We start from the raw sequence: 42,838 nt of genomic DNA, 5'->3' as shown, positions 1-42,838 counted from the left end.
CGGAGGTGGGACGACGAAATCGAATTCTAACGAATTACCGATTTCTGTCCCACTCTCATTTTTGTGCGGAGAAGGACAAGAAAAAACCACTTCCAAGTGGAAGTGGTTTTGATTGGTTTCTTATTTGAGACCGTATTTTTTGTTGAAACGATCCACACGTCCATCTGCTTGAGTGAACTTTTGACGTCCAGTGTAGAATGGGTGTGAGTCTGATGAAATTTCAACACGGATCAATGGGTAAGTTTCACCTTCGAATTCAACAGTCTCGTTAGAGTACTTAGTTGAACCACTAAGGAACTTATAACCAGTAGTAGTGTCCATGAAGACAACAGGGCGATATTCTGGATGGATATCTTTTTTCATTTTGCAATAATTCCTTTCTGCCATGGTCTCTTTCCGAGCCATAGATTGTTACTAAGTTAGTTTATCAAAAACAAAAGAGTTTGGCAAGGATTTTTACCAAATTTTTCGCATTTTATAAAGAAAAAAAGTGGGAGAAGCTCATCCTGTTAGGTAAGCTTTTCCCACTCTGTCTAACAGTCCTAGAAAGGAAATGTTAGACATGCAAGATCAATAGAAATCTTTTTATTCTTGACCAGGTTCAGTAGTTGGCTGTTCTGGTTGTTGAGGTTGCTGTTGCTCTTGTGGTTGCCAAGCTTGTTGAGGTGCTTGTTGGAAGCCTTGTTGAGGCTGTTGAGGCACTTGTTGGAAACCTTGTTGCGGTTGTTGAGGTGCTTGTTGGAACCCTTGTTGAGGCTGTTGAGGCGCTTGTTGGAACCCTTGTTGAGGCTGTTGAGGTGCTTGTTGGAACCCTTGTTGAGGCTGTTGAGGTGCTTGTTGGAAACCTTGTTGCGGTTGTTGAGGTGCTTGTTGGAACCCTTGTTGCGGTTGTTGAGGTGCTTGTTGGAACCCTTGTTGAGGCTGTTGAGGTGCTTGTTGGAATCCTTGTTGCGGCTGTTGAGGCGCTTGTTGGAATCCTTGTCCTGGAGCAGGTTGACTAAACCCTTGTTGTGGTTGTTGCCATTGTTATTGTCCAGGATGACCAGGTTGTTGAGGTGATTGGACAGATGAAGCAATAGACTGGGCAAATCCTTTAGTTGTTGATGCAAGTTCTTGGAATGTTCCTTTAGTGATTTTACCGCCAGACATAGCTAAGAGCCCAGTAGCTACAGTAGCAATGCCTGCTAGTAAACAAAGAATCAAACCAAAACCAAGTGAAATTCCAAAGCCACCAAAATTAACAGCATATTTATTTATATTGATTACATCAATAATTGAAATGATTGTTTGAATAGCTCCAATGACGATTACACCAATTGCAAAAGGTTTTTCCATAGGTTTTTTATAATTTTTTAAACAAGAAAGAACAATGGATACAATTGCAAGGAAAATAATTAACCAACCATCTCCTTGAGTACCACTGACAGTCATGCTACCCAATGCTCCAGCTGAAGCTGAGGCCCAAGGTAAAAAACTTCCTAAAATTGCAACTGCAGATGCAGCAATGATAAAAATACGATGCTTATGCATAAAAGGTCTCCTTTTTTTGTGATTATTATAACATAAATAAGCTCAAACTGGAATGGAGTTTGAAGAAATTGTTCACATTTTTCTAAATTTTATTAAGATTCATTCGTTTTTTGTTCAAAATGAAAAAAGTCAGTCGTCTCCACTAGAAACAACTGACCTACTTGATTGATTTTCATTATCTATTTGGACTTGGCAACTTCTTGTAGTTCCCGATAGATTTGCTCGTTCTCTTCTAAGGAATAAGAATTGGCTCCACTGGCGAGGGGGTGGCCTCCACCATCGTGGCGTTTGGCAATCTCGTTGATTACCAGAGCCTTACTTCTCATACGGACGCGGTAGTGGCCATCTGCTTGCTCGACAAAGATAGCCCAGACGCTGACGTCTTCGATCCGACCAGGTGCTGAGACGATCGCAGCAGTCTCAGCATCTGTGATTTGGTAGTGTTTGAGGAGCTCTTGGGTCAGGGTCACGCGACTAGCTCCATTTTCATCGATTTCAAGATGATCATAGACATAGCCTTGAAGCTTGGCGGTCTTAGAGCTCATGCTGTCCATCTGACGAGAAAGACCTGCAAAGTCAAAGTCAAAGCTACGAAGGTGGGCAACCATCTCGAAAGTCCGGCTGGTCGTCGATGGATAGAGGAAGCGTCCAGTGTCTCCGACAATACCAGCATAGAGGAGACGGGCTGCTTCTGGACTGATCTCAAGCTGTTGTTCAAGAGCAAAGAGGGTGATAAGCTCACTCGTAGAGCTTGAATCTGTGTCTACCCAGAGGAGATCTCCGTAGGCATCATCGTTTGGATGGTGGTCGATTTTGATAAGATAATCGCCACTCGTGTATCGTTTATCATCGATGCGAGGGGTGTTAGCAGTATCGCAGACAATGACCAAGGCACCCGCATAGTCCTCATCTGTTACAGTATCCATGCTAGCCATCCAAGCAAGTGTCGGCTCGTTATAGCCGGTAGCTAGGACTCTTTTATCTGGGAAGTTGGTCTGGATGATTTCTTTCAGACCGACCTGGCTTCCAATTGCGTCAGGATCCGGATTCATATGGCGGTGAAGGATAATGGTATCGTAGTGGTTGATTTTCTCTAAAATGTCCTGTGTAATCTGCATATAGTACCTCATTTAATTCTCTTTCAATTTTAGCATAAGGAGGTCATTTGGAAAAGAAAAAGGTTGTCTAGCCTCAGGTGGACAATTTCCGAACAATGCCAGGCTCCCAGTACTTCCCTATGCAAAATGCGCGCGAAAGTGGTATAATGTCATAAGATTATTATTTGGAGGGAATTATGACATTAGCAAAGATTGTTTTTGCAAGTATGACAGGAAATACAGAAGAGATTGCTGATATCGTTGCAGATAAGTTTCGTGATCTTGGTGTCGAAGTAGAAGTCGACGAATGTACAACAGTAGACGCAGAGGACTTTCTTGAAGCTGATATTGCAGTCGTAGCGACCTATACCTACGGTGATGGTGAGCTTCCTGACGAAATCGTAGACTTTTATGAAGACTTAGCTGGTCTTGACTTGAATGGTAAGATCTACGGTGTTGTTGGATCCGGTGATACCTTCTACGACGAGTTCTGTAAGGCAGTCGATGACTTTGATCGTGTCTTTGCAGCGACTGGTGCGGTTAAAGGTTCTGAGTGCGTCAAGGTAGACTTGTCAGCTGAAGATGAAGATATTGAAAAATTAGAAGCTTTTGCAGAAGAAGTCGTAGCAAAAGTAGGCTAATCCATAGCTAAGAAAGGTGTTTGCATGTGGCAAGCACTTTTTTTATGGATGAAAACCTTCAATAGCTGGATAGGGCTAGTAAGATTGCGCGATTTTTGATAAAATGGGTAGCAAAAAGTAAGGAGGCCAGTGTATGGAACTAGAGAAGATTCGCCAAGAGATTGACAGCATTGATAAAGAATTGGTCCGTCTGTTAGAACGCCGGATGCACTGTGTGGAAGATGTCATTCGCTACAAAGAAACCCATCAAAATCCTGTCTTGGACCGGGCTAGAGAAGAAGAGGTCTTAGCCAATGTAGCCAGCTTGGTCCAGGAAAAACGCTATGAAGAGACCATCCTTGCCACTTATCGGGATTTGATGAAGCGCTCCAGAGGCTACCAGGCCGATCAGTTAGATGCGGATTAGGGTGCTGATATGACGATCTTTAAAAGAACCTTAGTGTATACCCTAGATGCCCTCATAATCGGGGTGATCGTTGGGGTGATTGATACCCTCTTTGGCCGTGTTTTGATCGGGATTGGTGAAGTTCGTACAGACTATCTCCTTTATCTCTTGCCCTTTCTAGCTCTAGCAGGTATCTTGATTACCTATCTCAATCGCACCTATGGGGGCAAGAGTCAAAAAGGGATGGAGCTGCTCTTTGAAGTGGGAGAGGGAAAGGAGAAAGACATTCCCAAGCGGTTAATCCCTTTGACTATTCTTTCAACCTGGATGACGCATCTCTTTGGTGGATCCGCTGGTCGCGAAGGAGTGGCGGTCCAGCTCGGTGGGACAGTGGCCCATGCTCTACGAAGAGAGGGACTTGGCTCAGACGCTTCACGGGTCTATTTGGTCACTGGGATGGCAGCTGGCTTCGGTGGCCTCTTTCAGACGCCTCTAGCTGCCATCTTCTTTGCTATGGAGGTCCTAGTAGTTGGGAGACTGGAGTGGCGGGCTCTCTATCCTGCCACCATTGCAGCCTTTGTCGCTAGTTGGACCTCTCACACCTTGGGGCTAGAGAAGTTCACCCAGGTCATTTCAGACAAGCTCTCCCTATCGCCTCACGTACTCTTGCAGTTGCTGGTCTTAGGAGTGATCTTTGGTCTGACAGGTAAGCTCTTTGCCTATCTTTTGGGGCAGTTAAAAACTAGCTTTGCCAAGGCCTTTGTCAATCCTTATGTGCGGATCGGAGTGGTCGGTCTCGGACTGAGTATTCTCTTGTATCTGATTGGGACAGGTCGCTATACAGGACTGGGGACCAATTTGATCTCCCAAAGTTTTGCGGGAGCTGAAGGCAAGAGCTTGATCACTGGGGCAGACTGGATCCTCAAGCTCCTCTTTACGGTGACGACCATTGCTGCAGGCTATAAGGGAGGAGAAGTGACCCCGCTCTTTTCTATCGGGGCAAGTCTAGGTGTCTGGCTAGCTCCTTTCTTTGGACTGCCGGTTTATCTGGTAGCAGCCTTGGGCTATGCTGCAGTCTTCGCCGGAGCAACCTCGACGACTATTGGCCCCATCTTGATTGGATGTGAGGTCTTTGGTTTCCAGCATTGGCCAGCCTTTCTCTTGGTTTGTCTGGTCGCTACGCGTCTCTTTCCAGCCCTGTCTATCTATGGTGGACAAAAAGTTGCGAAAAAGTTGTAATAATCCTTTACAAACGGATATTCTTTTGGTATTATAAACTTTGTGCGTAATGGAAGCACAAAAATACAGTTTATCCGCTGGGGGAGTAGCCCTCAAGATTGACGAAGATAGGAGAATAAAATGAATCCATTAATTCAAAGCTTGACTGAAGGTCAACTTCGTACTGATATCCCTGCATTCCGTCCTGGTGACACTGTTCGTGTACACGCGAAAGTTGTCGAAGGATCTCGTGAACGTATCCAGATCTTTGAAGGCGTTGTTATCGCTCGTAAAGGTCAAGGACACACTGAAATGTACACTGTTCGTAAAATCTCTAACGGTGTCGGTGTTGAACGTACATTCCCAGTACACACTCCACGTGTAGAAAAGATTGAAGTTGTACGTTACGGTAAAGTACGTCGTGCGAAATTGTACTACCTTCGTGCATTGCAAGGTAAAGCAGCTCGTATTAAAGAAATCCGTCGTTAAGACGAATAAGGAGGCGGGAGTGATCTCGCTTCTTTTTTTATAGGTCCCCTTAGTTCAATGGATATAACAACTCCCTCCTAAGGAGTAGTTGCTGGTTCGATTCCGGCAGGGGACAGAAATAGAAAAGAAAACACTGAAGATTCAGTGTTTTTTTATTGGTTTATGGAAGGATGGATCTTGGGGAAAGTGCTTGTATGGTATAATAGTGGAAAATGAGAACATTGATTTTTAAGGTAGTCCTATCATTTTGGAATACCAAATTAAAAGATTATGAGTGCTCTACAAGTTTAGTCTGAAAGGGATAAAGAAAAGGGAGTAGAATGAAAATTTCTGGTACAAGGTCTATCATCACATTTGACTATGAAAATGGCTATGTTTTAAAAGAAGAGGGAGAGTTGCTGACTGATGGTAGCTTTATTGTATATAGGTCAAGCATACAGAATTGGGAGCCACCTTACAACCACATTCCTATCACACAGAACGAGATAGATAAACTTGTCGAGGAAGTGAACTCCATGATGACGGAGCAAACAATTCAGATCGAATTTATCTGAGTTAGAGTAGGAGAAGGGTGATGAAAATTGATTACAGTGAACAGATGCTCACTTGGGAGTGGGATGGTAGTGAAATAAAGATAGAATTACCAGATATCATTCATGCGGAATATCATAAAGATGAAAATATTATAATTGTCTATAGTGGAGAAAACTTTGTAAGCAAATCCATTTTCTACTTTAGTTTAGAAGGAAAATGGTTAGGGCAACAAAATCTACTAGAAGGAACCCTAGATTGGAATCATAATGGGAAGCATCAGGTTAGTTTTCATCATTTACATTGTCTTCGCTTTAGTCCTAAATATCAGCGTATCTTGAGCATATTTCGCTCATCCAGCGATTTTGACGTTCCATCACAACTAGAGGTTTATAATTTAGAAGGTGAGAAAATCGACAAAATTGAATCTCCTGCAGGATTTACTATGCTATATATTTCTGAGATAAGTAAGAAGAAACTGAGAATTGTATGCGAGGCTCTTAAAGAGGATTGTTTTGATAAATCTGGTCGAAGTGATTTCTATTTTGATGTGGATTTAGAAACTAGAAAATGGATAAAAGATGGTCCGGCTTACTAAAGAATAATAAACGAAATCTGAATTTTATGATATTTTGGTTGATAGATAAACTTGCATTAGGAGATATAAAATGAAACCAACAAACCTAGAATGGGAAGATGTTATCCAGTTTGAAGAGGTTGAAGGATATGGGAAATCCATCTGGAAAAATGAGGATAAATATTATTTAGTTTCAGAAGAGGGAACTGTAGCTTCTTGGTTAGTGGTTTATGAATTACCCCAAGAATTATTCTCTCTATTAGATAGTGGAGAGAGATCGCTACTCGAAATTTCTTGGAAGATTAAACACAATTGTTGGCCACCGACGGAAGAAGAGAAGAAAGCTAGTGAGAAACAATTTGTATTAAAAGGCTTAACTCCTTTAATAGCTAGTCCTAAGAGTTGGGAATTATTTACTCAGGAAGAGCTTGAAAGATTAATTCCACTTGCTGAACGGAAATGGATTGACTGGAGAGGCAAACTTCCAGATGATTATGTATCGCCATTGAAATAGCTTATGGGGAAAATAGAAAGGGTTTATTTTTAAATGAATCAGATAAAGGGGAATGGATTCATTATAACTGAAGAAAATGGCAATTATACAATGTCCTGGATGACAGGAGGTTTCCAAGATAGAGAAGTTACTTATCCAGTTAGTAAAGAATTAGTGGACAAGGCTTTAAGGTCAGAACAGGATGCTTATGAGGTTGAACTATTCTTACAAACTGGAGAATGGGTGACAAAAGAAAGTAAGAAAGTAGCCGGACAAAATTATTTTAGATCTTCACCAGTTCGGATTTTAGTAAATCCATCATCTATTAAACGGTTGTTTTCCAATCAAGAATTTGAAGAACTGATACAAAAAGCAATTTCCTCAGAGCTCAAACCAACTGAACTTGATGCTATTGGTGTTGTTGATAGTCATTTAGGACTTCTTCTGGTGGATCCAGTTGGCTGGGAGGAAGAGATAGAAGCAGTCCATCTGGAAATTCTGCAGGAAAAAATCAACAATTGTATTCACTTCCTCGAAAGCAAGCAGTATGTGGAGCGATACGGTGATAAGTTTGACAAAAAAATCATCCAAATTACTTTCCAATACTCTCCATCTGATAATGGATTGGCCTTTCTCGCAGCTGTTCAGAAAGTGTTACAACCAACAGATATGAGCTTGAAGGTGGAATTGCCGGAGTAATAAAGGGAGCGGGAACGCTCTCTTTTTGTGCTATAATGGAATACGTGGAGGGATAAAATGGATAAAGAATATCTAGTTTACCAAAACAAAGTATACTCGAATTTTGTGAATTATATAAATGACTATATTCTTCTTTCAAAAGATCCGGCAATGTTGAAAGAAGGCTACGTTCCCTATAGTTCCTATGTAGATGATGCCGGAGAAGGCGTATACGGGAAGCTTGTGCCTTATAGTGAGGTTAGTCAGAGGTATTCGGTTTATGATCGTGTTTTGTATAAAGGTCAGGAATTTGAAATAGCTGGTCACAAGCGTGGAGATGATGATTTTACAGCACCCGATTCTTATGTGCGAATATTAGTTTCTGATAAAGAATTTTTAAATGAAAACAATATAGCAGATGGTGCGGAATTGATGGATGATAAGTATGGTCTTATCACGTATGCATCAGGAAAAATCCCTGTCAGCGAAGTAACCATTTTACGTCGGAGAAAGGATTTGCCAGTAGACCGAAGGAGAAAAATATGAAATCATTTTCTATTTAACCTAGTATCGGTAAGGCTGTTTCTGGAGTTGGTTTTTGTACTCTCAAGATTTAAGTAACTGTACAACTGAATGCGAGGAAATGGAAGTTGAGGAGGTTGAGTGAGTTTTAGAGCTGTGTTGTTTCGACTGCTCCCAAAATTTATTTTTTGTATGATATAACAGAATATTTTAAAAATGAAGGGGGGTTCTATGGAAAATGATGTGTTTTTTGATTATTACTTAAAATCACTTAGGTTTTATTTTCGTGATAGGTGTGAGGATATTGGATTTATAAAGTTTTTTAAAGATGAAAATAATTGTTTTATTACTATAGAGGATTATGTTTTGGAATCATTTGTAGTATTGTCAAATTTTTTGAGTACGGATAGGATTGTGTTTTCTTGTGGAATTATTTATAGTAAGGGAGTAGTTACTGGAGTAGAAGTGTGTATGAATGTATCAGAGCTAGAAAGATTAAATAAATTGTACAAGATATAGTTTTGAAGAATATTAAAAAACATAAGGGAAATTATCTACGTGGGATGTGTGGAGTGATAGTATTAATGTTTCCTAGTTCTAGAGCTCTGTTGTTTTGAATGGTCCCAAAATGCCTTCAATAATTTGCAGTCACCAGCAATCTCTATTACCCGTAGCCATTTATTGTTTTTTTAAGCTTTTATTGTTACAATATCCATATAGACAAAAAGACTGGGATTCCAGCCTTTTTAATTGTTTTAAAGAAAGGTTTTTTATGAAACGCAAATCGATTTTGTTTCTATTTTTGTTCTTGCTCTCGATTGGTCTGGCCTATGAGACGCAGTCTATCACAGCTGGTTGGATGACAGGCAGTCAGTATGGGATTATTGGTATCTCTGTCCTCTTGCTCCTAGTATATGCTATTCCTGCTGTTTGGGCTCTCTTTCATTTCGCCAAGAAGTGGAAGTTGTCTTGGATTCCGGTTCTTTTTTCTCTCCTAGGTGGGGGATTTATCGCAGGTTGGCTGTCAAGTTTTGCCAATACCTATTTCCATGAGATAATTCAAGCGGTAGCGCCAAATAGCGATTTTTGGAACCAGTATGAGAGTGCCATCGCAGGACCACTCTTTGAGGAACCCTTCAAGTTGATTCCGATCTTCTTTGTCCTCTACTTGTTCAATGTACGTCGGATCAAATCCATCTTCCTTTTAGCGATTGCATCTGGTCTTGGTTTCCAGATTGTGGAGGACTTTGCCTATATCCGTCAAGACATGCCAGAAGGCTTCTCATACGCAGTATCTGGTATCCTAGGTCGGATCATGAATGGGGTCGTATCACACTGGGTCTACACAGCCCTCTTCATGGTGGGTCTGTTCTTGATCGTTCAAGCGACAAAAGGTCGCAAGGAGTTGATGCTGACGGGTTGGTTCTATTTTGTATCTGGTTTTGGCCTTCACTTTGTCGGCAATTCACCATTTGGCCAAATCGAGACAGAACTCCCTCTCGCTATTCCATTCTTGACAGCAGTAGGACTCTTCTTGGTCTACCAAGCCTACCTCACCGTCCAAAGTCTGGACCAAGGAAATTAAGAATAGAAAAATCGTATGTTTCAAACATACGATTTTTTTGAATCTTATTTTCCAAGACAGAACTGGCTGAAGAGTTGGGTGATGAGCTCGTCTGGAGCAGCGTCTCCTGTGATCTCTCCAAGGATTTCCCAAGTACGGGTCAGATCGACTTGGAGTAAGTCCACTGGCATGCCCATAGCCAAGCCTTCATTGACTGCTTGGAGGCTTTCAACGGCTTTCTCAATGAGAGAGATGTGGCGGGCATTTGAGAGATAAGTAGCATCTTGCTCGACCAGGCCAGCATTTTCGAAGAAGAGGGCGTTAATCCGGTCTTCGATCTGGTTGATATTTTGGTTTTTCAGGACAGAAATTTTGATATGATCAGCAGGAATCTCGTCCAACTCGATTTGCTGCGGGAGATCGACCTTGTTGAGGAGGATGATGCGGTTGCTATCTTGGGAAATTTCCAGCAACTGGCGATCCTGATCGGTCAAAGGTTCACTTGCATTGAGGACCAGAAGGACCAAGTCGGCTTCTTTAAGGGCTTTGCGAGAGCGCTCCACTCCGATGCGTTCGACGATGTCCTCGGTCTCGCGGATCCCAGCCGTATCGACCAGCTTGAGGGGCACACCGTTGATGTTGACGTATTCCTCGATGACGTCCCGGGTTGTCCCTTCAATATCAGTCACGATGGCTTTTTCCTCACGCAGGAGGTTGTTGAGAAGGCTAGACTTGCCGACGTTTGGCCGGCCGATGATAGCAGTAGAGATCCCTTCGCGGAGGATCTTGCCCCGGCGAGCTGTCTTGAGGAGATTGGTCAAGAGGGCTTCAAACTCAGTGGTCTTCTCACGGATGATCTCAGTCGTTGCTTCCTCGACATCGTCGTACTCTGGATAGTCGATGTTGACTTCGACCTGAGCCAGGGTATTGAGGATCTCTTGGCGCGTGTTGTTGATGAGGTCAGATAGGGATCCATCCAACTGTTTGACAGCGATGTTCATAGCCTTGTCAGTCTTGGCGCGGATAATATCCATGACCGCCTCAGCCTGGGTCAAATCGACACGACCATTAAGGAAGGCCCGCTTGGTAAATTCACCTGGCTCAGCTAATCGAGCACCTTCGCGGATCACCAATTGCAGGATTTCATTGGTCACAGCAATCCCACCGTGGGTATTGATCTCGATGATGTCTTCGCGAGTGAAGGTCTTTGGTGAACGCATAGCTCCGATCATAACTTCGTCGAGGATCTCATCCTTATCTGGATCCACGATATGGCCGTAGTTGAGGGTATGGCTAGCCACGCTGGTCAAGTCTTTACCCTTGAAGATCTTTTGTGCGATTTTAAAGCTGTCTGTTCCACTCAAGCGGACAATCCCGATAGCCCCTTCACCGAGCGGAGTCGAGATCGCAGCGATAGTATCAAATTCTCTAGTAATCATGTATCTTCTCTTTTCCTGTGTATTCCCTTCTATTCTATCGTAAACTAGCAAGAGGGGCAAGATATTGCTTTTAGAAGGAGAAGTTGAAAAGGTTTTCAGTTAACTAGTGAAATCTGTCGGCCAATATGCTATACTAAATATGAATAGAAATGGAGGTCTATGATGGTAAACCTAAAAGAACAGGTAGGGATTAAGGCGGCTGAGTTTGTTACTGACGGCATGATTGTCGGTCTTGGTACAGGGTCAACTGCTTATTATTTTGTGGCTGAATTGGGGCGTCGCATCAAGGAGGAAGGCTTGAATATTACTGCTGTAACGACCTCAAGCGTGACCTATGAACAGGCAGAAGGTTTGGGAATTCCTCTTAAAGCCATTGACGATGTAGAAGTGGTAGACTTGACCGTAGATGGTGCGGATGAAGTAGACCCAGCTTTGAACGGGATCAAAGGTGGGGGCGGTGCTCTCTTGATGGAGAAAATCGTTGCGACCAACTCAAAAGACTGCATCTGGATTGTCGATGAGTCTAAACAAGTGGAGACGCTTGGTGCCTTTAAACTGCCGGTAGAAGTGGTTCAATACGGGGCAGAGAATCTTTTCCGTCATTTTGAGAAGAAGGGTTATTCACCAGCTTACCGTGAAAAGGACGGCCAGCGTTTTGTGACCGATCAGGGTAACTTTATCATTGATTTGGATTTGAAAGTGATCCCAGACGCTGAAGCCTTAGCAGAAGAGTTGGACCGGACTGTCGGTGTTGTCGACCATGGTCTCTTCTTAGGAATGGTTTCTAAAGTCATCGTAGGGACACCAGAAGGTCCAAAAATCATAAGCAAATCACTTTAAAAAGGGCATTTTGTCCTTTTTTCTACGGATATGAAACTTATTTATAAAATTTTATATGAAAGCGTTACATTTTCAAAAAATTGTGTTATACTGTATTCAGTTTAAATTATAAAGGAGACATTCAAAATGCCAAAATTTAATCGTATGCATTTAGTTGTATTGGATTCAGTAGGGATCGGAGCAGCTCCAGATGCTAATAACTTTGTCAATGCCGGTGTACCTGATGGTGCATCTGACACACTTGGACACATCTCAAAAGCAGTTGGTTTGAATGTACCAAACATGGCAAAGCTTGGTCTTGGAAATATTCCGCGTGAACAACCTTTAAAGACTGTACCTGCTGAGAGCAATCCAACTGGTTACGCAACGAAGTTAGAAGAAGTCTCTCTTGGAAAAGATACCATGACAGGTCACTGGGAAATCATGGGCCTTAATATTACAGAACCGTTTGATACTTTCTGGAATGGATTCCCAGAAGAAATTATTACTAAGATTGAAGAATTCTCAGGTCGTAAGGTCATCCGCGAAGCTAACAAACCTTATTCTGGTACAGCGGTCATCGATGACTTCGGACCACGCCAAATGGAAACTGGCGAGTTGATCATCTATACATCAGCTGACCCAGTTCTTCAAATCGCAGCTCACGAAGACATCATTCCTTTGGATGAACTCTACCGTATCTGTGAATACGCTCGTTCTATTACGTTGGAACGTCCGGCTCTTCTTGGACGGATCATTGCTCGCCCTTATGTAGGGGAGCCAGGAAACTTCACACGTACGGCCAACCGTCGTGACTTGGCTGTTTCACCATTTGCTCCAACTGTTTTGGACAAATTGAATGAAGCTGGTATCGATACTTACTCAGTTGGTAAGATCAGCGATATCTTCAACGGCGCTGGTATCAACCATGATATGGGCCACAACAAATCAAACAGCCACGGTATTGACAACTTGATCAAGGCTATGAAATCAGAAGACTTTAAACATGGCTTCTCGTTCACTAACTTGGTAGACTTCGATGCCCTTTATGGACACCGTCGTGATCCACACGGTTACCGTGATTGCTTGCATGAGTTTGACGAACGCTTGCCAGAAATCATCGCTGCTATGAAAGAAGATGATCTCTTGATGATCACGGCTGACCACGGAAATGACCCAACTTACGCTGGTACAGACCATACGCGTGAATACATCCCATTCTTGGCTTACAGCCCATCCTTCAAAGGAAGTGGCTTGCTCCCAGTTGGACACTTTGCAGATATCTCAGCTACAGTGGCGGACAACTTCGGTGTTGAGAAAGCCATGATCGGTGAAAGCTTCTTAGATAAATTGGTCTAAGATGACGCGTTTTGCCTTACTCGTAAGAGGAATCAATGTTGGCGGCAAGAATAAGGTGGTCATGGCGGATCTGCGTCAGCAATTGACGGATCTAGGCCTCGGCCAAGTGGAAACCTACATCAATAGTGGCAATATCTTCTTTACGACGGATCTTCCGCGGACTCAATTAGTGGAGGGGCTGTCGACCTTCTTTGGGAACCATTATCCCTTTATTGAGCGCTTTTCTCTCCTGAGTCGAGAAGACTATGAAGCAGAATGTGCGAACTTACCGGAATGGTGGACAGAAGAGATGGCTCGTAAGGATGTCCTCTTTTACACCGAGGGTTTGGGTAGGGAATCCGTAGAAGAGAAGTTGCTTGCTTTAGATTTGGGAGAAGAAGTGCTCCACTTTGGCAAGGTAGCGGTTTTCTGGGGGAAATTCTCGGAAGCAAGCTATGCTAAAACGGCCTACCACAAACATCTGATGAAGATGCCTTTCTATCGCCAGATGACTATTCGCAACGCCAACACCTTTGACAAAATCGGTGCATTACTTAAGAAATAATAGGAGGAACATAATGACATTATTAGCAAAAATCAATGAAACAGCAGCATTTTTGAAGGGCAAAGGAATCGAAGCTCCTGAGTTCGGTTTGATCCTTGGATCAGGTCTTGGAGAATTGGCTGAAGAAATCGAAAATGCCGTCGTAGTAGACTACTCCGAAATTCCAAACTGGGGTCAATCAACAGTAGTCGGACACGCTGGTAAATTGGTTTATGGTGATCTTGCTGGACGTAAAGTCTTGGCCCTTCAAGGACGTTTCCACTTCTACGAAGGAAATCCATTAGAAGTGGTGACTTTCCCAGTTCGTGTCATGAAAGTATTGGGATGTGAAGGGGTTCTTGTCACCAACGCTGCTGGTGGTATCGGATATGGACCAGGTACCTTGATGGCTATTACTGACCACATCAATATGACAGGTCAAAACCCATTGATCGGTGAAAACTTGGATGACTTTGGTCCACGTTTCCCTGATATGTCCAAAGCTTACACTCCAGAATACCGTGAGACTGCTCATCAAGTAGCTGACAAATTGGGAATTAAACTGGATGATGGGGTTTATATTGGTGTGACAGGTCCTACCTATGAAACTCCAGCTGAAATCCGTGCATATAAGACTCTTGGAGCAGACGCTGTCGGTATGTCAACTGTTCCTGAAGTCATCGTTGCTGCTCACTCTGGTTTGAAGGTTCTTGGTATTTCATGTATTACCAACTTTGCGGCTGGTTTCCAAGAAGAACTCAACCACGAAGAAGTCGTAGAAGTGACAGAACGTGTCAAAGGTGACTTTAAAGGATTGCTAAAAGCGATTCTTGCTGAATTGTAAGAACCTTGAAAAGAATTGTGAGATCCCTTAAAACAATTCCCAATAAACGAAGACTAGTCCTAGCAGCTTGTCTGCTAGGGCTTGTTTCGGGTTTAGCTGGTATCCTGCTTCATTACCTTTTAGAGTTAGTGGAAGGATTGGCTTTTGGTCGTTCAGAGCACCAGTCTGGCTTCTTGACGGATGGAGTGGCGCCTTCACGGATTTGGCTCAGTCTGTTTCTTGTTGGTGCCAGCTCAGCCTTGGTCTGGTATCTTCTACAGCGAAAGGGAAATATTCTCTCTGTTAAGGGCCAGATGAAGGAGGAATCTTCACGTACTCGCCTTCATTTCTGGAAGCAGATGCTCCATTCCACCTGGCAAATCATTGCCGTAGGAGCTGGTGCACCAGTAGGAAAAGAAGGAGCACCCCGAGAGATTGGGGCCTTATTGGCAACTCCGCTTGGACGAGTACTAGACTTATCGTTTAAGGACCGCATCTTTCTGATTGCTTGTGGGGCTGGTGCAGGCTTGGCAGCGGTCTACCAAGTGCCACTAACCAGTGTCTTTTTTATCTTTGAAACCTTGGGGCTGGCATTTTCAATAAAACGCTTTGTCTTGGCTGGGATTACAACTTATGTGGCTGCTTATACGGCAGGTTGGGTCATTTCAGATCGTCCCCTCTATCAAGTTCCTGAAATGACTTGGTCACCTACTGTCTTATGGCAGATGGTCATCTTAATTGCCTTCCTGACTCCAGTTGCCTGGCTCTTTGCCCGTTTGACAAGGAAGGCAACCATTCATCGAATCAAGGACAAACGAATTCTTATCACTTTGCCATTAGCCTTCGTTTTCCTAGCTAGTTTAGCAAGTTTCCAGCCCCACCTGCTTGGAAATGGGCGAATGATGGCTCAGGAAATCCTCAATGGGGCCACATGGCAGACAATCTTTCTTCTATTAACCCTAAAAGCTCTAGTCGTTCTTGTTACCTTTTGGACAGGTGCCTATGGAGGAACTCTGACGCCTTCCTTTGCACTGGGAATGGCAGGAGCAGCCCTCATCTCTTTGGTACTTGGTGTTGGAAATACTCCAGCTTTCTTTCTCCTAGGTTCGGTTTGCTTTTTGACAGTGACCTTAAAAGCTCCCTTATCTGCAACTGGCTTGGTCCTTGGGTTTACGGGACAAGGGTTAACAGTTCTACCCTATCTCTTGCTGACAGCTTTTCTAACTGTTGGTTTCTCCAAAGGATTGGATCATCTCATGGGGAAAAAAATCAAGGAGTCTCCAGCTAGATAAGATTCAGTAGTTTTTATGTAGGGGATTTACCCTACAAGCTAGGTGAAACCTATCTTCTTATGGTATAATTTAAGTAAGCATATAAAGGAACCAGGCTTGTTGGGGGTGGAATAAACCTCACTTTTGATGCCGGGCCTCTATGATGAATTCGGAAAGCTAGAGTTTGTGTTGCGATTTGAACATGAGCAGAAAGCTTTCTAAAAAATACACACAGAAAGGTAGAGCATGTGTTCTGATTTGAACACGAGCGGAAAGCTTTTCAAAATACTCAATAAAAAAAGAAAGGATGGGTTAACCGTATTCTCTGAACTGAATACGGGCGGAGAACTGTGTAAAAAAGATAAACTGTCTAGCATCTGCGATGCGTCGTCAGTTTCCTATTTTTACTTTGTTCTCTGTCGCCCTTTATATCTTAAGTATGTCTATCCATATTGCTACTAAGCAAGGTGAAATTGCTGATAAAATTCTCCTTCCGGGAGATCCACTTCGTGCGAAATTTATTGCTGAGAATTTCCTTGAAGACGCTGTTTGCTTCAACGAAGTTCGGAACATGTTTGGTTACACAGGTACTTACAAGGGTCACCGTGTATCTGTTATGGGAACTGGGATGGGAATGCCTTCCATCTCGATCTATGCGCGTGAGTTGATCGTGGACTACGGTGTGAAGAAATTGATCCGTGTGGGTACAGCTGGTTCTTTGAATGGCGATGTCCACGTCCGTGAATTGGTCTTGGCGCAAGCTGCCGCAACCAACTCAAACATCATCCGTAACGACTGGCCACAATACGATTTCCCACAAATTGCAAGCTTTGATTTGCTAGATAAGGCCTACCACATTGCCAAAGACCTTGGCATGACCACTCACGTTGGTAATGTCTTGTCTTCTGATGTCTTCTATTCAAACTACTTTGAAAAGAACTTGGAGCTTGGTAAATGGGGCGTGAAAGCTGTGGAAATGGAAGCAGCAGCTCTTTACTATTTGGCAGCTCAGCATCATGTGGATGCCCTTGCCATCATGACCATTTCTGATAGCTTGGTCAATCCAGATGAGGATACGACTGCTGAAGAACGTCAAAATACTTTCACTGACATGATGAAAGTTGGTCTTGAGACCTTGATCGCAGACTAATGACAGAATACCTTCATGATGAATGGCTCTACGATCTTCAGACCTACCAGTATAGTCGGGCCCTTCGCTCTGCTAGGAAGCAGAAGAGTGTGCCAGAACTGGTCTTGACCTTATTGCAGTTAATGGCCGAGCGTCGAGAGCTCAATATCCAACCGATCATGAACCAAAAGTTGAGAACCGACTTGCTAGATACAACAGGTTTTCAGCTTTTTTGGCATGAGGACCCAGAAGAGGAACAGTTGGCTAACTATCTGTATGATTTAGAGGCCAAGCTTCGCAATGAGCAGATCATCGACTTCATTCGGGCGGTGAGTCCTGCTATCTATCGAATCTTTATGCGCTTGATTAAGTTGCAGATCCCTGATATTGCGGACTACATTCACAACTCTAAAGAGTCCAGCTATGACCATTGGAAGTTTGACAAGATCCGGGCTTCTGAAAATCCAGCCTTGCAACAATTCCATAGCGAGAGTGCAGTCAATTCGTCTAGTTTGACGGAGTTGATCTTACTCTTGGACTTGACAGATTCCATCAAGGATGCGGCCAAGCAACTGCGGGAGTTGGAAAAATCTGTCCGGAATCCTCTGGCCCACTTGATCAAACCCTTTGATGAGGATGAATTGCACCGGACGACTGGTTTCTCCTCCCAGCATTTTATGGAGCTTTTGGTGAGCTTGGCTCAGGAGACGGGGATTATTTACCAGCGAGAAACCTTTTACTTTGACCAGGCCAATGCTGTTATCGAGGCACTCTTGTAAGGAGGAAGACATGGATAAACTGGAAGAATTGCAAGAGATCATTGATCAGAGTCAAAAGATTGTCTTCTTTGGTGGGGCAGGGGTTTCTACAGAATCTAACATTCCAGATTTTAGGAGCTCGGACGGCGTCTATAGCGTCACCCTGGGGCGCCATTTTACGGCTGAGCAACTGGTCTCTCACACCATGTTTGACCGTTATCCAGAGGACTTTTTCGACTTTTACAAGAAATACTTGCTCTACCCAGATGCCAAACCTAATGCAGCCCATCGCTATCTGGCTTGGCTGGAAGAAACCGGTAAGTTCAAGGCAGTGGTGACGCAAAATATTGATAGTCTCCATGAAATGGCAGGGTCTAAAAAAGTCTTGAAACTCCATGGTAGTGCCGACCGTAATTACTGTACAGGTTGCCAGCGCTTTTATGATTTAGAGTCCTTTCTAGCTTTAGAAGGTCCTGTTCCACACTGTCTCGATTGTGGTAAGGTGGTCAAGCCGGATGTGACCCTCTATGAGGAACCCCTCGATATGGAGGTCTTTAGCCAAGCAGCCAAAGCTATCCAAGAGGCGGATCTCCTGATCATCGGTGGTACCTCCCTCGTCGTCTACCCAGCAGCCAGCTTGATCCAGTATTTCCAAGGGAAGAAGCTGGTCGTCATTAATAAAACCAGCATTCCCCAGGACAAAGAGGCAGACCTGGTTATCGAAGGGAAGATTGGGGAAGTATTTTCGAAATTAAGACAATAAAAGAACACCTGAGAGAAGTGGAAATCCACTTGTTTCAGGTGTTTTATTGTGCTTGTGTAGCTAGTTAGTTCTTATTTATCAAACTGGACTTCCTCAAGTAAGTATTCGATAAATTTCTCACCCATCTTAGAGAGGCTAGCTTTTTCGTGTTGGATGTAGACCAGCTCGATTGGGTCATCGATATCTAGCGGGATGGAAACGATATTGTCTCCATTGAGGTTGCTGTTAAGGATACCGGTCGCAATGGTGTAGCCGTCCAGACCAATCAAGAGATTGAAGAGGGTGGCACGGTCACTGACGACGATGGACTTCTTGTGATGCTCTTGGGAGAGGATCTCTTCTGAGAAGTAGAAGGAGTTGTGGGTCCCTTGGTCATAGCTGAGATAAGGGAAGTCCTCTAGATCTTCTAATTTCACCACCTCTTTGTTAGCTAGAGGGTTAGTCTTGCTGACGAAGATATGAGGTTGGGCAGTGAAGAGGTGGGTTGCCTTAAGGTGGCTGTCATCCAGCATTTTAGAAAGGACATCCCGGTTGTACCCATTGAGGAAGAGGACACCGATCTCACTACGGAAGTTCTTGACGTCATCGATGATTTCCCAGGTTCTGGTCTCCCGTAGGAAGAGTTCATATTTCTCCATGTCGCTTTTCTTGAGGAGAGAGACGAAGGCTTCGACTACGAAGGCATAGTGCTGGGAGGATACGCTAAAGAGCTCCCTATTGGCTACTGGATTTTTATAGCGTTCTTCTAGGAGTTGGGTCTGCTCGACGACTTGACGGGCATAAGAAAGGAACTCCATCCCATCCTTGGTCAAAGTGATTCCTTTGGGATTACGGATGAAGATATCAATTCCCATTTCTTTTTCCAAGTCCCGCACAGCATTGGACAAACTTGGCTGGGTGATGAAGAGTTGCTTGGACGCCTCATTCATAGAGCCTGTTTCGACGATTTTGATAATGTAATGTAATTGTTGGATTCTCATGCTTATATTTTAACATACTTTTGACAAAAAATCCTAGCTAGTATCAGTCTCTAGAAGGATTTTTCCCTATAAAACAGGTTTAGAATTGAAGGATTGATTGTAGCTTGATAGAATGATGACAAATAGTGCTTAGGAGGCCTTATGAAAAGAATTGCTCACTGGTACAGAAAATGGAATCAAGAACTGGAGATCAAATTTTTAGCCAGTCTATTAAAGATTAACTTTATGACCAACTTATTGATCTTTCTTGGTTTGTACGTCTTTCTAATCCTTGGTAGCTTGCGAGGAAATATCCAATCTTTGGGTTTCTGGAATGCTATTTTTGGAGTCGCAATATACAGTGTTACAATTCTTGTTCATGCCCTAGGGGTTAGTTATTTTGTTCCCAATATTTTTGTGATTTTGTATGTTATTTCTCGCTGGTCTACGATTCAGGCCCAGACATTGGAAAAGGAACTGGTCGGTGTCTATGATGAGAGAGAAGAGGAAAAAATTAAACGAAGGGTTAACAATCGTAAGTACTTTGTAATCCTTTGGATAGGAGTCTTTGGCTGTATCCTTGAATCCTTCGTCATCTATCTAGTAAAGGATTTGACAGATTATGATTGGACCAAACAGCTCATCAATGAGCAGAAGCATACCATGATTTGGTCGGAGGCTCTCCCGACGATTCTTACTTTGGCATTGATTTCCTTCCTAGCGCTGGTCATTTATTCTTATAGGGATGCTAATTCCTTGTCCCCAATTTTAAATATCTTTTGTATCAGTGGGATATTGATGGGATTGGTATTGTTAGCGGTATTTGACATCCAGGTGCAAGTCATCGGTTGTCACACGGTCTTCTTGTTGGTTTATTCCATTAGCCTCCTGCGGACCAGGATGAAGGAGTGGGAGGGTGCTGATCCCATTAGGGCCTATGACAATCCAATTCTCCAGCGCTTTCACCTGATCCTCCACCAATCCAAACACTGGCCTTGGTTGGCAGTCGTCTTTGCCCTCCCCTTGTTAGCGCTATTGGTCATGGTTCTCATGCTCTTTGGTCAACGTCCTGATAGCTTGGTCAAGGCCTGGACCAATACGGCAGATTGGACCTTCTCGGAAAAGATCCCTCCTCAGAATCTCATCATGGATGAGCACTATCTCTGTACGGTTGCGGCTGGTGGCCATGAAAAAGTTGTCAAGCCCCAACGGATGGGAGTCCGGCATGGTCATCCTGTTGTGGTGAATCGCCAGCTCTGTATTGCCAATGCCTTTGAGCAGGTTCTAGAAGAAAAAACGCCACGTTTCCATCGCTTCCTGCGTCGTAATTATGACCGCTATGGCTACCCCTTTGCCAAACATATCAAGAAGAAATGGGCCATGGATGTCATTTACTATCTGATGAAGCCCCTGGAATGGATCTTTTTGTTGGTTCTCTACTTGGTCGATCGCAAGCCAGAAAATCGCATCGCTTTACAGTATATCCCACCGCTACCAGAAGGGTTTTCTCCTGAGACAGATGGGAAATGAGCGGACCCATCGGGCTTCTACTTGACAAGAGACAAGGAGAGCGATATAATGAGACAAATTTAACCTTTAAGGGGTCCAGAGAGGCCTGCAAGGAAAGACAGAAAAAAAATCAGCGGACCGAGTCTAGCTGATCATTTGTAGGACCTTGCTTTTGCGAGGTCTTTTTTGCTGGAAGAAAGAAGAGGAAACCAATGGTCAGTGACAGCTGTAAAAAACGGTTTGGAAAAATCATGATGGAAGACATGGAGTTAATCGCTCAAGAAGAGATTGCGCCACGGATTTTTTCAATGGTCTTGAAGGGGGAAATGGTGGAGCAGATGCTACCGGGGCAGTTTCTCCATATCCGTGTACCGGATGACTCTAAACTCCTTCGTCGTCCCATTTCCATCTCAGAGATTGATCCAGACAGCAAGACCTGTCGCCTCATTTATCGGGTAGAAGGGGGAGGGACAGCCATCTTTTCTCACTTGCCTGTCGGTAGCTTCCTCAGTGTCATGGGTCCTCAAGGAAACGGCTTTGACCTTAAGGGTCTTGGTCAAGGGGCACGTGCCTTGATCATCGGTGGCGGGATTGGAGTGCCTCCCTTGGTCCAAGTGGCTAAACAACTACATGAGCAGGGAGTAGAAGTCCATTCTGTCCTTGGATTTGCCAATAAAGAAGCTGTGATCCTGGAAGAAGAATTGAAGCAGTACGGCCAAGTCACCATTACAACAGACGATGGTTCTTATGGTACCAAGGGTTATGTGTCAACAATCGTTGATCAGATGGACCAGGAGTTTGATGCCGTCTATTCTTGTGGGGCACCTGGTATGCTCAAATATGTCAATACCAAATTCCATGACCATCCTCGCGCCTATATTTCTATGGAATCGCGTATGGCCTGTGGGATGGGTGCCTGCTATGCCTGTGTGGTGCATCTGGAAAATGAGAGCCAAGCAGCCAACAAGCGCGTGTGTGAAGATGGACCGGTCTTTGAAACTGGTACGATTGTGATGTAGGGAGGAAAGTATGACAAGTAATCGATTAGCTGTATCCTTACCAGGATTAGACTTGAAAAATCCCATTATTCCGGCTTCCGGCTGTTTTGGCTTTGGTCAGGAATATGCCAAATACTATGATTTAGACCTGCTTGGATCCATTATGATCAAGGCGACAACCGCTGAGGCTCGCTTCGGAAATCCCACACCACGTGTTGCCGAAACACCTGCCGGCATGCTCAATGCCATTGGGCTCCAAAATCCAGGGGTAGACGTGGTTCTATCAGAGAAACTTCCTTGGTTGGCCCAGCATTATCCAGATCTACCGATTATCGCCAATGTAGCTGGCTTCTCTAATGAAGAGTATGCGACGGTATCTGGCAAGATCTCGCAAGCACCAAATGTCAAGGCCATCGAGCTCAATATCTCTTGTCCCAACGTAGACCATGGCAACAATGGCCTCTTAATCGGACAAGTTCCTGAGTTGGCCTATGATGCAGTAAAAGCAGCGGTAGAAGCCTCCTCCGTTCCTGTCTATGTCAAATTAACACCTAGTGTGGCGGACATTACTCAAGTCGCAAGGGCTGTAGAAGATGCAGGGGCTAGTGGCTTGACCATGATCAACACGCTAGTCGGGATGCGCTTTGACCTCAAGACTGGCAAGCCCATCATTGCCAATGGCACAGGTGGCATGTCAGGTCCAGCTATCTTCCCAGTAGCCTTGAAACTCATCCGCCAAGTAGCCCAATCGACCAAACTTCCGATTATTGGGATGGGCGGTGTAGATTCAGCAGAAGCAGCCCTGGAGATGTTTATTGCTGGTGCCTCTGCAATCGGAGTAGGAACTGCTAACTTTACAGATCCATATGCTTGTCCGACCATTATCGAAAATCTTCCACAGGTCATGGATCAGTATGGAATAACTAGCTTGGAAGATTTACGTCGGCATGTCCGAGAAAATCTATTATAAGGATTATCAAGAAAATAAAAAATGCCTGCTGGCTACAACCCCAACAGGCTACTGAGTAAGTTACAACTAAAACAACCCTTACTCAGCATAGAAAATATCTTACAGGAAAATCGGTAATATGTCAAGTTTTTTGTTATGATCAAGGACTCTTACTAGTCTAATCCGAAAAGACAGACTGAATCCGAACGTTTTTCGATTATTTCTTGACTTTTCTTTCATATCGTACTACAATGTAGAAAAACCTTTAAAGTAGTCCTGAGAGGCTCCTAAGGTCTAGACGGTGAATCAGGGTAGATACTACCTAATTTTCGTGTAACCTTGCCTCGGGCAAGGTTTTTTTGTGGAAAAAATGTCAGCCATAAAAAGGAGAAACCCATGCGTGAAGAACGTCCCATCATCGCCCTTGATTTTCCAGCTTTTGAAGATGTCAAAAACTTTCTAGAACATTTCCCAGAAGATGAAAAACTGTTTGTAAAAATCGGAATGGAATTTTTCTATGCAGTCGGCCCAGAAATTGTTCACTATCTGAAAGGTCGTGGCCATAGCATTTTTTTGGATTTAAAATTGCACGACATCCCAAATACGGTTAAGTCAGCCATGTCTGTCCTAGGCACCTTTGGTGTGGATATGGTGACAGTTCATGCAGCAGGTGGTGTAGAGATGATGCGCGAAGCCAAAAAAGCACTTGGACCAGGAGCTAAGTTGGTAGCGGTGACTCAATTGACTTCTACCAGTGAAGAAGACATGCGTGATTGCCAAAACATCCAAACCACTGTCCAAGAATCAGTAGTTAATTATGCCCGTAAGGCGCAAGAAGCAGGCTTGGATGGCGTTGTTTGCTCAGCCCATGAAGTAGATTTGATCAAGAAAGCTACATCAGAAGAGTTTGTTTGTGTGACCCCAGGGATCCGTCCTGCAGGAGCAGAAATTGGTGACCAAAAACGGGTCATGACCCCACAAGAAGCCCATGCTATCGGTTCAGACTACATCGTGGTTGGACGTCCGATTATCCAAGCAGAAAATCCATGGGATGCTTATCATGAGATTAAGAGACAATGGAATAGTTAAGAACGTCTTAGAAGCTGTGCTTCAAGACGTTCTATGGGAAGCCCGATAGGGCCTTCCCTAACGAGTTCACTAGATCTCAGAAGAGAAAATTATCGTTTCTCTTCTGAGATCGTCGGAATAATAATCGCCAGTAAAAGTAAAACTTTTGTAGTTCTACGGGAAGCCCGATAGGCCCTTCCTTGAACTATTCACTAACCTGTACAGTTGTTTAAAAATAAATAATTGATTTAATTCGTATTCGATTAAAATCGTAAAAAGGAGTTATCATGTCATTAGCTAAAGATATTGCCAGCCATCTTCTAAAAATTGAAGCTGTTTATTTGAAACCAGAAGAGCCTTTTACTTGGGCTTCTGGGATCAAATCTCCAATTTATACCGATAATCGTGTGACCCTCGCTTATCCTGAAACTCGTACCTTGATTGAAAATGGATTTGTAGATAAAATCAAGGAAGCTTTCCCTGAAGTAGAAGTGATTGCTGGTACAGCAACTGCGGGGATTCCTCATGGTGCTATTATTGCGGACAAGATGAATTTGCCATTTGCCTACATCCGTAGCAAACCAAAAGACCATGGAGCTGGAAACCAAATAGAAGGTCGTGTACCTCAAGGTCAAAAGATGGTCGTAGTGGAAGATTTGATTTCTACTGGTGGGTCTGTTTTGGAGGCTGTCGCAGCTGCGAAGCGTGAAGGAGCAGACGTCCTTGGTGTGGTGGCTATCTTCACCTACCAATTGGAGAAAGCAGATAAGAAATTTGCGGAAGCTGGCGTTCAACTTGAAACCTTGTCTAACTACACAGAATTGATTCATTTGGCTGAAGAACAAGGTTATATCACTTCTGAAGGTTTGGAACTGTTACGCCGTTTCAAGGAAAACCAAGAAACTTGGCAATACTAAAGTATAATGGAGGAGGGCCAACGTTTGGCTCTCCTTTTGTTTTTGTAAAAGGAAGAAAAAATGATGCAGCTTGAAAGACGCACTCGTCTTAGTCTAGAAGAAAAGAAGCAGTGTGAACAGCTTGTGAGAGCCTCTCACCAAAATGACCATACCTATCGCTTGCCCTATTTGGACAATCTCTATAATGATGATCCTACGATGCCAGCATTTATCCTTGCATTGGTGGAGGGGCAGCTGGTTGGATTTTTGTCCATCTATGCGGATGAACCCAAGGAAGCAGAGGTTCAGCTCTTTGTGACTCCTTCTTTTCGTAGACAAGGTATTGCCCGTTCCTTATGGGAAGACTTTATGGACTTGGCCAAGGACTATCAGCTAGAAGAACGACTATATGTGTCAGAGGTTCGGTTTTTGGATCAAAACACGGACTTACTTAGCCATTTTCATTTAGTGGAGGCGGAAGAGGAAGACCACGAACTTTGGTTGGAGGCCCCATGTCAGGTCACCGACCATGAGAAGAGAGAAGGGCTGATGGTATTGGAGGCTGTGGAGTCCATGCTCCAAGAGATCGCGCATTTTCAATCCAAGGCTTTTGAGACAGATCTTGACTATGCCCTAAAGTATGCGACCGAGTCTCTCGAGGGGCAGGATACCCGTCTCTTTGTCTTGCGTGACCAAGAGCAAGTTCTTGCTTCTGTTACGGTGGATCTATCTCAGGGAACGACCTATTTCTTTGGATTAGCCGTTGACCCGGATCATCTCCGCAAAGGGTACGCACGCTATCTCTTACGAAGTGTGATGAATCAGATGGCTGCAGAAGTGGAGCAGCAATTTCAGATTGTCGTTGAAAAAAAGAATCAAGCAGCCCTGAGTCTATATCTAGGGCTTGGCTTCACCATCCAAACTGAAGTCCTCTATTTGATGGAGAGCCGATAGAATCCAGCGAAATCCCTATTTTTTTGCTATAATGGAGCTATGTTAGTAAAAAGTAAAAAAGTCTTATTTGGCTTTCTCCATCTGGTCATGTTGTTCCTGATGGTACACTGGTTTATCATTAGTGTCGTCTACCTAAAAGATATTTCGGGATGGGGACTTGTAGTTGGGGGACTTGTCTTCCTCCTAGCTTATGTTGGTCGCTCCTATCTCAAAAGAGCCTTTGCCTGGTTGATGAAACATAAGACAGGATTTATGCTGGGAGCAATTCTGGTTCAGATTGTTTTTATGCTATCTGCAGAATTGTTGATTCGTCGGGATGCTGCGGTGGTCTATACGGGAGCCTTTAGCCTTCTAAAAGAGTCCTCTATCTCAAGCTACCTGAGTCGGAATCCCAATAACCTTCCCTTGTTCTTGTACGAACGCTTTTTCTACCAAATCTTTGGTGGAGCAGGCCTCTGGGTCATGCAAGTTCTCAACATGGTTTTTGTGAATGCAGGAGCTATCCTCTTGTATCGTTTAGGACTAAAACATTATGACCAAAAAGTGGCAGATTGGGTGTATACCCTCTATGTGGCCTTAATCTGTTATTCTCCTTATTTTTACTCCATGTACACTGATATTCCGCCTCTTCCTCTCATCGCCTTGCAATTAGGGCTAGCCTTGGATCTCTTAAAAGGGGGCGACAGTGGTGCACAATGGAAAACCTCCTTGTTATTTGGACTATTATCAGGTCTGACCATGCTTATTCGTCCGACGACCATTATTGTCGTGATAGCCTTTTGGATGGTTCTTTTCTTTAAAGGGCAGTGGAAGGTCTTTGGTAAAGTCTTTGCTTTAACCCTTTTATCAACTGGTCTGGTCTATGGAGCCCTTAATACAGCTGTCAAACACCAAACAGCCGTTCCTATTCTCGAAGGGGAAGGTCTGGCCAAGGGTCCTCTCTTGTTTATTAACCTGGGCTTGACGGATATTGGTCATAACCAAGCAGATATGAAAGAGGGGCTCTTGAAATATGTCGACGAAGATAAGCGAGACGAGTACAATAATGGGATGTTCAAGAACGAATATATCATTAAAGAAATCAAACGGCGCTTGAAGGAATATGGCCCGATTGGACTCCTGGGACACCTTTATACCAAGCAATCCTTGACGGTAGCAGAAGGGACACTTGGTTGGCTCTATCGGGATGTGGAGTATGAGAAGACTCCCGTTATTAATCCTCTTTACGAGCGCTACACTAAGGATTTCCCCTTTGCTAAGTGGGTTCGGACCTACTTCTTGAGTACGGATCGTCCTCAATACAAATATTATGAGTTCCTTAAACAAGTCATTTGGATCATCATGGCAGCTGGGCTGGTCTTTGTCTATCTGAAGAAAAGAGAAGAGGATGATATCCACTTCTTGTCATTAGCTGTATTTGGTGGACTCCTCTTTTTGACCATCTTTGAAGGTGGAAAAACTCGCTACCTCATTCAATTTTTACCACAAATTCTCTTACTAGCTTCAATTGGTCTAGCGGATCGCCCAAAGAAATGGCTTCTCGCTAGTAAAGGCTCTTCAGAAACCCATATGTAAGGAGATAGCATGCAGCATTCAAGTTGGCACCAATTGCTTAAGGAGCAGCTTCCAGAGGGCTACTTTAAGCAAATCAATCAATTTTTAGATCAGGTCTATGCATCAGGGACCGTTTATCCGCCTCGTGAAAAGGTATTTCAGGCCTTAAAGACAACGAACCTGGAAGAGGTTAAGGTCGTTATTCTAGGTCAGGATCCCTATCACGGTCCTGGTCAAGCACAGGGGCTCAGCTTCTCTGTACCAGATGACATCCCAGCACCTCCATCCTTGCAAAACATTTTAAAGGAGTTGGCGGAAGATGTAGGGCTTAAGCCTTCCCATGATTTGACGCCTTGGGCAGAGCAAGGGGTTCTCTTACTCAATGCCTGTCTGACAGTGCCTGCTGGCCAAGCCAATGGGCACGCTGGCCTGATTTGGGAAGAGTTTACGGATGCAGTTATTCGCCTAGTCAGCCAAGAGGAGGAGCATGTTGTCTTTATTCTGTGGGGTGCCTATGCTCGGAAGAAGAAGTCTTTGATTGATGCAAGCAAACACTTGATTATTGAAAGTGCCCATCCCAGTCCCTTATCGGCCTATCGCGGTTTCTTTGGCTCCCGTCCTTTTTCAAGGGCTAACGCTTATTTAACGGAGATGGGGCGCGAGCCGATTGATTGGCTGCGAAGTTAGGAAAATAGAAAGAAGAAATAATGCCACAATTAGCTACAATTTGCTATATCGATAATGGAGAAGCGTTTTTGATGCTTCATCGCAATAAAAAGCCCAATGATGTCCATGAAGGCAAGTGGATCGGGGTTGGTGGAAAATTAGAACGCGGGGAAACTCCTCAAGAATGTGCTGCTAGAGAAATTCTTGAAGAAACGGGTCTAGTTGCTAAGCCAGTTCTAAAAGGAATTATCACCTTCCCTGAATTTACTCCCGATCTAGACTGGTACACCTATGTCTTCAAGGTGACAGAGTTTGAAGGGGAACTCATCGAGTGTAACGAGGGGACACTGGAGTGGGTGCCTTATGATCAAGTCTTAAGTAAGCCAACTTGGGAGGGGGACCACACCTTTGTTGAGTGGCTCTTGGAGGATAAACCCTTCTTTTCAGCTATGTTCCGCTATGATGGGGATCGCTTGCTAGAGACCCATGTTGATTTCTATGAATAAAGGAGTAGAAGATGTTAGTCATTAAAAATGGTCGGGTAATGGATCCGAAAACTGGTTTGGACCAAGTATGTGATCTTTTGGTAGATCAGGGGAAAATTGTGGAAATAGGTCCATCTCTTTCTTATGAGGGAGCCCAAGTTATCGATGCGAGTGGCAAGGTGGTAGCGCCAGGTTTGGTGGACATTCACGTTCACTTCCGGGAACCAGGTCAGACCCACAAGGAAGATATTCACACTGGAGCTCTGGCTGCTGCAGCTGGTGGTTTTACCACAGTTGTCATGATGGCCAATACCACTCCAACTATTTCGGATGTCGTGACCTTAAAAGAAGTCTTGGATTCTGCTGCTAAGGAAGCCATCCATGTTAAAACCGTAGCGACGGTTACAAAGAACTTTGATGGTCAGCATCTCACTGACTTTGAAGGTTTGTTACAAGCTGGAGCTGTTGGTTTCTCAGATGATGGGATTCCGTTGCAAAGTACCAAGGTAGTCCGTCAGGCCTTGGAAGAAGCCAAACGTCTGGGGACCTTCATTAGTCTCCATGAAGAAGATCCAGAGTTGAACGGCATTCTGGGACTCAATGAGCACATTGCTCGGGAGCACTTCAAGGTTTGCGGAGCCACTGGTGTGGCAGAATACTCTATGGCAGCGCGTGATGCTATGATTGCTCACGCGACAGGTGGCCACCTCCACATCCAACACCTCTCTAAAGCTGAGAGTGTCAAGGTTGTCGAGTTTGCCCAAGCGATCGGTGCTCCTGTTACAGCAGAAGTAGCTCCTCAGCATTTCTCTAAGACTGAAGACCTCTTGCTGTCTAAGGGAAGCAATGCCAAGATGAATCCGCCTCTTCGTCGGGAAGAGGACCGTCGTGCAGTCATCGAAGGCTTGAAGTCAGGAGTCATTACCGTAATCGCAACGGACCACGCGCCCCATCATGCGGATGAAAAGAACGTAACCGATATCACCAAGGCTCCTTCCGGCATGACAGGATTAGAGACCTCTCTATCGCTTGGTTTGACCTATTTGGTCCATGCAGGAGAGCTCAGCTTGATGGAACTCTTAGAAAAAATGACCTATAATCCCGCTAAATTATATAATTTTGAAGCGGGCTATTTGGAAGTCGGTGGACCAGCAGATATTGTGATTTTTGATCCGGAAGCTGACCGTTTAGTGTCTGATCATTTTGCTTCCAAGGCAGCCAATTCCCCGTTTGTCGGTGAATCCCTCAAGGGACAAGTAGCCTATACCATCTGCCAGGGCAAGATTGTCTACCAAGCCTAAACCTGACTTAAAAATAAGAAAGTCAAATTGAAAACTGGACGAATGAGGAGTATATGAATAGTAGAAAAATACTAGAGATGATCTTGTATTGTTTGGTCACTTTTCTGGTCTGCTTTTTTCTGGTCAATTGGCTCCTTCCTTCGGCAGAACCAGTAATGACCAAACCATCAGCAAGTACTAAAAAGAAGGTAGTCACCTATGTAGCGATTGGCGATTCCTTGACCAAAGGCGTAGGAGATAGCACCAATCAAGGAGGTTTTGTTCCTCTGCTCGCTCAGAGTTTGACCAATGAAACAGATCTTGAATTCAAAGCGATCAACTATGGTGTTTCTGGTAACACGAGCGGTCAAATTTTGTCACGTATGCAGGAGAAAAAGGAGATTCGAAAGGACCTGAAGCAGGCTCAGTTACTGACCATTACTGTCGGGGGCAATGACCTGCGAAAGGCCATCCTTGAGGATACCAGTAACTTAGATCTGGACCGTTTTGAAAAAGCATCGAAGACCTATGAGAAAAATCTCAAACAGATCATCGAATTGGCCCGTAAGGACAACCCTGATCTGCCCATTTTCGTGGTGGGGATCTATAATCCCTTGTATCTCAACTTCCCCGATCTAATGGAATTGCAGACCCTTGTCGATCAGTGGAACCAAAGAACGGAGGAGACCCTCTCTGCCTATCAAGGCGTCTACTTTGTTCCAATCAATGACCTCCTTTATAAGGGCATTGATGGCAAGAGTGGGGTGACAGAATCTGAATTAGGAAAAGAGACTGTAACCAATGATGCCTTGTATGATGAGGATAGTTTCCATCCCAATAATACTGGTTATGAGATCATGAAAGAAGCTGTACTGGAGAAAATACATGCAACTGAGAAAAAATGGTTCGAGTGAGAAGAAGGTTAAGCCAGCAACCACAGGACCTCATTTTAAGGAGAGACGAGAAAAAACGCCGATCAACATCTGGAAATGGCTCTTTCTAGGCTTGGTCAGTTTCTTGCTGGCAACAAGTCTAGTCGTATGGACTCGCTTCTCAACGGTACGAGAGGATGTCCAGCAACTACATACTCCTAGCCAAGGAGGAGATGTCAAGATCGGCAGTATGACCACAACTAGGGCTCAACTAAATGAAACCATCAAGGTCATGCTTAAAAGTTATCACTTGAGTGATTATCAACTGTATGCAGACAACCAACAGATGTTACTAGAGGGGAAGATGGACTTTTTAGGAAAGGAGTACCCGCTCTATATCTATTTCCAGCCAAGTAAGCTAGAGGATGGGAGTATCCTCCTGACCCTCAAGGATTTTTCAGTTGGGACCTTGAAACTTCCTAAGAAGACCGTGATGCAGGCGCTGTCTACAAACAAGGATCTACCTGACTTTGTAAAAATTGATAGCAAAGAAGCGACGATCAAGATCGAGCTTGCTAAGATTAAAAATGATATGGATTTCTATGTCAAGGCCAATACCATTGATCTATACAATGATCAAATCATTTTTGATCTCTACAGGAAAAAATAAGAAGATCAGGCGAAAGTAAGAAAGCGACTTTCGCCTTTATTTTGTTTCTATTCAAAAAATTCAGAATATTGTAGAAAATTCTTGACATTCAATTTTCCCTATGCTAAAATACTAAACAAGACATCAATCAAAGGAGAAAGTCAAACATGAAAACAGCTAAGTTTATTCAATTTGCTTTGTTGTTGAGGTACTCGGGCTAGTGCAAAAGCATTAGTCCTGTTTGGCTTACCAAGCGGGAGTAACAAAACATCTCGCTTAGGTAACTGGCGAGATGTTTTTATTTTATTCACTATGTTTAGAAAAGAGGAGACCCTATGCGTAAAGTTGAATTTTTAGATACCAGTCTTCGGGACGGTGAACAGACTCCAGGAGTCAATTTCTCCATTAAAGAAAAGATTGCCATTGCCAAGCAATTGGAAAAATGGGGCATTTCTGCTATTGAAGCAGGTTTTCCTGCAGCTAGTCCGGATTCCTTCACTGCTGTGCAAGAGATTGCGAAGGTCTTGACCAAGACTGCTGTAACAGGTTTGGCTCGCTCCGTTAAATCCGATATCGATGCTTGCTATGAAGCCTTGAAAGACGCCAAGTATCCGCAAGTTCACGTCTTTATCGCAACGAGTCCGATTCACCGGGAGTTTAAACTCAACAAAACCAAGGAAGAAATTCTTGAGGCCATCAAAGAGCACGTTTCTTATGCGCGTTCTAAGTTTGAAGTTGTTGAATTCTCACCCGAAGATGCGACACGGACGGAATTGGATTTCCTCTTGCAAGTCGTACAGACTGCAGTCGATGCTGGTGCTAGCTACATCAATATTCCTGATACAGTCGGTTTCACGACACCAGCAGAGTACGGAGCTATTTTCAAATACTTGATCGACCATGTCAAGACAGACCGTGAGATTATCTATTCCCCTCATTGCCATGATGATCTGGGAATGGCAGTCGCTAATAGCCTCGCCGCTGTCAAGAATGGAGCTGGTCGTGTCGAAGGAACCATCAATGGCATCGGGGAGAGGGCCGGCAATGCGGCACTTGAAGAAGTAGCGGTCGCTCTTAATATTCGCGAAGACTATTTCCAAGTGGAGAGTCCGATTGTCCTTAATGAAACCATCAACACCTCTGAGTTGGTTTCTCGTTACTCTGGGATTCCAATTCCTAAAAACAAGGCGGTTATTGGTGGCAATGCCTTCTCACATGAGTCTGGGATTCACCAAGATGGCGTCCTTAAAAATCCGCTTACCTATGAGATCATCACGCCTGAGTTGGTGGGGGTCAAGAGCAATAGCCTTCCACTTGGTAAATTGTCAGGGCGCCATGCCTTTGTCGAAAAACTGCATGAGTTGGGACTGGAATTCACAGAAGAAGATATCCAGCCGTTGTTTGCTAAGTTTAAATCTCTGGCAGACAAGAAACACGAGATTACCGATGCTGATATCCGTGCCCTAGTCGCTGGAACAGCAGTGGAAAATCCAGAAGGGTTCCACTTTGATGATCTTCGCCTCACAACCAATGAAGATGAAAGCATCACTGCAACAGTCAGTCTGAAAAATGAAGATGGTGAGATTCTTGAATACCTTGCCAAAGGTCAAGGTTCAGTGGAAGCAATCTTTAACGCTATTGATCAATTCTTCCACCAAGAAGTTCGTCTGACTTCCTACACCATTGATGCGGTGACAGATGGAATTGATGCCCAAGCGCGTGTGCTGGTCACTGTTGAAAACGAAGCGACGGATACCATCTTTAATGCTTCTGGTTTAGACTTTGACGTATTGAAAGCGTCAGCGATTGCCTATATCAATGCCAATACCTTGGTGCAAAAAGAGAATGCTGGAGAGATCGGTCACATTGTATCCTATCGTGATCTACCAGATGCCTAAAGGAGAACACTATGACGAAGAAGATTGTCGCCCTAGCTGGAGACGGAATTGGACCAGAGATCATGGAGGCTGGCCTGTCCGTGCTGAAAGCAGTGGCAGAAAAAACAAATTTCGACTATTCAGTCCAAGCTCATCCATTTGGGGGAGCAGGGATTGATGCGGCTGGTCATCCTCTACCAGCTTCTACTCTAGAAGCTACAAAGGAAGCGGATGCCATTCTCTTAGCGGCTATCGGAAGTCCTCAGTATGACCAAGCACCGATTCGTCCGGAGCAAGGCTTGTTAGCTCTTCGTAAGGAGCTCAACCTTTATGCCAACATTCGTCCGGTCAAAATCTACGATGCCCTCAAGCACCTCTCTCCATTGAAGGAGGAGCGCATCCATGGTGTGGACTTCGTAGTGGTTCGCGAGCTCACCGGAGGGATCTACTTCGGAGAGCATATCTTAGAAGAAAATCAAGCACGGGATATCAACGACTACTCAGTTGAAGAAGTAGAGCGAATCGTGCGGAAGGCTTTTGAGATTGCGCGGAGACGTCGCAAGAAAGTCACTAGCATTGATAAACAAAATGTCCTCGCAACCTCCAAGCTTTGGAGAAAAGTAGCTGATCGAGTGGCTCAAGACTTTCCAGATGTGACCTTGGAGCACCAGTTGGTAGACTCAGCAGCCATGCTCATGATTACCAATCCATCTCGCTTTGATGTCATCGTGACGGAAAACCTCTTTGGTGATATCCTTTCAGATGAGTCCAGTGTCTTGTCTGGCACTCTTGGGGTAATGCCATCGGCTAGCCATTCAGAATCAGGTCCAAGCATGTATGAGCCAATTCATGGATCGGCTCCAGATATTGCGGGTCAAGGCGTGGCGAATCCAGTCTCGATGATCCTCTCTGTTGCCATGACGATGCGAGAAAGTTTTGATCGAGAAGAAGATGCTAGCCGCATTGAAAAAGCGGTCGAAGCGACTCTTGCTGCAGGGATCTTTACGAGAGACCTAGGAGGCAGTGCTTCGACAAAAGAAATGACAGAAGAGATTATAAAACGCTTATGAGTGTAAAAGGAATGATTACTGGCTTGATCCTTCTATGGAATCTCTTCGTAGGGATTCTCTACGGAGTTGATAAGGAAAAGGCCAAAAGAAATACTTGGCGGATACCAGAAAAGACCTTGCTCTTTTATGCTTTTGCAGTTGGAGGGCTAGGAGCCTGGATAGGAGGGCTACTCTTTCATCACAAGACACAGAAGTGGTATTTTAAGGTCACCTGGCTCTTAGGAACCCTTCTCACACTTTACACACTCTACGCTTTATGGAGGTAAGGATGGCAGGAAAATCAATTTTTGATAAAATCTGGGAACGGCATGTAGTGACCGGTGAGGAAGGCCAGCCCCAACTCATGTATGTGGACCAACACTATATCCACGAGGTGACCAGTCCCCAGGCTTTTCAAGGGCTTAGAGACACTGGTAGAAGGGTTCGGAGACCAGATTTAACCTTTGGAACCTTTGATCACAATGTCCCGACTGTTAACATTTATGATATCCGGGATGTGATTTCCAAGGCTCAGATTGATAAATTAGCTGAAAATGTCAAGGACTTTGGGATCGATCATGCAGGTCATGGTTCAGAAAAACAGGGAATTGTCCATATGGTTGGTCCTGAAACAGGACGTACCCAGCCTGGAAAGTTCATTGTCTGTGGAGACAGCCATACGGCGACCCATGGAGCTTTCGGCGCCATTGCCTTTGGAATTGGGACCAGTGAGGTGGAGCATGTCTTTGCGACTCAGACCATCTGGCAGGTCAAACCGAAGAAGCTCTTGGTCGAGTTTACTGGAAAGCCTCAGAAGGGGATTTATGCCAAGGACTATATTTTGGCCTTGATTGCTCTTTATGGCGTAGCCTGTGGGGTTGGCCATGTGGTCGAGTATAGAGGGGAAACAATCGATAGCCTCACCATGGAAGAGCGGATGACCATCTGCAATATGTCCATTGAATTCGGCTCTAAGATGGGGATTATGAATCCAGATGAGACGACTTTTGACTATCTCCGTGGTCGTGAATGTGTGCCAAAAGATTTTGAAGCTGCAGTAGCCGATTGGCAGTCCCTGGTCAGTGACAACGATGCGACATATGATAGAGTCATCACCATCGATGTATCCCAGTTAGCACCCATGGTGACCTGGGGGACCAACCCTTCTATGGGAGTCGACGTGGAAACAGCCTTTCCAGAAATTCGGGATATGAATGATGAACGGGCCTATGCCTACATGGATCTCCAACCAGGTCAAAAGGCTTCAGACATCGAGTTGGGCTATATCTTTATCGGATCTTGTACCAATGCCAGACTCAGCGATTTGCAGCTGGCTGCCCGTTTCGTAGAAGGGAAGAAAATTGCCCCTAATTTAACCGCCATCGTAGTTCCAGGTTCCCGTCCTGTCAAACGAGCAGCGGAAAAAATGGGTTTGGATAAGATCTTTCTGGATGCTGGCTTTGAATGGCGTGATCCAGGATGCTCTATGTGTCTCGGGATGAATCCAGACAAGGTGCCGGATGGCGTCCACTGTGCCTCTACTAGCAACCGAAACTTTGAAGACCGCCAAGGATTTGGGGCTAAGACCCATCTCTGTAGCCCAGCAATGGCCGCTGCAGCAGCAATAGCCGGTCGCTTTGTCGATGTGCGCCAAATGCCAGAAGTTGAGTAAAAGGAGGAATCATGGAGAAATTTACCATTTATACGGGAACTACGGTTCCTTTGATGAACGATAATATCGATACCGACCAAATCCTCCCCAAGCAATTTTTAAAGCTGATTGATAAAAAAGGCTTTGGTAAATACCTCATGTACGCTTGGCGCTACTTGGATGATCAATACACCGAGGATACAGAATTTATCTTTAACAAACCAGAATACAGCAAGGCAACCATCTTGATTACTGGCGACAATTTTGGGGCTGGTTCTTCTCGGGAGCACGCAGCCTGGGCTTTAGCTGATTATGGCTTTAAAGTCGTTATCGCCGGCTCTTTTGGAGATATCCATTACAATAATGAACTCAATAATGGGATGCTACCAATAGTCCAGCCTTTAGAGGTTCGTCAAAAGCTGGCAAGATTGAAGCCGACAGATGAGGTAACGGTGGATTTGGAAGAGCAGAAGATCATCTCGCCTGTTGGAGAATTTAGCTTTGAGATCGATGGGGATTGGAAGAACAAATTACTCAACGGTCTAGATGATATTGGGATTACCCTCCAATACGAGGACTTGATTGCTGCTTATGAGAAGAATCGGCCCGCCTATTGGCAATAAAAATTGTATAGTTAATTAAGAATTTTCAGAAAATACATTGAAGCTTTTTGGGAATTTTGATAGAATAGAAAAAAAGAAATAGAAGAGGACGAAATTTATGACAAAACACATTCAATGGGACGGAACACTTTCACAAGAAGGATTTGACATTTTGAAAGGAGAGGGGGGGTGTATTGTCTGCCCTACTAAGGTGGGTTACATCATCATGACCAGCGACAAGGCTGGCTTGGAACGGAAGTTCGAAGCCAAAGAACGCAACCGCAACAAACCAGGTGTTGTTCTTTGTGGAAGCATGGATGAACTCCGCACCCTTGCTCAATTGAATCCTGAAATCGAAGCCTTCTACCAAAAACATTGGGATGAAGATATCTTGCTTGGTTGTATCCTTCCTTGGCGCGAAGATGTCTATTCAAAATTACAAGCCTTCGGAGATGGACGTGAGGAACTCATGACAGATGTGCGTGGAACCAGCTGTTTTGTCATTAAATTTGGTAAAGCTGGTGAGCAAATCGCCAAAGAAATGTGGGAAAAGGAAGGCAAGATGGTTTACGCATCATCTGCTAACCCATCTGGTAAAGGAAACCGAGGTAAGGTCGAAGGAATCGGTGAGCGAATCGAAGGTGCTGTGGACTTGGTCATCGAAGCCGATGATTATGTAGCCTCTATCCAACCAGACAAGACCATTGAAACGCGTTATGAACAAGGAGTGATGGTTTCGATGGTCGATGCGGAAGGTAAGCTGATCCCAGAACAAGGAGCAGGTAGCCGTTCTGTCAATACTTGTCCAGTTGTGATTCGTAAGGGATTGGATATCGATAAGATCATGATGCACTTATCCGATCATTTCAACTCTTGGAACTACCGCCAAGGGGAGTACTATTAAAAGATAGATGTATTAAAAAGGTCGTTACTTACAGTAACGACCTTTTTGCGTTTTTTTATTATTTACTAATAGCTGACTTCCAATCTTAGTAAGTCACTACATTAATCTCGCCCTTATCGTACTCAGCGATAAAGATGTCATCAACAGTTTCGAATCCTTTTTTATTGAGTTCGGCCATGAGCCATTCTTCAGTTTTACCAATGGTCTCTAAGATCTCTACTTGGACCACACCATCTGTAATGATTGGGTATTTGGGATTTTCATCTCCCATTCGAACGATTATGAGTTGGCCATTTTGTTCGATGACGGCTCTTTTGACTTCTTTCAATTGGAAGACCCCTTGAGAGCGCAACTTAAGAGCGACGTCAGAAGCAGAAAGGCCTTTTGAGCGACAAGCTTCTGGATCTAATTTTCCGTTTTTTATGATAATAGTTGGTTTTCCATCAATCAGATGTTTGATGAAGTAAACATTGGTATTAAGCCATTTGAGTGACAGAATCAAAATCGTCCAGATGATGAGGATGACGATATATTGAAGGATGGTAATCGAGCTATTGTAGATGACCCCGCCGATAATACCCCCGAGAACAAAGTTCTGTATTTGGTCTACTGCAGAACTTGGAGCTAAATTTCCTTTTCCTGTTACGTTAATAACAAAAACAAGAGAAAGAAGCCCCAAGGCCAATTTAATTGCAATTGTAGCAAAAAAGCTTATCATTTTTCAACCTCCACCAGTTCTACATCTGTTTTATATAAGTCCATTTTTTCAAGTAAATAGCTATCTGGGTCTGTTCCGCTAATCGCACGATAGAATTGCTTGTCTACCTTGATAATAGCTCCGTCGGTCGTATCCGAAGTATTGACATAGACATCTTCTTTATCTACACCTAATTCTTTTGAAACAACTTCGATAAAGTGTAGGGAAGAGCGGAATTGATTGTCATTAGACTGATTGTTTTGAAAATTTGAAATGCCAATCAAAACAACGGCTACTAAGATTAAGACAGAAATAATAGACAATTCACGGAACTTACTTCCACGTTTATCCTTATATGCCTTAAAGACAAAAAAAGCAGTTACCAACACTAAGAGAATGGACATAATCACCATAACCCAATTTTGCTGGCTAATCTGACTAAGTACATAGTCGTAGGAATAGAATTTCATAAAAACCCTCTCTTTTGTTAATTCAAGATATTATAAACCATTTCAATCCATACTTCAATAATTTAAAATGAAAATTCTATTTTTTTAAGGTTTGGATTGTACCTTAAAGGTTGGAGAATGGCAGTAGGAGTTTTCTATCTAATCGAAATTTGGTACACTAGTGCTATGAAGATGGAAGATACAATGAAAAAAGCGATCATTTTAGGGGCTACAGGGGGGATTGGCCGTCAGCTAGCGAAAGAATTGGCAAGAAGTCTGGATTATCTGGTCTTAGTAGGACGTGATCCAGACAAACTCTCCCAAGTCCAAGAGGAACTAACTGGGAGCAAGGCGCAGCTGTCAACCGTAATATTAGATATGCTAGATCAAAAGTCTCTAGAAGCTTTTGTAGAGGACCTAGATGCAGATCTTCTTGTCAATTGTGCGGGGGTAGCCTATTTTTCCCTAGGCAGCTATCTAGCTACAGCAAATGAGAAAGATCTCTGGCAAATCAATTACCATGCTCCGGTCAACCTAATCAAGAAGTTAGTGCAGAAAAATCAGAAGATCCAGCTGGTCCAGTTGTCATCTCTGGCCGCTCTTTTTCCTCATCCCTATTTAGCAGCCTACAGTTCCAGCAAGGCTGCCTTGCAGACCTACACTCTTGCTATCCAGGAGGAACTCAGTCAATCAGATTCCCCGGTCCAGCTATGTCTGTACATTCTAGGACCAGTCCAAACAGCTATTTTTCCTCCCGAACTAGTAGAAGCATTGGGAGGCAGTCGCTTGCAGATGAAGCCTGAGAAAGTCGCTCAGCAGTTGATTCGGTTCATAGAAAGAGATACTTCCTATGCTGTTATCGGCCTTCGCTATCGCTTGCTCGTTTCGCTAGGTCGTCTGCTTCCCCAAAGATGGATTATTCGTCTCCTTGCAAGGTATTTACGAAAGGGACTTAATAGATGAAATTTATATTTATATTTTTAAGCGTTGTTTATCTTCTCTTATTTCTCATCCGTTGGTTGCTGTCCCTCATTTATTATAAAAAAGGCCAGTCTCATATTGCGGACTTCCCAGAAGAGCTTTTTACAGTGGTCCAACCTATCCTCTCTGGGGATCCTCGTTTAGCGAATGATTTGCGGGCTAATCTCCAGCAAACAGAATCAGTGGAGTTCTACTGGTTGATCGACCAGTCTGATACAGAAGCCCAGCGAGTAGCAAATCAGATTTGCCAAGATGCTTCCTTTGCCCAACGAATTCGAATCTTTCTCATTGAAGACGTCCCTCAGGGGATTAATCCCAAGAGTTACAAGATTGAGCAGGTTGTAGAGGAGCTGACCCGACCTTATCTGATTGTTTTGGACGATGATAGTGTGATTGATTTTTCTAAAATGGGGGAGCTGACTACCTATCTAGGTCAAGAGGTCATTCTGACAGGTATTCCCTATAACCAAGAAAGAAGTAATTTCTGGTCCAAGCTGGTTGCAGCATTCGTTAATGGCAATTCTTTTATTACCTATTTTACCATGGCAGAAGTTGAGGCAAATCACTCCATCAACGGGATGTTTTATATCCTACCGGTAGAACTTGCAAAAGATCAGGGGCTCTTCACAGCGATTAAGGACTATCTATGTGACGATTTAGCTGTGGCCGATTTTTTAAGGAGTAAAGGAGTATCCATTATCCAAACGCGGGTTACCTGTAATGTTCGAACCACTATCAAGAACGCTAAGCAATACCTGCTCCAGATGAAGCGGTGGCTTCTCTTTAGCTCTATCTATCTCAAAGAACACTTAGACTGGAAGCTGTTTAGCCTCATAGGTTTACCGAGTTTTCTACCTCTTCCAGGTTTGATCTTAAGTCTGTTTTTAGGTTGGCCTTATCTTCTTCTAGCCTTAAGCTTACTGGTATTCAAGGCAGTTTGGATGCTCCTCTATCGACAAAGCATTCTAACCAATCGCTTACACTTGGATGAAGTCACCTACGAAGTGCTGAATGATCTCCTGCTTCCTTGGCTGTTTGTCTATGTTCTAATGACACCTCCTGTGATTCATTGGCGGGGGCGGAAGATTCGAGTGACGGATGGAAAGATTCGTTATGAGTAAGATGAAGTCCTATCTAGACCGTTTGTCTGCTTTGTCTCCTGATCAGACCATGCTAGACTCTGATCGCTTGGTTCTCTTTCTTAGTGGGAGCAGTGATATTACTTGTGCCGGGCTGACAGCTGGGCAACTAGACCTCCTCCATGCAATTTGTCCATCTGGCTATTCAGTGGTAGCCAGTAATTTTCCCTTCAATCAAGATTTTGAACATATAAAGTCTCCACAAGTATCCCTCTTGTCAGCTTCTGCATCCAATATCATCTACTATTGGCATACGATTTTGAACCTTCGTTTCCAAAAGTTGTTACAGGAGCACTTGTCTCCCTTGTTGGAAGCGCAGGAAGTAGTGCTTGTTTGTAAGAGTTCAGGTGTCAATATGCTGACCCAGTGGCTCAGAAGTTTAGGGAATCAGGTCACCCTTCCAAGATTGCGCGTGATAGCGCTTGGCCCGGTTTCCCATCTTCTCTTAAATCAAAAAGAACTAGAGCTACTGGTCATCAAAGGAAAGAAAGATCCTTATTCACGTATTCTGGATCGCCACTCAGCGGATATTCAAGTGGATACGGATCATTATAGCTATGAGTACAGAGAAGATGTGAAAGGAATCATCTATGACTGGATTAGAAAAAGTGATAAAAATCGATGTGATTAGCGTCCCCTTTAGTGGCCATTTGTTTCCAACCTTGACCCTGGTGAAACCCTTGCTGGAGGATCCGCGTTTTCAGATCCGTGTTATTACAGGTTTTCAGAAAAAGGCATTGGTTGAGCAGATTGGTTTTGACTGCCTTGCCTTGTTTCCTGATCGTCCGACAGTAATGGAAGATATAGCCAATACATCAAAGCAAGCAAATCTATTGATCATGTACCAACAATTAATGGCCAATAGCAGACTGGTCCCTGAAGTTTTCGACGAAATAAATCGAATTTGGGACTCTGAGGGAAGCCCTGACTTGGTTATTGCAGATTTTGTAGCAGCTCCTGCTGGAGTTTTAGCAGATCGTTTGGGCATTCCCTGGATTACGACCATTCCAAGTCCAGTAGCGATTGAAAGTCGCACGACAACACCTGCTTATCTAGGTGGCTGGAAACCGCACCAGGGAACCTTCTACAAGTGGAGAGATGCTCTGGGTAGGCGAGTCATCCGTCTGGCAAAGAAAGTTGGAGTTGCGCTGGTTAAGAAGAATCTCGATACCCTAGAGGATTTCAAATTGTACCGTGAAGATGGGACAGAAGCCATCTATTCTCCCTATTCAATCTTAGCTCTGGGCATGAGAGAGTTGGAGTTTCGAGACGATTTTCCATCCCAGCTCAAATGGATTGGTTATCGCTGTTTATCTTTTGATCGGCTTCCTCAAGAGCAGAAGCAGTATTTCACTAGCTCTAAAAAGCGGGTCCTCGTTACCTGTGGGACCCATTTAAAGTGGGAAAAAGAGCGGATGATAGAGTTTGCAAAGCTTTTGAGCCAAGAACATCCTGACTATGTCTTTTACGTAACCTTAGGCGACCCTAATGGTTTGGAGAATCCACCCAAGATGTTGTCGGAGAATCTTTTGATATTTGATTATCTTCCATATTCAGATGTTTTGGAACAGATGGATTTTGCCATTCATCATGCAGGTGCGGGGATCCTGATGGGTTGTATTGATCATGGGATTCCAAGTCTGATATTGCCCCAGGACTATGACCAGTTTGACAATGCGGTTCGGGCTGAGTTATTCCAAATAGGATTGGTCTCTCGTAAAAAGACAGAATCCGAAGTTTTGCGCTTATTTAATGAATTGGTTTCTCGGGAAGATTGGTCGCACTTAAAGGCTCTGGCTCAGACAAGCAAAATCTACCAACCAACAGAGATTCTTTATCAAGAAATAGAGAGACTCTTGAAAGTGACCTTATAGAAGAAGTGGAGAGGGAGACTCCTGTTTGCTTTCTTCCAAAGACCTTCGATTATTGAACATAAAAAAACTAGAGTTTAGACTCTAGTCTCAGATTGTAGACAAAGTCATCTAAAAAACTTTCCTTAGGTGAGTACGGACGTCAGCGAACTTCGAAGAAGTTCCATGAC

General features: G+C 44.0%; 49 protein-coding genes and 1 tRNA gene. 43 read left to right on the top strand and 7 right to left on the bottom strand.

Annotation, left to right across the window (positions count from 1 at the left end; translation table 11 throughout):
* Nucleotides 1-120: 120 nt before the first annotated feature.
* Nucleotides 121-363 carry a type B 50S ribosomal protein L31 gene (locus ADH49_RS04010; RefSeq protein ID WP_023023047.1) on the bottom strand — a complete coding sequence of 81 codons (243 nt, stop codon included), beginning with the start codon at nt 361-363 and terminating at the stop codon, nt 121-123.
* A gap of 245 nt (nt 364-608) precedes the next feature.
* On the opposite strand from ADH49_RS04010, the gene ADH49_RS10370 reads away from it, so the two are divergent.
* Entirely contained in the window at nt 609-1,001 is a 393-nt protein-coding gene (locus ADH49_RS10370) for a hypothetical protein (RefSeq protein WP_239681815.1), read from the top strand.
* Between the two features lie 25 nt (nt 1,002-1,026).
* Here the strand turns inward: ADH49_RS10370 and ADH49_RS10365 are convergent, their stop codons facing one another.
* A complete protein-coding gene (locus ADH49_RS10365) occupies nt 1,027-1,530 on the bottom strand; it encodes a lantibiotic ABC transporter permease (protein ID WP_239681814.1) in 504 nt (167 codons plus the stop codon).
* Nucleotides 1,531-1,709: 179 nt separating this feature from the next.
* Nucleotides 1,710-2,648, bottom strand: coding sequence for a DHH family phosphoesterase (locus ADH49_RS04000; RefSeq protein WP_048689911.1), 939 nt, complete (start codon nt 2,646-2,648; stop codon nt 1,710-1,712).
* 176 nt (nt 2,649-2,824) lie between these two features.
* On the opposite strand from ADH49_RS04000, the gene ADH49_RS03995 reads away from it, so the two are divergent.
* From ADH49_RS03995 to ADH49_RS03940, 12 genes are all read left to right on the top strand, one after another.
* Entirely contained in the window at nt 2,825-3,268 is a 444-nt protein-coding gene (locus ADH49_RS03995; protein WP_023026746.1) for a flavodoxin, read from the top strand.
* A gap of 133 nt (nt 3,269-3,401) precedes the next feature.
* Nucleotides 3,402-3,674 (top strand): chorismate mutase, encoded by a 273-nt coding sequence (locus ADH49_RS09955; protein WP_048689907.1) that lies wholly within the window; start codon nt 3,402-3,404, stop codon nt 3,672-3,674.
* A gap of 9 nt (nt 3,675-3,683) precedes the next feature.
* Nucleotides 3,684-4,892, top strand: coding sequence for a chloride channel protein (locus tag ADH49_RS03985; RefSeq protein ID WP_048689904.1), 1,209 nt, complete (start codon nt 3,684-3,686; stop codon nt 4,890-4,892).
* Between the two features lie 120 nt (nt 4,893-5,012).
* Nucleotides 5,013-5,360: a 50S ribosomal protein L19 gene (gene rplS, locus ADH49_RS03980; protein WP_003003254.1), complete on the top strand. Its 348-nt coding sequence runs from the start codon at nt 5,013-5,015 to the stop codon at nt 5,358-5,360.
* Nucleotides 5,361-5,403: 43 nt separating this feature from the next.
* A tRNA-Arg gene (locus ADH49_RS03975) sits at nt 5,404-5,475 on the top strand.
* 205 nt (nt 5,476-5,680) lie between these two features.
* Nucleotides 5,681-5,914 (top strand): Imm74 family immunity protein, encoded by a 234-nt coding sequence (locus tag ADH49_RS03970; protein ID WP_048689901.1) that lies wholly within the window; start codon nt 5,681-5,683, stop codon nt 5,912-5,914.
* A gap of 20 nt (nt 5,915-5,934) precedes the next feature.
* The gene (locus ADH49_RS03965; protein ID WP_048689898.1) at nt 5,935-6,489 is read left to right on the top strand and encodes a hypothetical protein; all 555 of its coding nucleotides are present in this window, start codon (nt 5,935-5,937) and stop codon (nt 6,487-6,489) included.
* Nucleotides 6,490-6,559: 70 nt separating this feature from the next.
* Entirely contained in the window at nt 6,560-6,982 is a 423-nt protein-coding gene (locus tag ADH49_RS03960) for a hypothetical protein (RefSeq protein WP_048689895.1), read from the top strand.
* 33 nt (nt 6,983-7,015) lie between these two features.
* Nucleotides 7,016-7,660, top strand: coding sequence for a DUF6572 domain-containing protein (locus tag ADH49_RS03955; protein WP_048689894.1), 645 nt, complete (start codon nt 7,016-7,018; stop codon nt 7,658-7,660).
* A gap of 57 nt (nt 7,661-7,717) precedes the next feature.
* On the top strand, nt 7,718-8,185 hold the full coding sequence (locus tag ADH49_RS03950; protein ID WP_048689892.1) for a hypothetical protein: 468 nt from the start codon (nt 7,718-7,720) through the stop codon (nt 8,183-8,185).
* Nucleotides 8,186-8,392: 207 nt separating this feature from the next.
* Nucleotides 8,393-8,680: a hypothetical protein gene (locus ADH49_RS03945; protein WP_239665195.1), complete on the top strand. Its 288-nt coding sequence runs from the start codon at nt 8,393-8,395 to the stop codon at nt 8,678-8,680.
* A 253-nt stretch (nt 8,681-8,933) separates the two neighbouring features.
* Nucleotides 8,934-9,746 carry a PrsW family glutamic-type intramembrane protease gene (locus tag ADH49_RS03940; RefSeq protein ID WP_048689885.1) on the top strand — a complete coding sequence of 271 codons (813 nt, stop codon included), beginning with the start codon at nt 8,934-8,936 and terminating at the stop codon, nt 9,744-9,746.
* A gap of 44 nt (nt 9,747-9,790) precedes the next feature.
* Here the strand turns inward: ADH49_RS03940 and mnmE are convergent, their stop codons facing one another.
* Nucleotides 9,791-11,164 carry a tRNA uridine-5-carboxymethylaminomethyl(34) synthesis GTPase MnmE gene (mnmE, locus tag ADH49_RS03935; RefSeq protein WP_048689881.1) on the bottom strand — a complete coding sequence of 458 codons (1,374 nt, stop codon included), beginning with the start codon at nt 11,162-11,164 and terminating at the stop codon, nt 9,791-9,793.
* A 162-nt stretch (nt 11,165-11,326) separates the two neighbouring features.
* Between mnmE and rpiA the strand changes: the two genes are divergently transcribed.
* The 8 genes from rpiA (at nt 11,327) to ADH49_RS03895 (ending at nt 18,609) form a co-directional block, all read left to right on the top strand.
* A complete protein-coding gene (gene rpiA / locus ADH49_RS03930; RefSeq protein WP_048689877.1) occupies nt 11,327-12,004 on the top strand; it encodes a ribose-5-phosphate isomerase RpiA in 678 nt (225 codons plus the stop codon).
* 126 nt (nt 12,005-12,130) lie between these two features.
* Nucleotides 12,131-13,342, top strand: coding sequence for a phosphopentomutase (locus ADH49_RS03925; protein WP_048689870.1), 1,212 nt, complete (start codon nt 12,131-12,133; stop codon nt 13,340-13,342).
* Between the two features lies 1 nt (nt 13,343).
* Nucleotides 13,344-13,886, top strand: a complete 543-nt coding sequence (locus tag ADH49_RS03920; protein ID WP_048689867.1) for a DUF1697 domain-containing protein — start codon at nt 13,344-13,346, stop codon at nt 13,884-13,886.
* Nucleotides 13,887-13,899: 13 nt separating this feature from the next.
* Entirely contained in the window at nt 13,900-14,709 is an 810-nt protein-coding gene (locus ADH49_RS03915; RefSeq protein ID WP_048689864.1) for a purine-nucleoside phosphorylase, read from the top strand.
* Between the two features lie 17 nt (nt 14,710-14,726).
* Entirely contained in the window at nt 14,727-15,980 is a 1,254-nt protein-coding gene (locus ADH49_RS03910) for a chloride channel protein (RefSeq protein ID WP_239681813.1), read from the top strand.
* Nucleotides 15,981-16,398: 418 nt separating this feature from the next.
* Complete coding sequence (gene deoD, locus ADH49_RS03905) at nt 16,399-17,109, top strand: purine-nucleoside phosphorylase (RefSeq protein WP_048689921.1); 711 nt, start codon at nt 16,399-16,401, stop codon at nt 17,107-17,109.
* The gene (locus ADH49_RS03900; RefSeq protein ID WP_048689856.1) at nt 17,109-17,867 is read left to right on the top strand and encodes a hypothetical protein; all 759 of its coding nucleotides are present in this window, start codon (nt 17,109-17,111) and stop codon (nt 17,865-17,867) included. The genes deoD and ADH49_RS03900 overlap by 1 nt, the downstream gene beginning before the upstream one ends.
* Nucleotides 17,868-17,877: 10 nt before the next feature.
* Nucleotides 17,878-18,609, top strand: a complete 732-nt coding sequence (locus tag ADH49_RS03895; protein WP_048689852.1) for an NAD-dependent protein deacylase — start codon at nt 17,878-17,880, stop codon at nt 18,607-18,609.
* A 71-nt stretch (nt 18,610-18,680) separates the two neighbouring features.
* Here ADH49_RS03895 and ADH49_RS03890 read toward each other — a convergent pair whose 3' ends face one another.
* Nucleotides 18,681-19,589 (bottom strand): LysR family transcriptional regulator, encoded by a 909-nt coding sequence (locus tag ADH49_RS03890; RefSeq protein WP_048689847.1) that lies wholly within the window; start codon nt 19,587-19,589, stop codon nt 18,681-18,683.
* A gap of 141 nt (nt 19,590-19,730) precedes the next feature.
* Between ADH49_RS03890 and ADH49_RS03885 the strand changes: the two genes are divergently transcribed.
* The 18 genes from ADH49_RS03885 (at nt 19,731) to ADH49_RS03800 (ending at nt 37,531) form a co-directional block, all read left to right on the top strand.
* Nucleotides 19,731-21,098, top strand: coding sequence for a DUF6688 domain-containing protein (locus ADH49_RS03885; protein ID WP_048689843.1), 1,368 nt, complete (start codon nt 19,731-19,733; stop codon nt 21,096-21,098).
* Nucleotides 21,099-21,289: 191 nt separating this feature from the next.
* Nucleotides 21,290-22,096: a dihydroorotate dehydrogenase electron transfer subunit gene (locus tag ADH49_RS03880; RefSeq protein ID WP_048689839.1), complete on the top strand. Its 807-nt coding sequence runs from the start codon at nt 21,290-21,292 to the stop codon at nt 22,094-22,096.
* A 10-nt stretch (nt 22,097-22,106) separates the two neighbouring features.
* Nucleotides 22,107-23,045, top strand: a complete 939-nt coding sequence (locus ADH49_RS03875; RefSeq protein WP_048689836.1) for a dihydroorotate dehydrogenase — start codon at nt 22,107-22,109, stop codon at nt 23,043-23,045.
* Between the two features lie 375 nt (nt 23,046-23,420).
* Nucleotides 23,421-24,113 carry an orotidine-5'-phosphate decarboxylase gene (pyrF, locus tag ADH49_RS03870; protein WP_023023089.1) on the top strand — a complete coding sequence of 231 codons (693 nt, stop codon included), beginning with the start codon at nt 23,421-23,423 and terminating at the stop codon, nt 24,111-24,113.
* A 266-nt stretch (nt 24,114-24,379) separates the two neighbouring features.
* On the top strand, nt 24,380-25,009 hold the full coding sequence (gene pyrE, locus ADH49_RS03865; protein WP_048689832.1) for an orotate phosphoribosyltransferase: 630 nt from the start codon (nt 24,380-24,382) through the stop codon (nt 25,007-25,009).
* 60 nt (nt 25,010-25,069) lie between these two features.
* A complete protein-coding gene (locus ADH49_RS03860; protein WP_239665196.1) occupies nt 25,070-25,942 on the top strand; it encodes a GNAT family N-acetyltransferase in 873 nt (290 codons plus the stop codon).
* Between the two features lie 39 nt (nt 25,943-25,981).
* Nucleotides 25,982-27,517, top strand: a complete 1,536-nt coding sequence (locus ADH49_RS03855) for a glycosyltransferase family 39 protein (protein WP_048689830.1) — start codon at nt 25,982-25,984, stop codon at nt 27,515-27,517.
* Nucleotides 27,518-27,526: 9 nt separating this feature from the next.
* Nucleotides 27,527-28,183, top strand: a complete 657-nt coding sequence (locus ADH49_RS03850) for a uracil-DNA glycosylase (protein WP_048689827.1) — start codon at nt 27,527-27,529, stop codon at nt 28,181-28,183.
* 20 nt (nt 28,184-28,203) lie between these two features.
* A complete protein-coding gene (locus tag ADH49_RS03845) occupies nt 28,204-28,668 on the top strand; it encodes an NUDIX hydrolase (RefSeq protein WP_006596439.1) in 465 nt (154 codons plus the stop codon).
* Between the two features lie 11 nt (nt 28,669-28,679).
* Nucleotides 28,680-29,948: a dihydroorotase gene (locus ADH49_RS03840; protein WP_048689821.1), complete on the top strand. Its 1,269-nt coding sequence runs from the start codon at nt 28,680-28,682 to the stop codon at nt 29,946-29,948.
* A 53-nt stretch (nt 29,949-30,001) separates the two neighbouring features.
* The gene (locus ADH49_RS03835) at nt 30,002-30,841 is read left to right on the top strand and encodes an SGNH/GDSL hydrolase family protein (protein ID WP_048689817.1); all 840 of its coding nucleotides are present in this window, start codon (nt 30,002-30,004) and stop codon (nt 30,839-30,841) included.
* Entirely contained in the window at nt 30,813-31,469 is a 657-nt protein-coding gene (locus tag ADH49_RS03830; RefSeq protein ID WP_048689813.1) for a YpmS family protein, read from the top strand. The genes ADH49_RS03835 and ADH49_RS03830 overlap by 29 nt, the downstream gene beginning before the upstream one ends.
* 314 nt (nt 31,470-31,783) lie before the next feature.
* The gene (locus ADH49_RS03825) at nt 31,784-33,346 is read left to right on the top strand and encodes a 2-isopropylmalate synthase (RefSeq protein ID WP_048689810.1); all 1,563 of its coding nucleotides are present in this window, start codon (nt 31,784-31,786) and stop codon (nt 33,344-33,346) included.
* Nucleotides 33,347-33,357: 11 nt separating this feature from the next.
* The gene (leuB, locus tag ADH49_RS03820; protein WP_048689807.1) at nt 33,358-34,395 is read left to right on the top strand and encodes a 3-isopropylmalate dehydrogenase; all 1,038 of its coding nucleotides are present in this window, start codon (nt 33,358-33,360) and stop codon (nt 34,393-34,395) included.
* Nucleotides 34,392-34,661, top strand: coding sequence for a DUF1294 domain-containing protein (locus ADH49_RS03815; protein WP_048689804.1), 270 nt, complete (start codon nt 34,392-34,394; stop codon nt 34,659-34,661). The genes leuB and ADH49_RS03815 overlap by 4 nt, the downstream gene beginning before the upstream one ends.
* A gap of 2 nt (nt 34,662-34,663) precedes the next feature.
* Nucleotides 34,664-36,046 (top strand): 3-isopropylmalate dehydratase large subunit, encoded by a 1,383-nt coding sequence (leuC, locus tag ADH49_RS03810; RefSeq protein ID WP_048689801.1) that lies wholly within the window; start codon nt 34,664-34,666, stop codon nt 36,044-36,046.
* Between the two features lie 11 nt (nt 36,047-36,057).
* A complete protein-coding gene (leuD, locus tag ADH49_RS03805) occupies nt 36,058-36,648 on the top strand; it encodes a 3-isopropylmalate dehydratase small subunit (RefSeq protein WP_048689798.1) in 591 nt (196 codons plus the stop codon).
* Nucleotides 36,649-36,745: 97 nt separating this feature from the next.
* Nucleotides 36,746-37,531 (top strand): L-threonylcarbamoyladenylate synthase, encoded by a 786-nt coding sequence (locus tag ADH49_RS03800; protein WP_048689795.1) that lies wholly within the window; start codon nt 36,746-36,748, stop codon nt 37,529-37,531.
* An 85-nt stretch (nt 37,532-37,616) separates the two neighbouring features.
* Here the strand turns inward: ADH49_RS03800 and ADH49_RS03795 are convergent, their stop codons facing one another.
* Nucleotides 37,617-38,249, bottom strand: coding sequence for a DUF421 domain-containing protein (locus ADH49_RS03795; protein WP_048689792.1), 633 nt, complete (start codon nt 38,247-38,249; stop codon nt 37,617-37,619).
* On the bottom strand, nt 38,246-38,698 hold the full coding sequence (locus ADH49_RS03790) for a DUF3290 family protein (protein ID WP_048689788.1): 453 nt from the start codon (nt 38,696-38,698) through the stop codon (nt 38,246-38,248). Before ADH49_RS03790 ends, ADH49_RS03795 begins: the two co-directional genes overlap by 4 nt.
* A 165-nt stretch (nt 38,699-38,863) precedes the next feature.
* On the opposite strand from ADH49_RS03790, the gene ADH49_RS03785 reads away from it, so the two are divergent.
* Genes ADH49_RS03785 through ADH49_RS03770 form a run of 4 tightly spaced genes read left to right on the top strand, consistent with a single transcriptional unit; the run spans nt 38,864 to nt 42,671 of the window.
* The gene (locus ADH49_RS03785) at nt 38,864-39,640 is read left to right on the top strand and encodes an SDR family NAD(P)-dependent oxidoreductase (protein ID WP_048689915.1); all 777 of its coding nucleotides are present in this window, start codon (nt 38,864-38,866) and stop codon (nt 39,638-39,640) included.
* Nucleotides 39,637-40,779 carry a glycosyltransferase gene (locus ADH49_RS03780; RefSeq protein WP_048689784.1) on the top strand — a complete coding sequence of 381 codons (1,143 nt, stop codon included), beginning with the start codon at nt 39,637-39,639 and terminating at the stop codon, nt 40,777-40,779. Before ADH49_RS03785 ends, ADH49_RS03780 begins: the two co-directional genes overlap by 4 nt.
* Entirely contained in the window at nt 40,772-41,428 is a 657-nt protein-coding gene (locus tag ADH49_RS03775; RefSeq protein WP_048689782.1) for a hypothetical protein, read from the top strand. The genes ADH49_RS03780 and ADH49_RS03775 overlap by 8 nt, the downstream gene beginning before the upstream one ends.
* On the top strand, nt 41,388-42,671 hold the full coding sequence (locus ADH49_RS03770) for a glycosyltransferase (protein ID WP_048689778.1): 1,284 nt from the start codon (nt 41,388-41,390) through the stop codon (nt 42,669-42,671). Before ADH49_RS03775 ends, ADH49_RS03770 begins: the two co-directional genes overlap by 41 nt.
* Nucleotides 42,672-42,838: the final 167 nt, after the last annotated feature.

This window comes from Streptococcus sp. 400_SSPC, from assembly GCF_001072745.1.
GTDB classification, from domain to species: domain Bacteria; phylum Bacillota; class Bacilli; order Lactobacillales; family Streptococcaceae; genus Streptococcus; species Streptococcus xiaochunlingii.
Note: the sequence above shows the minus strand (reverse complement) of the source record. Positions and strands in the feature narration are given on the sequence as shown.

Bases quoted from the DNA above. Each gene is read 5' to 3' on its own strand.
- ADH49_RS04010 (WP_023023047.1), bottom strand. From the start codon at position 363: ATGAAAAAAGATATCCATCCAGAATATCGCCCTGTTGTCTTCATGGAC.
- ADH49_RS10365 (WP_239681814.1), bottom strand. From the start codon at position 1,530: ATGCATAAGCATCGTATTTTTATCATTGCTGCATCTGCAGTTGCAATT.
- ADH49_RS04000 (WP_048689911.1), bottom strand. From the start codon at position 2,648: ATGCAGATTACACAGGACATTTTAGAGAAAATCAACCACTACGATACC.
- ADH49_RS03995 (WP_023026746.1), top strand. From the start codon at position 2,825: ATGACATTAGCAAAGATTGTTTTTGCAAGTATGACAGGAAATACAGAA.
- ADH49_RS09955 (WP_048689907.1), top strand. From the start codon at position 3,402: ATGGAACTAGAGAAGATTCGCCAAGAGATTGACAGCATTGATAAAGAA.
- ADH49_RS03985 (WP_048689904.1), top strand. From the start codon at position 3,684: ATGACGATCTTTAAAAGAACCTTAGTGTATACCCTAGATGCCCTCATA.
- rplS (WP_003003254.1), top strand. From the start codon at position 5,013: ATGAATCCATTAATTCAAAGCTTGACTGAAGGTCAACTTCGTACTGAT.
- ADH49_RS03970 (WP_048689901.1), top strand. From the start codon at position 5,681: ATGAAAATTTCTGGTACAAGGTCTATCATCACATTTGACTATGAAAAT.
- ADH49_RS03965 (WP_048689898.1), top strand. From the start codon at position 5,935: ATGAAAATTGATTACAGTGAACAGATGCTCACTTGGGAGTGGGATGGT.
- ADH49_RS03960 (WP_048689895.1), top strand. From the start codon at position 6,560: ATGAAACCAACAAACCTAGAATGGGAAGATGTTATCCAGTTTGAAGAG.
- ADH49_RS03955 (WP_048689894.1), top strand. From the start codon at position 7,016: ATGAATCAGATAAAGGGGAATGGATTCATTATAACTGAAGAAAATGGC.
- ADH49_RS03950 (WP_048689892.1), top strand. From the start codon at position 7,718: ATGGATAAAGAATATCTAGTTTACCAAAACAAAGTATACTCGAATTTT.
- ADH49_RS03945 (WP_239665195.1), top strand. From the start codon at position 8,393: ATGGAAAATGATGTGTTTTTTGATTATTACTTAAAATCACTTAGGTTT.
- ADH49_RS03940 (WP_048689885.1), top strand. From the start codon at position 8,934: ATGAAACGCAAATCGATTTTGTTTCTATTTTTGTTCTTGCTCTCGATT.
- mnmE (WP_048689881.1), bottom strand. From the start codon at position 11,164: ATGATTACTAGAGAATTTGATACTATCGCTGCGATCTCGACTCCGCTC.
- rpiA (WP_048689877.1), top strand. From the start codon at position 11,327: ATGGTAAACCTAAAAGAACAGGTAGGGATTAAGGCGGCTGAGTTTGTT.
- ADH49_RS03925 (WP_048689870.1), top strand. From the start codon at position 12,131: ATGCCAAAATTTAATCGTATGCATTTAGTTGTATTGGATTCAGTAGGG.
- ADH49_RS03920 (WP_048689867.1), top strand. From the start codon at position 13,344: ATGACGCGTTTTGCCTTACTCGTAAGAGGAATCAATGTTGGCGGCAAG.
- ADH49_RS03915 (WP_048689864.1), top strand. From the start codon at position 13,900: ATGACATTATTAGCAAAAATCAATGAAACAGCAGCATTTTTGAAGGGC.
- deoD (WP_048689921.1), top strand. From the start codon at position 16,399: ATGTCTATCCATATTGCTACTAAGCAAGGTGAAATTGCTGATAAAATT.
- ADH49_RS03900 (WP_048689856.1), top strand. From the start codon at position 17,109: ATGACAGAATACCTTCATGATGAATGGCTCTACGATCTTCAGACCTAC.
- ADH49_RS03895 (WP_048689852.1), top strand. From the start codon at position 17,878: ATGGATAAACTGGAAGAATTGCAAGAGATCATTGATCAGAGTCAAAAG.
- ADH49_RS03890 (WP_048689847.1), bottom strand. From the start codon at position 19,589: ATGAGAATCCAACAATTACATTACATTATCAAAATCGTCGAAACAGGC.
- ADH49_RS03885 (WP_048689843.1), top strand. From the start codon at position 19,731: ATGAAAAGAATTGCTCACTGGTACAGAAAATGGAATCAAGAACTGGAG.
- ADH49_RS03880 (WP_048689839.1), top strand. From the start codon at position 21,290: ATGGTCAGTGACAGCTGTAAAAAACGGTTTGGAAAAATCATGATGGAA.
- ADH49_RS03875 (WP_048689836.1), top strand. From the start codon at position 22,107: ATGACAAGTAATCGATTAGCTGTATCCTTACCAGGATTAGACTTGAAA.
- pyrF (WP_023023089.1), top strand. From the start codon at position 23,421: ATGCGTGAAGAACGTCCCATCATCGCCCTTGATTTTCCAGCTTTTGAA.
- pyrE (WP_048689832.1), top strand. From the start codon at position 24,380: ATGTCATTAGCTAAAGATATTGCCAGCCATCTTCTAAAAATTGAAGCT.
- ADH49_RS03860 (WP_239665196.1), top strand. From the start codon at position 25,070: ATGATGCAGCTTGAAAGACGCACTCGTCTTAGTCTAGAAGAAAAGAAG.
- ADH49_RS03855 (WP_048689830.1), top strand. From the start codon at position 25,982: ATGTTAGTAAAAAGTAAAAAAGTCTTATTTGGCTTTCTCCATCTGGTC.
- ADH49_RS03850 (WP_048689827.1), top strand. From the start codon at position 27,527: ATGCAGCATTCAAGTTGGCACCAATTGCTTAAGGAGCAGCTTCCAGAG.
- ADH49_RS03845 (WP_006596439.1), top strand. From the start codon at position 28,204: ATGCCACAATTAGCTACAATTTGCTATATCGATAATGGAGAAGCGTTT.
- ADH49_RS03840 (WP_048689821.1), top strand. From the start codon at position 28,680: ATGTTAGTCATTAAAAATGGTCGGGTAATGGATCCGAAAACTGGTTTG.
- ADH49_RS03835 (WP_048689817.1), top strand. From the start codon at position 30,002: ATGAATAGTAGAAAAATACTAGAGATGATCTTGTATTGTTTGGTCACT.
- ADH49_RS03830 (WP_048689813.1), top strand. From the start codon at position 30,813: ATGCAACTGAGAAAAAATGGTTCGAGTGAGAAGAAGGTTAAGCCAGCA.
- ADH49_RS03825 (WP_048689810.1), top strand. From the start codon at position 31,784: ATGCGTAAAGTTGAATTTTTAGATACCAGTCTTCGGGACGGTGAACAG.
- leuB (WP_048689807.1), top strand. From the start codon at position 33,358: ATGACGAAGAAGATTGTCGCCCTAGCTGGAGACGGAATTGGACCAGAG.
- ADH49_RS03815 (WP_048689804.1), top strand. From the start codon at position 34,392: ATGAGTGTAAAAGGAATGATTACTGGCTTGATCCTTCTATGGAATCTC.
- leuC (WP_048689801.1), top strand. From the start codon at position 34,664: ATGGCAGGAAAATCAATTTTTGATAAAATCTGGGAACGGCATGTAGTG.
- leuD (WP_048689798.1), top strand. From the start codon at position 36,058: ATGGAGAAATTTACCATTTATACGGGAACTACGGTTCCTTTGATGAAC.
- ADH49_RS03800 (WP_048689795.1), top strand. From the start codon at position 36,746: ATGACAAAACACATTCAATGGGACGGAACACTTTCACAAGAAGGATTT.
- ADH49_RS03795 (WP_048689792.1), bottom strand. From the start codon at position 38,249: ATGATAAGCTTTTTTGCTACAATTGCAATTAAATTGGCCTTGGGGCTT.
- ADH49_RS03790 (WP_048689788.1), bottom strand. From the start codon at position 38,698: ATGAAATTCTATTCCTACGACTATGTACTTAGTCAGATTAGCCAGCAA.
- ADH49_RS03785 (WP_048689915.1), top strand. From the start codon at position 38,864: ATGAAGATGGAAGATACAATGAAAAAAGCGATCATTTTAGGGGCTACA.
- ADH49_RS03780 (WP_048689784.1), top strand. From the start codon at position 39,637: ATGAAATTTATATTTATATTTTTAAGCGTTGTTTATCTTCTCTTATTT.
- ADH49_RS03775 (WP_048689782.1), top strand. From the start codon at position 40,772: ATGAGTAAGATGAAGTCCTATCTAGACCGTTTGTCTGCTTTGTCTCCT.
- ADH49_RS03770 (WP_048689778.1), top strand. From the start codon at position 41,388: ATGACTGGATTAGAAAAAGTGATAAAAATCGATGTGATTAGCGTCCCC.